The organism is Liquorilactobacillus mali KCTC 3596 = DSM 20444 (assembly GCF_000260415.1).
Lineage (GTDB): Bacteria > Bacillota > Bacilli > Lactobacillales > Lactobacillaceae > Liquorilactobacillus > Liquorilactobacillus mali.
Window position 1 is genome coordinate 1 of record NZ_BACP01000012.1, and the last position, 57,671, is coordinate 57,671.

Consider the following 57,671-nt stretch of genomic DNA (forward strand, 5'->3'; position numbering starts at 1 on the left):
CAGTACTCGCTATGTTTGTAATTCTGAACCAATATTCAAGCTCTGGACAGTGAGAATATATTTTTTAAATATCTAAAATTTAACTTTGTTTTCAGCAGCATATATTGTAAAATAACTTGCGAGTTTTATTTTCAAAAAAATATAAAGTACTTGAAATAGGAAGGATAGAAATGATTTATTTTGATAACAGTGCAACAACTAAAGTTGCACCTCAAGCTTTGGAGACCTATACCAAAGTTAGTAACCAAATCTGGGGAAATCCATCTTCACTTCATGCTTCAGGTGAGAAAGCATTTGGGTTATTGGAACAAGCAAGATTGCAAATTGCTAATTTGATGGGTGTCAAGCAAGATGAAATCTTCTTTACAAGCGGTGGTACTGAGGGCGACAACTGGGTCGTTAAGGGCACAGCAATTGAAAAGAGAATGCACGGCAAGCACCTAATTACCTCAAGTGTTGAACATCCTGCTGTATTAAATTCAATGGCTCAATTAGAGAAACTAGGTTTTGAGGTAACATATTTGCCAGTTAATGAGAAGGGACAGGTTTCTGCTGAAGAATTGAAAGCAGCGATTCGACCAGATACGATTTTAGTCTCAATTATGGCTGTCAATAATGAAATAGGAGCAATTCAACCAATCGATCAGATTGCAGATGTGTTACGCAATTATCCCAAGATTCATTTTCATGTTGATGCAGTTCAAGGTATTGGCAAGGGAATTCAGCAAATGATCATGAATGATCGTGTTGATTTTGTAACATTCTCAGGCCATAAGTTCCATGCTCCAAGAGGAATTGGATTCATGTTCAAACGGCGCGAACGTAAGTTGGCACCATTGATGAGTGGTGGTGGACAAGAGAAAAATTTGCGTAGTGGAACGGAGAATCTTCCTGCAATAGCGGCAATGGCAAAAGCCTTAAGACTATTGTTAGAAGGGGAGAAAGATAAGGTCCAAAAACAACTTGAAATAAAAAAATTTATTTATGATTATGTCACAAAATTCCCTAAAGTTACAATGTTTTCGCGCATGACGCCAGATTTTGCACCACATATTCTTTGTTTCACTATTGATGGTGTTCGAGGGGAAACAATAGTACACGCTTTTGAAGAACACGGAATTTATATTTCAACGACGAGTGCTTGTTCATCTAAAAAACATGTTGTTTCAGGAACTCTAAATGCAATGAACATTCCTGAGAAAATTGCAACGTCGGCAATTCGTATTAGCCTCGATGAGCATAATAGTCTAGCAGAAGCCCAAAAATTTGTCGATGTTTTTGAACAGTTGTATCATCAATTTGAAAAGATCAATTCGTAGAAATGAAAGGAAGTAAAGTGTGCAATATACAGAAATAATGGTTCGCTATGGCGAATTATCAACCAAAGGAAAGAACAGAAAAAGCTTTATTGATCGTTTAGGCTTTAACACAAGAGAAAGTCTTCATTCTTTCTCTAAGCTGGTTATTAAGGCTAACAGAGATCGAATGCATATCCAATTAAACGGTGAAGACAGTACTGCAGTGATGAAACGCTTGAAGCAGGTTTTTGGCATTCAGAATTTCTCACCATCAGTCAAGGTTAAGCGTGATGTTGAACTTGTTAAGCAGAAAGCTGTCGAAATGATAAAAGAACAGTTTGAAGAAGGTGCAACTTTTAAAATTAACACTCGCCGTTCAGATCATGACTTTGAGCTGGATACTAATGAAATGAATGATTTACTTGGTGGATATGTACTTGATAATATTCCAGGAATCAAGGTTCAGATGAAGAAACCTGATATTACGTTGCGCGTGGAAATTAGGAGTAATGGAATATTCTTATCTAGTAAGACAATCAATGGTGCGGGCGGACTTCCGGTTGGGACTGCTGGAAAAGGAATGCTGATGCTCTCAGGCGGAATCGATTCGCCGGTGGCAGGTTATCTCGCAATGAAACGTGGGGTGGCAATTGAAATGGTTCATTTCTTTAGCCCACCTTATACAAGTGAACAGGCTTTGAACAAGGCAAAAGAACTGACTTCAAAGCTTGCTCCATTTGTTGGGAGTATCAAATTCATACAAGTTCCGTTCACGGAGATTCAAGAAACGGTTAAACATGATGTTCCATCTGGCTATTTGATGACCGTCCAAAGACGCTTCATGTTACGCTTGGCAACTTTGATTGCGAAAAAACGTGAAGGACTTGCAATTTTTAACGGTGAGGCACTTGGTCAGGTGGCATCACAGACCCTTGAAAGTATGGTCGCAATAAATGATGTGACAACTCTACCGGTACTACGTCCGGTAGTTTCAATGGACAAGAACGAAATTATTGAAATCGCACAAGAAATTGATACATTTGATCTATCAATTATGCCATTTGAAGATTGCTGTACGATTTTTGCTCCACCGGCGCCTAAGACAAGACCGCGTTTGGATAAAGCAAGACTCTATGAAGCACGCTTGGATGTTGATGGATTGATAGAAAGGGCAATGGCCGGAATTAAAATTACTGAAATTAAGAGTGATCAGAAATTCTTGGCAGAAACCAGCGATAGTTTTGCCGAACTTCTATAATTAGGCTTGACTGCTCTATGTATTCAAGCTATTATATAGTGCATAAGCGAGGAACAAGAGGGTTTCAAGGATTCTAGTTTTCAGAGAAGAGGCTGTTTGCTGAAAGGTCTCTAGCTGGGTTTGAAATTGTAGCTTGTAAGCTGTTAGACTGAAATGAATTCTATGAGTTCATGCGTAGGTCTGACCGGACATGTTCGTTATCATGGAATTAAGAGGGGTTAAACGCCCAACTTAGGTGGTACCACGGTGAAAGTCGTCCTAATTTTTAGGATGGCTTTTTTGTTTTATAAAAAGAAAGGAATGAGAATATGACAAGAGAGATTGAAATGTCGACGAAATATGAACCACAACAAGTTGAGACTGGTCGTTATAAAAAATGGTTGGAACAAGGAGTATTTAAACCGAACGGGGACAAAAAAGCAAAGCCATATTCAGTTGTTATTCCACCGCCCAACGTAACTGGTAAGCTGCATTTGGGGCATGCTTGGGATACTACATTGCAAGATATGATTATCCGTCAAAAAAGAATGCAAGGCTTTGATACTTTATGGCTTCCAGGAATGGATCATGCAGGAATTGCAACTCAAGCCAAGGTTGAGGCACGTCTTGCTGAACAGGGAATATCCCGCTATGATCTAGGCCGTGAGAAATTTATTGAAACCGTTTGGAAATGGAAAGATGAGTACGCAGACATTATTCATCAGCAGTGGAAGAAACTTGGATTGTCTCTTGATTATGATCGTGAACGTTTTACTCTCGATGATGGTTTATCCAAAGCAGTCCGTAAGGTATTCGTTACATTGTATAAAAAAGGCTTGATTTATCGTGGTGAATACATTATTAACTGGGATCCTAAAGCCAGAACAGCGTTGTCAGATATTGAAGTTATTCATAAGGATATAAAGGGTGCTTTTTACCATGTTAAGTATCCATTTGCCGATGATACAAAATTCAATGGTAAGAACTATATCGAAATTGCCACAACTCGTCCTGAAACAATGATGGGTGATGTTGCGGTTGCAGTCCATCCAAGTGATGAGCGCTACAAGGATATTGTTGGGAAGACGTTGATTTTGCCGTTACAAGGTCGTAAGATCAAAATTATTGCTGACGAGTATGTTGATCCAGAGTTTGGAACAGGGATGGTTAAGATTACACCAGCACATGACCCTAATGATTTTGCAGTTGGTAACCGCCATGATTTGGAAAGAATCAATACCATGAATGAAGATGCATCGATGAATGCCAATGCTGGTAAATATGAAGGCATGGATCGTTTCGAAGCACGGAAGGCAATTGTTGCTGATCTCGATGCTGAAGGGTATTTGTTGCGAGTTGAACCAATTACACATAGTGTTGGACATTCCGAGCGTACAGGTGTACAAGTTGAGGCTCGCTTATCGACGCAATGGTTTGTCAAGATGAAACCATTAGCTGAGGTTGCATTGGCAAATCAAAAATCAAAACAAAGAGTGAATTTTGTGCCTGATCGTTTTGAGAATACCTTTACACAGTGGATGGAAAATGTTCATGACTGGGTTATTTCACGCCAGCTTTGGTGGGGACATCAGATTCCTGCGTGGTACCACAAAGAAACTGGCGAAATTTATGTTGGTGAAGAAGCTCCACAAGACATTGAGAATTGGGTTCAAGATGAAGATGTGCTGGATACATGGTTTTCAAGTGCATTATGGCCATTTTCTACAATGGGTTGGCCAGATGAGAATGCGGCTGATTTTAAACGTTACTTCCCAACTGACACATTGGTTACAGGTTATGATATTATTTTCTTCTGGGTCTCAAGAATGATTTTCCAAAGCCTTGAATTTACAAAAGAACGACCATTTAAGCACGTACTTATCCATGGATTGATACGTGATGAGAATGGTGTCAAAATGAGTAAATCATTGGGAAATGGAATTGACCCTATGGACGTAATCGATAAGTATGGTGCAGATGCATTGCGCTGGTTCTTATCTAATGGCTCTGCTCCTGGACAAGATGTTCGGTTCAGTTACACAAAAATGGATGCTGCATGGAACTTTATCAATAAGATCTGGAATGCCAGTCGTTTCGTTATTATGAACCTAGATGATGAGACAACTGGGCAATTGCCTGCAAGAGAACAATGGAAATTGTCAGATAAATGGATCATCAGTCGTTTGAATGAGACAATCGGTGAAGTAACACGTTTATTTGACAGTTTTGAATTTGGTGAGGCTGGAAGAGCACTTTACAACTTTATCTGGAATGATTTCTGTGATTGGTATATTGAGATGTCTAAGGAAGATTTGAATGGTACGGATGAGCAAGCAAAGAAGGACACGCAAAACATTCTATGTTACGTGCTTGACCAAACCTTAAGACTGCTGCACCCAATCATGCCATTTGTTACAGAAAAGATTTGGTTGGAAATGCCACATGAGGGCGAATCACTTGTGACAGCAAAATATCCTGAGTATAATGCTGCCGACGTTGATGAAGCTGCCCAAAGTGAGATGGAGAACTTGATCGAGTTGATTAAAGCAGTTCGTAATAGCCGTGCTGAAGTTAATGCTCCTATGTCAAGTGCAATTGAAATCTTGATTAAGACATCCAGTGAAAAAACAAAGAAGATTTTTGAAGCTAATGTTGATTATATTGAACGTTTCTGTCATCCAAAAAAACTAGAAATCAGCGCTGCCGTTGTTGCACCCGATTTAGCAATGACTTCTGTTATCACAGGTGCAGAGGTATACCTACCACTTGCAGATTTAATCAATATTGATGATGAAATTGCCAGATTGCAAAAGGAAGTTAAAAAATTAGAAGGCGAAGTTACTCGTGGAGAAAAGAAATTGGGTAATGAACGCTTTGTTGCAAATGCACCTGCTGATGTCGTTACTCAAGAAAGAGAAAAGCTTAGTGAATATAAGGCAAAATTAGAAGCAACAAAAGAAAGAATCGCAACTTTAAAGAAAAACTAGGATATAAGGTATAAATTTAGATCAATATGCAGAGAGACACAAAAAACGTTTACTACTTTTTTGTGTCTCTTTTTTGTATGAGTCATTGTTCATACTCAAACTTATTATCTTTAATGAAATTCATTTTATTAAAATTTAGATAAAAAAATATAATAATAAACAAATAATAATTATTTGTTCACGAAAAGTTCACAACCTTCCTTTAAACTAAAAGTAGTAAAATAGTTGCACTTTTTAAAGTGCCTTTTGGTATGGAGGAGAATTTTGTATTATGAGTTTTAAAAAAGCATTGCATTGTTGTATTAGAAGGACTCAGTTTTTTATTGACTTATCGTATGAACAGAAGACTGGAAAAGAACTTAGGAAAAGTGAATTAAAGGCAGGAATTATTGGTGCAGTAAAATTAGCCAGTTTGTGGGCAAAAAGAAATGATTATTCACAAATTAAATATAACCTTTCAATGACGATAATTTTGAAGAATGAGGCACCATACATTAGAGAGTGGCTTGCGTATTATACTTCAATTGGTGTAGAACACTTTTACATCTATGACAACGATAGTCAAGATGATTTAAAAGAAATAATAGACTCACTTGGAGATAAGGTAACTTATGTACGTTTTAGTGGTATTGGAAGACAAATGGACGCATATAATGATGCTCTAAATAAGTATGGCAGATACTCAAGGTATATGGGGTTTTTGGATGCAGATGAATTTATTTATTTGACAGAGGGACAATTGAATTTTGTTGATTTTTTAAATAATTATTTTGCTGATCCTCATGTTGGAGGCTTTGTAATCAACTGGCAAATTTTTGGTTCTTCTTTTTTGAAAAAGAAACCTCATGGATTGGTAACCAATAATTTTGTATATCGGGCCAGGAAGGATTTTAAGAAGAACTTTCATATAAAATCAATAGTGGATCCTAGAAAAGTAGCAGGATTTTTTAATGATCCGCATGGAGCCTATTACTTACCTAGCTATTACGCAGTAAATGAAAAAAAGCAAAAGGTGGATGGACCATTCTCTCAAAGTGTAAATACGGATAGGATTCAAATTAATCATTACTTTACCAAATCAGAAGAAGAATTTATACAAAAAAAATCACGAGGACGTGCAACTAAAAATTCACACAGAACAATGCAAGATTTTGTAGATCATGATAAAAACGATGTTTTTGATGATTCAATAAAAACCTATAATCAACGAAATAAGCTTGAGTAGTTTCCAGAAAAGAGGATTTAAAAGCATGACAAAAAAGAGTAATGAACTTAAAATAGCCGTTGCAGGAACGGGGTACGTGGGCTTAAGTATATCGATTCTGCTCGCACAGCATAATCAAGTCTTTGCAGTTGATATAAATAAAGACAAAATAGAGTTACTGAATAAAAAGATCTCACCAATTGCAGATAAAGAAATTATTGAGTATTTGACTACACATAAACTAGATTTAATTCCTACGACTGATACAGAATTAGCCTATAAAGATGCCGATTTTGTAGTAATAGCAACGCCGACAAACTATGATAGTGAAAAACAATTTTTTGATACTTCTTCGGTTGAACAAGTTATAAAATTAGTGAGAAAGTATAATGAAAAGGCTATTATTGTTATCAAATCAACAGTACCAGTGGGATTTACAAAGAAAATCAAAAATGAACTTAATTTAGAAAATATAATTTTTAATCCTGAGTTTTTACGTGAAAGTAGGGCTTTGTATGATAATCTTCATCCTTCAAGAATTATTGTCGGTACTGATTTGGCAGACAAAAAGGAAAAAGAAAATGCACAGCAATTTGCAAGCCTACTGGAAACGGGTGCACTTGAACAAAATGTAGCAAAACTTGTGATGGGTTATACAGAAGCAGAAGCAGTAAAACTATTTTCAAATACGTATTTGGCATTAAGAGTCAGCTATTTTAATGAACTCGATACTTATGCGGAGTCAAAAGGGCTTAACACCCAACAAATTATATCTGGTGTTGATATGGATCCTAGAATTGGAGATGGATATAATAATCCATCTTTTGGCTATGGCGGATATTGTCTACCCAAAGATACAAAGCAGTTACTTTCAAATTATAAAGATGTTCCGCAAAATCTTATCGGAGCGATTGTAAAGTCTAATACAACACGTAAGGAGTTTATTGCAAAGCAGATTATAAAATTGATTACAAAAAGTAAATCTGTTGAAAATGAAGTTAGTGTGGGCATTTACAGGTTAACGATGAAGCAAAATAGTGATAATTTTCGTGAAAGTTCAATTCAAGGAGTTATCAAAGAATTACAGAAAATTCAGCCAAATATAAAAATTTTGATTTTTGAACCAATGTTAAAAAATCATTCTGTTTTTCAGAAGTATAAAGTCGAAAACAATTTAAGTACATTCAAAAAAAATAGCAGTGTCATTGTTGCGAATCGCTTTAATGACGAATTAGCAGATGTTCGTGCTAAAGTTTATACGAGAGATTTATTCCATCTGGACTGAGTTTGAGTAGTAAAACTTAATATGATATTTTCCTCCATATTAACCAGATTAGTGGTTATATGGTTTTTTTTGTTCAAAAAGATGAAATTTCAAAGAGATAGAACTATTTTTTTTAGATTAATGCAAAAGTTGTTTGTCCTAATAAGTCCTTTAATGTACAATAAATCTGAGAGTAAGAAGGGTTGAAAGTAATGGCATTTGATGATTATGAGCAGGCAATTTCCTTTATTCACGGAAGAACAAAGTTTAAAAAAATTCCAACTCTGGCTAGGATGAGATTATTTCTAAAGTATCTGGGCAATCCTGAATCGGGCTTAGAAGTAATTCACGTAACGGGTACGAATGGCAAGGGGTCAACTGTAGCTTTTTTAAGAGAATTATTGGAAGAGCAAGGACTAAGGGTTGGAACCTTCACGTCACCATTTATTGTTAGGTTCAACGAAAGAATTCAGATTAATAAGCAAATGATACCTGATGACAAGCTGTTGAATCTCGTTAATTTTATTGTACCGATTGTTACACAATTGGATGAAGAGTTAGCTGATGCTGAGGGTGGACCAACCGAGTTTGAGATTGTTACCGCATTGATGTTCTTATATTTTTCACAAGAAAGGGTTGATATTGCAGTTGTTGAAGTTGGTATTGGGGGGACCTTTGATTCAACTAACGTAATAAGCAAACCACTTGTGTCGGTGATTACAACAGTGGCTCATGATCATGCAAAATTATTAGGTAATTCTCTGGCACAGATTGCTGGACACAAGGCGGGAATAATTAAAGAAAATCGGCCAGTCGTGATTGGAAATATCCCTGAAGAAGCACTTGATGTAATTAAGAAGAAAGCAGAAGAAAAAAATGCAAAATTATATACACCAAGTGAGAATTATTCTTTCAAAGAAGCCTCAAAAAAAGTTTCATGGGGTGAAGTTATTGATTATGAAGGCTTTGGTTTAACAATTAATGATTTACAGACTTCACTTATGGGAGAATTCCAGCGTGAGAATGCGGCGGTGGCACTCAGTGCTTTTTTGATTGTTTCAATGCAAAAAAAGTGGCACGTGAACAGCAAAGAAATCCGTTCGGCTATAAAAAAAGCAACTTGGCCAGGCAGATTTGAAGCTGTGAGTGAAAAACCTTTGGTTGTACTGGATGGGGCACACAATGTTGCAGCGATTGATATGATTGCAAAGACAATTAGAAAAAATTTTAAGAACCAACATGTTTACATAATTGCCGCAATGTTAGCAGACAAACAGCCACGTGAGATGTTTGCCCAACTAAGTCAATTGCCCAATACGACAATATATGGGACAACATTTGCAGGTCCGCGACCGGTGGCCAAAGTCAAGGATGTTACTGAGAAAAGCGAAGAAATTGAATATTCCAAGAATTGGCAGGAAGCCTTGGTTAAAATTGTTGCACAGATGTCAGAAGAAGATATAATTTTAATTACTGGATCTTTGTATTTCGTTTCTGAAGTAAGACACTATTTTTTAGATTAGGTGAGGACATTTAAGATGAATGTAAAGTTAGTAATTTTTGACATGGATGGCTTAGTGGTCGACTCTGAAAAAATTTATTTTGCTGCGAATAAAAGAGCGGCAAACAAATTAGGAATGCAATATTCGATGGAGTATTATCGTCGCTTTATTGGTTCGGGCAACGATATGATGTATTCAGAGATGAGTCGTGACTATGGTAGCAGAGAGCTGATTTCTGAATTTATTAAGTTAAGTAAACAACAGGTCTTTGATGTTATCAAGGAAGAGGGACTCCCATTAAAAAAGGGATTTTTAGAGCTGGCCTCTTATCTACGCAATGCTCGGATTCCGAGTATTCTAGCATCAAGTAACGATCGAAGTGCAATTGATTATTTCCTAGATATTGCCAAAATCAGTCAATATTTTTCAGAAATAATTTCAGCAGATGATGTGGTTAGGGCCAAACCTGAGCCAGACATCTTTGAACAAGCATGGGCGGCGTCAGGTCAGCATAATAAGAATGAGGCGGTAATTCTTGAGGACTCTTATAATGGTGTTTATGCAGCAAACAATGCACATATCCCTGTAATTATGGTTCCAGACTTGATCCAGCCAACAAAAGAAGTTGCTGCGAGAACGCAGGTAGTTTTACCAAATCTAAATGAAGTAAAAAGCTATTTTGAAAAATAAGATGAATCCCTTTTGTTTACGTAATTAAAAACGAAAGGGGTTTTCTTATGCTAACAAACAGATACAGTGAAGAAGAAATAATACAAAGATTGACTAAATATAGAGGAGCTAGTATAAGTCAAAAAGAACTTTTATTTATACTTATTTGCGGTTTTTTGGGAAAAGAAAATGCATCAAAAAAAGTTAATCAGTTTTTTTTACAATATACAGACTTGCGTCAGATAAAAGATCTTTCAGACATAGAGTTGATGGAGATTGTTGAAAGTGAGCATGATGTTCAGATGTTTAGAGCCCTTTGCGAATTCGCAGAGAGGCTCAATAAAAGGCCCAAACTGACACTAGGAAAAATATACACGAGTCAGGAAATAGGCGAGGAGATGTCACTAGAACTAGGACTGTATTTGCAGGAAGTATTATTTGTAATATTATTAGACACAAAAAATCAAATAATTGCTAAAAAAATTATTTTTCAAGGAACCCTAGATACCGCTACGGTACACCCACGTGAAATTTTTCGTTTTGCATTGCAGTACGCTGCTGCCAGAATAATAATTGTTCATAATCATCCAAGCGGTGATACCGTACCTTCAAAAAATGATCTGCAGTTGACTAAGAGAATCGAAGAGTGCGGGAATATGATTGGTATAGGCTTGCTCGATCACATTATTGTAGGATCATCACAATATTTGAGTATGCGCGAAGAAAAAATTCTTTCTTAAAAGATCGCCTTGAATTCCTTGTTCAAGTAGGATGAATATGCTAAACTTTTCATTAGTTAATTATTAAGAAGGATGTGTTTATGTGCTTACAGGTACAGTTCATTTTTTTGAAAAGGATGAAGGATACGGCTTCATTACCCCAGATGATAATGAACAAGATATTTTTGTTCATTTTTCAGCAATTAAGACTGAAGGATACAAGACACTAGTTGAGGGTCAGAGAGTTGAATTTGCTGTTGCCATTGGTAAGCGGGGCCCACAGGCAGTTAACGTCCATTTATTACAATAAATGATTGTATAAATAATGATTAAGAATATTGAGAGTTAAAGACATTTTGTTTATCATTTAGTATGCTAACCAAGTAAGTAATTTTTAGTAAACGCCATCTAATTCTTATGGTATAATTGAACTACTATTGAAGAACTGCGTTATTTATTAAAATGAGGCAACGTGAAGGGATGAAATATATTGTTCGGAATCGGGACGAAAAATATTGGTATAGACTTAGGTACAGCAAATACAATTGTGTATGCTGAAGGTAAGGGAATCGTATTGCGTGAACCTTCAGTTGTAGCTAAGAATACAAAAACAGGTGAAATTGTTTCAGTTGGATCTGAAGCACGAGACATGATTGGACGCACGCCGGCAAGTATTGTTGCAATTCGTCCAATGAAAGACGGTGTAATTGCAGACTATGATACGACGGTCGCAATGATGAAGTACTATATTCAAAAAGCTTTGGGTCGCAAGACAGGCAAGCCGTATGTGATGGTTTGCGTTCCTAGCGGTGTAACCGAAGTAGAAAAAAGAGCAGTGATCGATGCTACGCGTGTTGCTGGGGCACGTGATGCATATGTTATTGAAGAACCATTTGCAGCAGCTATTGGTGCGGGTCTTCCAGTTATGGATCCGACGGGAAGTATGGTTGTTGATATTGGTGGTGGTACAACAGATGTTGCAACCATCTCCCTAGGTGGAATTGTTTCTAGTCGCTCAATTAGAATGGCCGGCGATAAGATTGATGATGCTATTATCTACTATGTTCGCCAGCATCATAATCTATTGATTGGTGAAAGAACAGCTGAACAATTGAAGATGAATGTTGCATCAGCTTCAGTTGAGGCTGCAAAAGAGTTGGATAGTCAGACAATTCGCGGTCGTGATTTGTTAAGTGGGCTTCCAAAAACAATTGATATTGAGGCTGTTGATGTCGCTCAAGCAATTCAAGAGGTTGTGCAGGAAATTATCTCTGCAATCAAGGAAACATTGGAAGAAACATCCCCTGAGATTGCCGCTGATGTAATCGACCATGGAATCGTTCTTACCGGTGGTGGTGCGCAGTTGCGTCATTTGCCTGAAGTAATTGCAGACGCTACAAAAGTACCTGTGTTTATCGCATCGGAGCCATTAGATTGTGTGGCTATCGGTACTGGTGAATCACTAAAGAGTATTGAAGTAATGAAAAAAAGATAATAGAGACGATTGAAGCGTGTCATGTTGGGAGGTTGGGAGTATTCGTCCAACCTCTTAATTTTTTGATATGTCTTTGAGTGTAGTGGAGGAAATAATGCAAAGATTTTTTTTCAATAAAAGACTTATCATTGTACTTATTACATTGATTATCGGATTTGTATTAGTCGCATTTTCAGTTACTGTTAGAAATAATAAATCAACGCCGCCAATTATCCAACAGTTTGGTAACGATGCTGCAGGTCTGGTTGATAGGGTTGTAAGCTATCCGATAAGTGCGGTCGGAAATGTTGGTGGTGCAGTTGAGAATTTGCTTAATACTTATCAGGAAAATCAAAAACTAAAAAAACAGATTGATAGTTTGGCATCCGAGAAGGTTTCCAATCAAACAATTCGCAGAGAGAATACCGCTTTAAAGAAGCAATTGAAGTTGAATAAGTCTTTGACAAATTATACTGCGGTTACATCTTATGTTATTGCAAGAACACCTTCTTCATGGCAGAATCAGATAATCATCAGCAAGGGTTCATTGGCTGGTGTTAAAAAGAATGCCGCTGTTTTGTCTGACAAAGGATTGGTTGGACGTGTTACTGAAGTAAACAAGACAAATAGTAAGGTCGAATTGATCAGCACAACGAATGATGACGCTGATCGCTTTGCTACAACAATCATCACAGATGATGGGTCAGTCAATGGATTGATTACTAGCTACAATGCCGATACTAACAGACTAATAATGGGGCAAATTGATTCTCAAAAAACAATGAAAAAGGGTGACAAAGTCATTACTTCTGGTATGGGTGGCAACTCTCCCCAAGGAATCTATGTTGGAACTGTTATGAAAGTTGAAAAGGACGATTATGGATTGGCCTCAAAAGTTGAAATAAAACCTGCGGCAGATTTGACGAATCTTAATATAGTTACTGTTGCAAAAAGAACAGATTAGAAGGTGGTTTGATGAGAGTTTCAAAAATACGATATTATTACCCCTTGGGTCTGTTCATAGCTCTTTTTCTAGATGGAACTTTAAGCAATATTTTTGCGGGTAACTTTTTTACGGCTAACGTGTCCATTGAAAGTCGTTTATTTCTACTTTGGGTTGTAATGAGTGTCTTTTTTGCAAAAGTTGAACATCCATTTTTTTGGGCAATTGCGGTTGGATTAACATTTGACTTGTTTTTCACGGGTATAATTGGACCATTCTTTATGTTAGTCCCATTTATCCTTTATTTAACTAGAGTGATGTATAGTTTTTTTACACCATCCTTTATTGTGGTACTATTAATATATCTGATAGATATTGCACTCTTTACACTTTTATTCTACTGGATTAACGTACTGATCGGTTTTACGAGTGTTTCACTTGCAGGCTTTATCAGTGGTACACTTGGACCCACATTAGCATTTAATTTGGCAGTATTTGTAATATTATATCTGCCAATTAAAGGTCTGATGGAAATGTCCTCAAGATAGGGGTGGCGTTTAAAATGCAAAATGTTGTTTTAAAAGGTCATAAAAATGGCTATGTAATAGCAATTCGTGCAGATTCTAAGTTTGAAGATGTTCTTGCTGAAGTAACAACTCTGTTTGCAGATTTGCAGAAGGATGAGAAGCGTGATTCAGCACAGCCAATTTCTTTTAATATCACTACGGGAACACGGCTGTTAAGTGCTGAAGAAAAGAAAAAAATTGAGGATGTTGTAAGTAATTATCCGCTCTTTTCGATACATAAGTTTACTTCTGATGTTATGCTTGTTCAGGATGCCATTGAGATGGTTGAGAGTAAGGTTGTACATCTTAATGCAAATACTGTGAGAAATGGTCAAATTGAATATATCAAGGGTGATGTCCTATTCATAGGTAATTTGCATCGTGGAGGGATTTTGAGAGCAACTGGGAATGTGTTTTTACTTGGTAATTGTGAAGGAATCATACATGCTGGTTATTTAAGCGATGCACAGGCAATTATTGCTGGAAATGTTTCAAAAGCCCAACAGGTCAGGATTGCGGATGTGGTCGATATCATTTCTGATGATGAAGAAAAAATGGCAAGAGATAGTGAAGTCGTAGTTTACGTTAATGACTTGCACGCACTTGATTACACTGAACGTGATCAAGTGAAAGTGATTAGGCCAAAATTATTTGCACATATGGGAGGTTACTAAAGATGGGCAAAGCGATTGTTGTTACTTCTGGAAAAGGTGGGGTAGGAAAGACAACTACTTCTGCTAATTTAGGAACCGCACTTGCACTCTCTGATAAAAAGGTTTGTTTACTTGATTTGGATATTGGATTAAGAAACCTTGACGTTATTTTAGGCTTAGATAATAGAATTATTTATGATATTGTGGATGTTGCCAAGGGAAGAGCGAAGCTGCATCAGGCTTTAATCAAGGACAAGCGCTTTGATGACAAACTATTTTTATTACCAGCAGCACAAAATGCTGACAAATCAGTACTTGAACCGGATGAGGTCAAGGCAATAGTTGATGAATTAAAACCAGATTATGATTATGTTCTGATTGACTGTCCAGCTGGAATTGAACAAGGATTCTTGAATGCTATTGCTGGGGCGGATCAAGCAATTGTTGTTTCAACACCTGAGATTTCGGCTGTTCGTGATGCAGACCGTGTTATTGGGTTACTTGAAAAAGCAGGTTTAAAAGAGCCACCACAACTGGTTATAAACAGAATAAGAACTCACATGATGAACGATGGGCAGGTCATGGATATTGATGAGATAACACATCATTTATCTATTAATTTGCTTGGGATAGTATTTGATGACGACAAAGTGATCAGTACATCTAATAAGGGTGAACCTATTGTTTTAGATGAAACTAACCCAGCTGCACAGGGATATCGTAATATCGCACGGAGACTGCAAGGCGAGACGGTACCTTTGATGAATATCAAAGAAGTTGAAAAGAAGGGATTTCTTCAAAATATTTTTTCGTGGTTTAAGAAAAAGTAGAATTAATTTCTAATGTGAGAAGAGCGGAGCCAATTATTATGGCTTCGTTTTTTTATTGTGCTAATAAAAATGACAAATGAATCAATGAAGAGTAAAATTTTTCATAGATATCTTGTTTTTTGCGCAGTAATGTTAAGCAAAAATCAGAAAAGGGGAAGTAGATGTCCATAACATTAATGATTATTGAAGTTGTTTTTTTATTGAACCTTGTTTTTGCAATGTTAACAGTTTTTAGGGAAAAACGTGAAATCTCAGCCACATGGGCTTGGCTCTTGGTTTTACTGTTATTACCTGTAATAGGGTTTATTCTGTATTTATTCATTGGGAAAAAGCTTTCACGAAACAAAATTGATGATATTAGAACACAAAAACAAATTGGTATCGATCAGCTGGTTAGCCTGCAAAAAGAACAGTGGGATGAAAAAGAATTACTGCCAGCAGATGAGATAATTGATACGGCACGCGAGATGGTTCATCTTTTTCTAGAAACCGATAATGCTATTTTAACCAAGCATAATAAGGTTGAAATATTGACAGATGGTAAGGAAAAGTTCAAAAGGCTGTTTGAGGATATAGCGGCTGCAACCGACCATGTTCATGTAGAGTATTACACGTTTTACAACGATGAGATTGGGAACCAACTTTTGCATCTGCTTGAAAAGAAAGCGGCTGAAGGTGTCAAGGTACGAGTCATTTATGATAGTTTTGGTTCACATGGTACAACCAAAAAGTTTTTTGCTAAGTTAGAAGAACTTGGTGGTCGTGCAGAAGCATTCTTTGGTTCAGGTCGAAGTTTCTCTAGTTTTCGTTTGAACTATCGTAATCACCGTAAGCTAGTGATTATTGACGGAAAAGTTGGCTATATTGGCGGCTTCAATGTTGGAGATCAATATTTAAGCAGAAGCAAGAAGTTTGGTTATTGGAGAGATACTCATATTCGTGTTCAGGGAAATGCTACTGATTCTATGCAGTCCAGATTCTTCATGGATTGGAACGCTACTGCTCCAGAAAAGGATCGTATTGATTATCAAGAAAATTATTTTCCGCTGGTCAAGCGCCAGGGAAAAACGAGTATCCAGATTGTTTCAAGCGGACCTGATAATGACATTGAGAAGATTAAACTTGGATATATTAAGATGATTAATAATGCTACTGAATATATAATGATTCAAACTGCTTATCTGATACCAGATGATCCCATTTTAGAAGCTCTTTCATTAGCGGCATTTTCGGGAATTAAAGTCAAGATTATGATTCCCTCAATGCCAGATCATCCTTTCGTATATCGTGCAACACAGTATTATGCGAAGTCATTAATTACAAATGGTGTAGAGATATACAGATACGATAATGGTTTTTTACATTCAAAAACATTGGTTGTAGATGATAAGATTGCTTCTGTTGGTTCTGCAAACATGGATTATCGCAGTTTTAAGTTGAACTTTGAAGTTAATGCCTTCTTGTATGATCAAGAGATAAGTGAACAGTTAAGTAATATTTTTAGGGAAGATATGAAGAAATCTACAAAATTAACGATTGAAGATTTTAAGGAGCAATCAATATGGTTAAAGTTCAAACAGTATTTTTCAAGGCTGTTATCTCCAATTTTGTAGAAGTTATGTGCCAATAAGAAATAATGCGAGATGAGCTGGCGGAGAATGTTGACTTATGGAACACATTTGTCGGCGTAAACTGAGAAGCTAGAATCTGGGACAAAAGATAATTTTTGATCCAGATTTGGTTACATTTTGTTTGAAAAAAAGATGGAGAAAATTGATGAGTAAGAAAAAGATTTTTGGTATAGTATTTGGATTATTAGTTGTTGTAGTCTTAGCAGGAGTCGGTGGTGCAAGCGTGTATCTCTATAACTTTGCTTTTGAGCCACAAAGTCCCCTCAATTCAAAGATTCCTGCTAAGAAGGCAAAGCGATTAGGTGCTGATAAGAAATGGCTGCAAAATGTGAAGCAAGAGAGTTGGAATGAGATTTCTGCTGATCAAGATCTAAAATTACATGCAGCCTATGTTCCTGCAAAAGAAAAAACAGAAAAAACAATTATCGTGGCCCACGGGTATCAGGAAAACCATAAAGATATGGCTAGTTATATTCGGATGTTCCATGAACTTGGATACAACGTTTTAGCACCAGATGATCGCGGTGCAGGTGAAAGCCAAGGAAAATATATTGGTTTTGGATGGCCGGATCGTTTGGATTATGTAAAGTGGATTAAGAAAGTAATTGCGAAAAATGGCAAAAACTCTGAAATAGGGCTTTTTGGTGTCAGTATGGGTGGAGCAACGGTCATGATGGTTAGTGGTGAGAAATTACCTAAACAGGTCAAAGCAATTGTTGAAGATGCCGGATATTCAAGTATTGAGAGTGAACTGGCTTACGAGCTCAAGGCGCGCTTTAACTTACCAAAGGAACCATTAATCACAACTGCAGCTTGGTACACTAACTTTAAGGCTGGATTTAATTTTAAAGCTGGGAGTTCATTAAAACAATTACGCAAGAATAAACTGCCAATATATTTTATCCACGGTGGTGAAGACACGTTTGTTCCTACAAAGATGGTCTATCAAAATTATGCAGCTACCAAAGGAACAAAGAAAATATGGGTAGCTGCAAAGGCCGGACATGCGATGACGTATTATGATTATCCAAAGGAATACCAGAAAAAGGTTAGCCATTTCTTTACAGAATATTTGAATTGATAATTTTGATAAAAAAAGAGTGTGATCTTCAGCAGGTTTGAGCCAAAACTCAAATTTTACTGATTTATATCACACTCTTTTTTGTATGCTCATATTACATTTTTACCAAAAAATAATTTGTTCGATTTTTAAATCTTGTTTTAATTGTAAGAGACTGTTGTCATCAATGGGAGTAATTAAAGGTGTGATCTTGGTTGGATAATTTGCTGCAGTGACAGGTTGCAACATTGGATCAGTGTAGTTATTTTCAGCATCGATTATCTCTAACTTTGTATCAACTTGCTGGATGACTGCTAAATTTTGTTCATCTTTTGAGAAGGAAGTTAAGAATTCATCATCTGGAAAGAAGAAATTTAGAAATTCAGCATATTCTTTTTGCCAGAGAATTATCCTATCATGTTCTCTCGCGGTCTCGTTATATTTAGCAAGACGTTCTGGATTCAAGGGTGAGAATAAGACTTTTGTGGGAGTATCAGCCGATACATGTGAAATGAATTTGCCAAATTGTTTTTGGATACCTGTTTCACTAATGATTGGCTGAGAATTATTTGTGTACATTTTCGCATCTAAGTAAAAAGATGATGGCTGATTTTGCCGAATAACTTTTTTCCATTTTTTGAGCCGCTTGCCATGAGCACCGTTGTTAGTGAATGAATGACAGTAAAAAATAGACTTACTTGATGAGTTGATAAGAAAGGCGAGTGAGCCATACAAGGAATCATCATTTTTGAAGGCGGTTATTTCAACTCCAGCGATTCTTTGTGGGTATTGAGCTGGAATTATTTTTGGTTGACTTTGCAGCTTATCAATGAAGCCAAATCGTATTAATTTTTGAATTAATGTGTAAAGTTCTAGTGATAAATAAAATCTGATTTTTTTGTCAGATGTTCTTAGAGCACTGATATTATTTTCACTATAGTGTGTGATAAAGACGTATTCTTTAATAACAGTTTTGCGAACATCAAACTGAATATTTTCGAAAACAAACTCTGAATTATTTTCTGACATATTGAATTCTCCTTACATAAATACCAACAATGCTAACTTTTTAGAAGCAAATACTTTGAGTCTTTATATATAGCGTGTACAATGTAGTTGAGACATAGTAGTTGAGACATGGTAAAAAAACGAATGGAGGAACTAAAATGTATTTAAAAATCACTCCGGAAGCACAGGAAAAACTACGAAGCAAGATAGGCGGGTCAGATGTTAAGGTTTTGTTAGACTTTGACGATGGTGTAGGTGCCCTTTCTCGTGTAGGTACTTGTACTTTAGCATCTGTTTTCCGCGTGCTTTTAGTTGACCCAGCTATTGATTCGCATGACTACGATGAAAGTATTGATACTGATATGGGTCCAATTGCCATTAAAGGTTACAGTAAAATGTATATGGACGAAGACATGACACTAGAATTAAATGAAAAGACGCAAATGTTACGTCTTAAGGGTGCCAACTCCGGTGAGTTAACTGCTGCCGTTAATGTTGAGCGCTTTGAAGTCGGAGTCTAACTCTGTTATGAACTGAATTCCTTAATTTGAATAAAGTGACAAAAGCCTGCACTTTTTGATTAGGCTCTTGCCACTTTTTTTATCATAAATTAGCATCGGTTTTAAAATCAAGCGGTGAAAATGCAGTCGCTTCAGTAATCAGTTGAGCAGTTAATTCTTCAACTTTTCTGCTTGCGTAGAGCGCATTTTCATTTGAATATTTTGTGATGAGATCACCCTTATTTTTCGATTTTACATCACTTTGAATATGCTGATCAATTTCGCGAATACGCTTGTTTAATTCGATCCTAACTTCTTTTTGCATGGCCTTTAGCTTTTGACCAAACTCTAGGTAATTACTATCAACCAAAATACCAAGCAATTTGTATTTCCAATAAGCCGAGTCTGCACTGTATGTCGCCTCTCCTTTTTTATAAGATTCTGGAGTATCGTTAATTGTTGCGTAAAAGGGGACGAAGATACTTTGTGCAGTGACTCCCATTGCAAGCCATTGTATCCCTGCAAGTTCAAGTGGGAGATTAGGTCGAATTTGGAGAATATGTGATTCCTGCGTCTTTGCTAGGCTAATTGGACGGAACTTGTACTTTAAATCAGCGGGACCTTGTCCAATTGGATCATAATCTGTTCCCTGAAAGTGTGATCCAAGAACGAATTCAATATCTTCGCGGCTGATTAGACGATTCGCTTTGCGGATGAAAGGAAGCTCTTGACTCATTGGATTTTGTTCAATTTCAGGATTCAAATACTTTTGCCCATACCACACACGTGGGGTACTATAGATTGCATCGCTTAAATCTTGCGTTCCAAAGATATTACGGAAGTTGAAAGAATCTCTTGCAGAGTTTAGTTTGTTCAGTGAAACAAATTCCGTAATACCTGTTGAATATAAGAAGTTATCCTTATCAGAAAAGTCGATTTCTTGGATTGCTAACTGATTGGCAACCACCGCATAGGAATCGTCAGGTATCCGTTGTGCTACCCAATGATGACCTGTTGCAATCTCCATGTACCAAGCATCTTTTTGATCGGCAAATAAAATACCATTTGATTCACTTGCCCCTTTTTCTTCAACTATTTTGCCAAGATATTGGACACCTTCTCGAGCCGAATGGATATACGGCAGTGTGACTGTAATCATTGCTTCTTCACCAATTCCATCAGAAATTAGCGGATCAGCTCCGAGAACTCGTTCATTTGCATACGCGCTTTCAGTAGCACTCATAGCAACACCATACTCATTAAAGCCATCCTCAGCAAAGATACCGAACTTGTCGGTCCATTCGGGAGTGGCTGTGTAACGTCCGCTAATTTGGGGCAGCTCCATTGTAAAACCATTGTCTGGCGAAATAAAGACCTGTTTATCGTCATAGTCAGTGTGAGGGTATACTTTAAAATGTTTTGGCCATGCGGTTTTTGAATCTTCGTTTCGCGCAATCATGATCGATCCATCAATACTTGCTTTTCTTCCTACGAGCATACTTGTACAAGCTGAAAAACTCTGTTCTTTAAATGACAAATTAATTCCTCTTTCTTTTTCTAAATTATTTCGTTAAAATGATTCTAGCATAGCAGAGCTTTTTGTTGTAAGAAAAAGTTGCTGCTGTGTAAATTAATTTGAAGTGGAGAACTTAATCGTGCTTTTAAATAAAATACCAGATCAAATAAAGAGAATCGCAATTATTTTTTGGTCGTCAATCCTTTTGGCATGTGCTTTAAATTTATTTTTGATTCCAGGCAACATTTTTGGTTCCGGTCTTAATGGGATAGCGCAATTAATTTCATCCTTGTTGGTAAAAATTACAGGTATAAATATTGATACCGGATACTTTATATTCTTACTGAATGTTCCAGTTGGGATATTGGGGTGGTTAAAGGTCGGTAAAAGTTTTACGTACTACAGTGTTTTGACGGTCTTATTAACCACTATCTTAGCAATTGTCATACCTGTTATTCATTTGACTTCAAATCCCCTGATGAGTGCCTTATTTGGAGGAGTCATCACAGGTGCTGGAGTTGGATATGCCTTGAAATTCGGTTTTTCAACAGGTGGGATGGATATTATTGCAGTTGTACTTAATAAGACAACCGGTAAATCCATCGGAAGCTTAATGATGATAACGAATATGATGATAATTTTGACTGCTGGTGTTTATTTTAGTTGGCAAAGCGCATTATATACAATCATTTCAAATTATGCGATGACAAGAGTCGTTGATGGAATCCATACATCGCATCAAAAGCTTACTGCTTTCGTGGTTACGAAACACGCAGAGGCAATCATCCCGGAGGTCAAAAACTCGCTGATTCGTGGTGTGACAGTTTTACAGTCAAGCGGTGGGTATTCAGACAGCAAAAATCAAACCTTGATGATAGTCTTGACCCGGTATGAACTGTACAAATTCAAGCAGATTATAGAGCAAACTGATCCAGCAGCATTTATAAACTTTGTTAACACTGCTGATGTTGCAGGGAACTTTGCAGATGAAAAGCAGCAGGATGAAATCAAGAATAAATTGAGCAATTAATAAGAAAGGGAAACAATCTTTTTTAAATAGCTTTTTTAGGATTTTTAATTGCTTTCCAATGTTATTTCTGCTTTAATATAACTATCATTTGTTTTGCTGAAAAGAGGGAAATTTATGCCAATCGTACATATTGATTTGATTGAAGGTCGTACACAAGATCAACTTAAACACCTCGTGGAAGATGTCACTAAAGCTGTTAGTAAAAACACTGGAGCACCAGCTGAACATGTCCACGTTATTCTTAGTGAGATGCAAAAAAACCGCTATAGTGTAGGCGGAGTTCTCAAAAGTGATGAATAATTAGATGTGTATGAAGGGCTGGGGCAGTATTCCCGGCTTTTTTGTTTAATTAGATTTTTTTGAAAAGAAAGGATGTTTGAAGTTGACAAGTTTATCGGATGAAATAGCAACAAATGAAGCAGGACATTTAACAATTGGTGGGGTTGATACTTTAGAACTTGTTTCTAAATACGGTTCACCTTTGATAGCGTACGATGTCTCAAAAATAAAAAGTCAGATAAACCACTTCAAACAGGCTTTTATTGATGCAGATGTTCCTTATCGAGTGACCTATGCAAGCAAGGCCTTTTCGGCTGTTGCAATGTACCAACTTGTTGCAGGCGAAGGACTAGGTTGTGATGTGGTTTCTGGGGGAGAATTAGTAGCTGCGTTAAAGGGTGGTATGCCGGCAAAAAGAATTGAATTTCATGGAAACAACAAGTTACCAGTTGAACTGGAGATGGCTGTTGATGCTCAGATTGGTTGCATCGTGGTTGATAATTTTCAAGAAATAGCGTTTTTGAATAAGATCTTAAAAGAAAAAGACACAACAATTTCTGTGGTTGTACGTGTTGCACCAGGAATTGAGGCTGAGACACATAAGTACATTTCAACTGGGCAAGAGAATTCGAAGTTTGGTTTTGATGTACACAGTGGTCAAGCTAAAAAAGCATTGAAAGAGTTAATCGATAATCCTAGAATGAATGTTCTCGGAGTACATTGTCATATAGGTTCTCAAATATTTGCTGCTAGAGGTTTTGTAATGGCCGTGGATAAAATGGTTTCCTTATTGAAGCAGTGGAATGAGGAGTTTGGTTTTTCTGCTAAATTACTAAATCTTGGCGGAGGCTTTGGAGCACGATATGTTGATAGTGATCAGCCTTCACCTGCGGAGGATTTTGTAGAGCAAATTATTGCAGAGGTTAAGAAGAAAATATCTGAAGCTAACCTTGAATTCCCAGAAATTTGGATCGAGCCAGGACGTTCACTAGCTGCTGAAGCGGGCACAACTTTATATACGGTAGGTTCACGCAAGGATGTAGAAGGAGTTTGTCACTTTGTTTCGGTTGATGGAGGAATGGGGGATAATATTAGACCAGCACTTTATCAGGCAAAGTATGCTGCGATTCTGGCTAATAAACCACATGCATTGAAGGAACAGATTGTTACCGTAGTAGGAAAATATTGCGAGTCTGGTGATATTCTGGTGAAAGATGCCTTGCTGCCAATTACCCACCCAGGTGATACCTTGGCCGTTCCATCAACGGGAGCATACGGATATACAATGGCAAGCAACTATAATCGTAATCCGAGACCGGCCGTTGTCTTTTGTGAAAATGGCGAATCCAAATTGATTATTAGGAGAGAGACTTACGAAGATTTATTGAATTATGATTTAGGTCTCTGATTTTTCAATCCTTCAGGAAATGATATAAGAAAGTTTGAGTACTGGATTGATTGTTTATAATATTGGCGGAAAATAATTAGCATACATTTATTCAAAAATAATAGGTAAGCTTGGCATAGAGGAGCTGAGTCAAAAGTTAACTTTTGACTTGGCCCCTCTTATTTATCTCAAATAAATGTGTTTCATAGGTTAATTTTAAAAGTAGAAACTTTTTGTTTTGAATGAACCCAACAAGATTAAAAAAATTATACTGTAAACGTTTTAATTTATTATTTTACATAACAAATAACAAATTGTGACAGAATATTTACATTAGTACGTTAGACTTTGAATTAAGGGAGATGATGTAATGGAATATAGTGCTAAGAAAAAATTATTTTTAGTTTCAGCGATTATTTGTGTAATTTTACTTCTTATTGCAAGTTTTGGTGATTTGGCAATCAGTAATACAGTAATAAATTACAATAGTATTTTTGGAACGATTTTTCAAACATTTGGAGAATTTCCAGTTTATTGTATTTTTGTTTTATGTGGTGAGATTGCGATGGCATATGCTTTGAGACATCTTGATGAGATGTTATTTTCAAGTGTTCTATTTATTGGGGGTCTCAGTCTTTCATTATGGCAGTTGAAGCAGTATCTTAATGAGATTGAAAGCTATGCTTTATCTGCACTCAGCAATATTCATTCAGGCAAAGATATGGGGTTAGCAAATAGTGATGCTGCAACAGCAAAACTTTCAGTAGGAATTGCCATTGCTTTGTGGTTGGTCGTCTACATAATAATCACAGCTTTAGTTCGATATTGGATGGCTAAAAAGGATAATACGCAGCTTACCCGTTACTTGATTGTAGCTGTTTTTGCATCATTGACAGTTTGGTTTGCTTTAGAGATCAACCTGACTTTGAAGGATGTTTGGGGCCGTGTTCGTCCCTACGAACTGAGCGCTTCTCAAAAGGAATTTACACCTTGGTTCCATCCAAACGGTATTAATGGACATAAGTCTTTCCCTTCAGGTCACACAATGGCGGGAACACTGTGTATTGTATTCTCCTGGTTTGCAACACAGTCGAAGTGGCATAAACGTCTTTGGGTCACAGGGATTGTCTATGGAATTTTACTCGGGGTATCGCGGGTAATCATTGGAGCTCATTTTCTTTCTGATGTAACATTCTCGTTCTTCTTAACTGCAACGATCATTTTTGTTATGCGTGAATTGTACGATCGCCTTTTGAGCGATGATTTAAAAATGTAGTTTGAGCAGTATTAGAAAAGCCTTGATTTAGTAGAAGTAGTGATTTTTATCTTGATTTTAAAAAAATAGAAGGGGCTGTGCGAAAATTAAAATTCGCCCATTCCTTCAATATTTATTTTCGGATAAATGTATATCCCATAAGTTGTATGTCGCATAAGTCAAAATTTTATTGGCTTATGGAGCATAATTTGTTTATTCTGAATTAATTATTCAGCTAAACCAAGATATTTCTCAAGATAATTTGCTAAACCATCTTGTGTATTATCGAACTCAGTTATATCATTACTGATTTTTTTAAGTGCATCTGTTCCGTTCTTCATAACAACACCCCAGCCAGCATAATCGATCATTTCATAATCATTATGTTCATCACCAAATGCGATAATATTTTTGCGGTCAATATTATAATTATTAGCTAGAAGTCGAACTCCTTTTTCCTTAGTGATGCCCTTAGGAGCTAGTTCTAAAATTGGGTTTGCGCCACCCCATACACCAACCTCAATGTAGTCACCATAATTTTTCTTTAGCTCAGAGATGATTTTTTCTTTGGCGTCTTCCTCGACCAAAAGTGTGATAGAGGCTGGATCAGTTGCCAAATTATCTTCGTTTAGAAGCTGTTGTGTACTTAACGAAGTAGGAAAGAATCCATCGGTTACAGGATTAACACTGTCTGCAAGCATCATTGTTTTTGCTTCAGCTGCAATTAATTTAATTCCCAAGTTTTCTTTATTTTTTAATAAATCAAAAGCAATCTCGCGTGAAAAAGTATCTTGATATTCTTTACCCCAATTTCTGTAAGGAATATGACCAAGTGCACCATTGAAATTAATCATGGGCGTTTTTATTTGTAGTTCGTCATAGTACTTTTTTGAGATACGATATGGTCGGCCAGTGACAATTGAGACAATGTGTCCTGCCTTACATACTTTTTGCAGAACACTGATAGTTTTTGAACTAATAAGTGAATCTGCATTCAGGGTTGTTCCGTCTAAATCTAATGCAATTAATTTTTGTTTCAAATTAACACCTCATTCATGAAAACTCGTAGAATTTAAGATACCATAAAAACACTAATTTTACTAGAGTTTGGTATAAGCAACGGTGTATAATTGGTACATAATTATATGGAGGCGATAGCACGATGATGATTGTTGAACCAAAAAGCATCAAAAATATTCCTGTTCTAGAGGTTGTTTTAGCTGATAGGAAAGAGGATAGTCTACCGCTGGTAATTTTCTATCATGGTTGGACTGGTTGCAAAGAGCGCGTCTTAACACAAGGATATGAAATTGCAAAGAGAGGATTTCGTGTTGTTTTACCAGATGCCCTTTATCATGGTGAACGAGAAGTAGATGGTCCCGCAGAAAACCATCAGCTACAATTCTGGCAAATAATTGCGAACTCTGTTAAGGAATTTCCAACTTTGATTAGTTTTTACAAAAAGGAATTTGGAATAAAAGATAACAAAATAGGAGTTAGTGGATTGTCAATGGGAGGAATCACTACCTGTGCTCTATTGAGTATTTATTCGGAGATAACTGCTGCGGTATGTCTGATGGGCTCGCCGCGTCCTGTAGAATTTGCTAGAACCTTGTTGGACAGGATTCCAGGGGTTCAAGATGTGGATCCAGCATATGTTGAAAAAGAACTTGAACAATTATCGATTATTGATTTATCCATGAATCCACAAAAAATTGCTGGAAGGCCTGTACATTTCTGGCATGCAACTGGGGATCGAATGGTTCCTTATAAGCCAACTAAGGAATTTTATGATAGAATTAAAGATCATTCGTATGCTGAAAATGTCAGTTTTACTACCACTCAAGGTGGTAGTCATAAAGTTTCTCAAGCAACAACCGTAGAAATGGCAGAAAGGTTTTATGAATATTTTGACTAAACTTAAAGCGGGGGATACAGGATGACTAGTAGAAATGTTGAAGATGTAAAAGATGAGATTATTGAAAAGTTAGAAAATGTAATTGATCCTGAATTGGGTGTAGATATTGTGAATTTGGGATTGATTTACGAGATAGACCTTGACTCAGCTGGTTCATGCGAAATAAAAATGACCCTGACAACGATGGGATGTCCGTTAACCGATGTTTTGGCTGAAATGATTGAGCGTGAGCTCCAGCCGATTGCTGAAGTTGAACAAGTAAATATTAATTTTGTGTGGGAGCCAGCATGGACGATTGACAAGATGACAAGGTATGCCAAGATGGCTTTAGGGATTCACTAAAAAGGCTAGGAGACAAAATAATTGTTAACTAAAAGACTGTTCTTACTTTTATATACCGCTGTGTTTGCCATAGCAAGTGTGTTTCTTTTTGTAAAAATTCAACAGAAAAGTTTAATAATTCAATTGGATAATCATAATTTGTCTGCGGCTGCATATCATGTTACCTTGAGTAAAAAAGAAACAATTTGGGATGTTACGCAGACAATTAAAAAAAGTAAAAATATCAAGGATGTGCAAATCCATTTTCAAGATAAAAAAAATAAGCACTTGACTTATTTTTACGGTACTGGTTCTTTTGGCGTTCCACCAATGATTAATGGTAACTTTTTTGGTACTGGAACTTTTGACTCTGAAGTCGAAGTAGCAGTTGTTGGAAAGAATTATGAGAAGAAGCTGTATGAACCAAAAGACCAAGAATATTTAAAAATTGATAATAGGTATGTGCCTGTATTAGGTGTGATGGGTGACAAGTATTCATCTCAATTGGATAAGCAGATTTTTATAGTGCTAAGTATTGAAAAGAGCAAACGTTTGATTGCCAATAATTATCGGATAATAGTTGATGGGAAAAAGGCATTAGACAAAAATACGCTGAAATCTGTATTAGGGGCCAAGCAAGTTGAGCATTTGGCGCAGAAACACTTTTTGATTAATCAAGATTCATGGATATTGGATCATTTTCAAGAGTTGTTAATGTTGTTTGCATTGTTCGTACTGCTCGTATTTGGGGTAATCGTTTGGATAATAAGCAATAAGAAACGGTATCGTAATCTTCTAGATGAGGGGAAAGAACCTCGACAACTGTTATTTGAAGAGTGGGAATTTTTTGTCCTTTTATCAGGTTTAGGAACAGTTTTTGGTGTGATGGCTGGTATGTTTATTACTGAATTGAATAATTATATACCATTACTGATTTATAATATAAGCAGTTTTATTCTGATAAACATCATATACATCCTGCTTTTAAGAAGAAGAGTAATAAGTATGAATAGGGGTCAGTGATTTAATGAAGTTTCCAGTGGATTTTAAAGAAAAATATACTAACCTTCTAGGTGATGATGCACCTGCTTTTTTCGAAGGATTGCAAACTGAACCTGTTAAGGCATTCCGTGTCAATCCGTTAAAAGAAAATTATGAAAACATTGATTACGCGCTTAATCGTCCAATACCTTATGTACCAACTGGATTCTATGGAAGTGTTAGTGGTAAGTCGTTGGAGCATCAAACAGGATATGTTTATAGTCAAGAGCCCAGTGCTATGTATGTTGCAGAAGTTGGGGATGTCCAACCAGGTGAGGTTATTTTGGATTTATGCGCAGCACCTGGCGGTAAGTCAACCCAAATTGCAATAAAATTAGCTGGTCAGGGCTTACTCGTTTCGAATGAGATTAATAGAAAAAGAGCAGGCATTCTTGCTGAGAATATTGAGCGTATTGGCGCAACAAATGTTGTGATTTTAAATGAGAGCCCACAAGCAATGGCACAAAAAATAACAAATTATTTTGACAAAATTTTTGTTGACGCACCATGCTCAGGTGAAGGAATGTTTAGAAAAGATCCAGATGCAATTAAATATTGGCATAAGGATTATCCAGCTGAATGTGCTGCAAGGCAAAGAGAAATCTTGATTGAAACAATGAAGATGCTTAAACCGGGTGGTCAGTTAATTTATTCGACTTGTACCTTTGCACCTGAAGAAGATGAGCAAATTATTGGGTGGCTTATGAAGAATTATGAGTTAGAACTGATTCCTGTGAAGAAGTACGCGGGAATGGATTCTGGTTTTCCGAGATTTGCTGGTGATAATATGGAGATGGCAAAGGCGGTTAGATTGTTTCCTCATCATTTTAAGGGTGAAGGACACTTCATAGCTAAGCTTCAAGATAAAAGAGAACCAATTAGTAATGGCAATGATAGCAAGAAAAATAGGAAAAAGAAAAAGGAAACCTCAGTATTTAGAAACCTTAGTAAAGAAGAAGAGAGACTGTGGAAGGATTTTGAAAAAGAAGTCTTCAATCAGCAACTGTTTAATGCAGATAATTTGAGGTGCTGGGGAGATCAGCTTTTCTATTATTCAAGTAAGTGGCCCAATATTGAAAAATTGAAATTTGTAAAACCAGGATTTCAGGTTGGGGTATTTAAGAAAAAAAGATTTGAACCGGCATATGGACTTGCTTTGGCAATCAAGAGTTCAGATGTCTTAAGAATTATAGATGTAACAAAAACTGAGTGGGCAGAGTATGTATCCGGGAATATAATTTCACTGGTTGATACGCAGCTAAAAAAGGGCTGGTATGTTTTACGTTGCGATGGGAAGCTTTTTGCTTTCGCTAAATTGGTCAATGGAACTTTAAAGAATTTCTTCCCAAAGGGATTACGATTTTCGGTCTGATGTCTGATGAAGGAAAATTTCTTCATAACATATTCATTAAAAATCAATAAAAGTAGGGGCTGGATCAAAAGTTATATTCTGATCTAGCTCCTTTATTTATTCCGTATAAACGTGTTTCATAAGTCCAAATTGTGAATTTACTTATAATCTCATGTCAACACTCAAATTTTATCGACTTATGTCGTTTTTTTAGATTACTTGTTGTGTTTCTAATGATGCATTTAGATGATGGAAAAAGTTAATTTAGCATCCAAGATTAATTTAAAAAAATTATTCTGGTGAAACCAAGATCTTAACTTGTTCTTTTTCAGACGACAATGCTTTAATCCCGTGTTCAATGACCTCGCTTAAGGGGATCTTTTTTGTTACCAACTTTTCGAATAACTCACGATGATTATTCAACATTCCTAAAACTTCTGGATAGGAATTGTTATAACAAAGAGTGGTTATAATATCGATACCCTGCATAATAACTTCATTTGTCATATCCACCTTAAGCGGTTTTCCAAAAAGGGCAACAATTTGCAATGTACCGGTTCTCTTTGTTAGCTGTAATGCATTTTCAAATGTTGCTTGAACACCTGCAGCTTCGAAGGAAACATCAACGCCATTTGGACATTCTTTTCGAACTTCTTCTAATACATCTACTTTGCTGGGGTTCAAAATACGTTTGAGTCCTAATTCCTTTGCTTTGTTCAAACGATCTTGCGAAACATCAATTACAAATACGCGATTTGCTCCTGCAAGCTTTGCTAAAATTGCTGTCAATAAACCGATTGGTCCCGCACCCTCAACGGCAACATCTTCTCCGGCACGTAGGCCACTCTTCTTAATTGCCTCAAACACTACAGCAGTTGGTTCAGCAAGTGCTCCCAGTTCAAAAGGCATTCCCTCTGGCATTTTATGTGCAAAAAATGAATCTACGTTAGCATATTCAGCGAAACCGCCATTATCTGAAAAACCTAGAAAGTTTCCGGCACCGTCTTTTGTAACTGCGTTATTACAAAAATTATAAAATCCTTTGCGACAGTTTTCACACTTACCACATGCTATCAGAGGTTCTACCGCAATTGCATCGCCAACTTTAAGGTCAGTAACATCGTCTCCGACTTTAACTATTTCTCCAGCGAACTCATGTCCTAATGTAATTGGAACTGTCTTTCCAGTTAACGGGTGTGCGACAGTAGGAAGACCCCAGCCTTCGAGATATGCATGCAGATCACTTCCGCAGATTCCGCAATACTTAACCTTGATCTGAACTTGGTTTTTCTTAGGTTCAGTAATGTTAACATCTTCTAACCGAACATCTTTTTTCCCATAAATTCTTGCCGCTTTCATAACTAAGACTTCCTAACTTAATATTTTTTAATAAATAGCAAGCGCTTTCGTAAGCGCTTCCTAATGGTAGTATAAGATAAAAAAGATTATTTTTCAATAGGTTTAATGTTTAAAGCAGTCATAATTTAACTCATCAAGGTCAAGTTGCTAAGGATTTTTTATTACTAGGCAAACTATTTCTAGTTGGGAAAATGAAAAAACTTATCCTGATATTTACAGCTTGATTAAATTGAGTAACTACTACCATATTTTACTAGATACATTATTAAAGGAGGATACAGGGATGCGTGAATATTTAGAGAAAGAAGTATGTAAATTCATATTATAAATATTTTTATAAAATTATTAGGATTAGGATATCAACACTATTATACGGAATAAATAGAGGAGCTGTTTCAAAATGTAACTTTTGAAACAGCCCCTTGATTGTTAACTAATTTAATTGATTTTTAAAGTTCAATAAACCGCTAGAAAGAATTAATGGAATTTGGCGAAGTTCGCTAATATTATGACAACCCAGAATGGTCATAATAGCCTTGACTTGATGTTTTAAATCTTCAATTTGTTTAACTAGACCAGCGACATCTTCTTTTAGAACGGTGTGTAGGAATAATCCGGAGATTCCTACGTTGTCTGCACCTAAACAGAGGCATTTGACAATATCCATTGCATTACGGATACCGCCAGAAGCTGTGAAGGAAAAATCATTTTTGTATAACTGACCAGCAATTAGACTTTCAGCTATATTCATTCCAAAATTATCTAAGCTGTCAAAGTTTTCAGTATGAAGCCTCTGATTTTCAATTCGTGCAAAGTTAGTGCCCCCCCAGCCGGATAAGTCTACGTACTTAACGTTTATCTTTTTTAATTTTTTCAGAGTAGCAGGGGAGATGCCGAAGCCGACTTCCTTTACTATTACGGGAACGTCAAGATTAGCTACAATCTGCGCAATTTTATCACGCCAGTAAAAATTTCGATCTCCTTCAGGCATGATGATCTCTTGGATTGCATTGAGGTGTATTTCTAATACATCGGCAGAAATCATCTTGATTGCTTCTTTTGCAGAATGCAAATCATTGCCAGCACCTAAATTGCCTATAACAAACCCATTAGGCATAGACTCTCTGACAACTTGAAAGCTGGCACTTGCATCAGGAAACTTAATCGCGATGCTTTGAGATCCTGTTGCCATCGCGATTCCTGTTTTATTCGCGGCGAGGGCTAATTTCTTGTTTAATTTTGTAGTGGAAGGACTTCCCCCAGACATTGCATTGATAAAAAATGGAATAGCAGTTTTTTTGCCTGCAATGGTGGTAGAATAGTCAACTTCTTCAACTGCAATTTCCGGCAAATTATTGGGGAGTATCCGAATTTGATCAAGCCCGTTATCATTCTGGATATTGAATTGTTTCTCTGCAATAAAAACATGTTCGTCTTTACGATGTGCGTGTCTTTGATCCAAGATACTCCTCCTTTACAAGCTAGTCACTAATTTGATGAACGTGAAGATTTAATGGATTAATACCAATCTTCTTCCAGTTATTGGTCAGTAATTGTGTATCATATCTTTTATTTATTACAACAATTCCGCAATCACCACCGCCGGCACCAGATGTTTTTGCAGCACCTTTAGCTTTCTCGGCAGTTTCACATAGTTGGTGAAGAAGAGGTGTTTCAATCTCAACGTTACTCAGTCGGCCAAGTTCTTGCAATAACTCACGATTTCTGCGAATTTCTTTCTGAATTACTTCGATACTACGATTATGAAAGCCTTCAATCATATTTAGGAGACATTTCTTACTTGAGTTCAAGAACTCTTGATAAGATGATCTTTTTTCAGCTTTCTTTAGTCCGACAGCATCAACTAAATGTGACGTTGATGCCGGCGAACCTGTCCAGCCTATCAATAATTCTAGGTTCTCAGGCGGCGTTAATAATTCAACGTTTAGCTGAGGCCATTCAATTGAGAGCAATTTTTTTAAACTAAAAGTATTTCTTGCACTTTTAAGCCAATCACGATCAAAAGAACGATATGCGATCCAGCCGCCGTAAACACTAGCTGCGATATCACCCAACGATCCATTTCCTTGAATATCAAGATGTGCAATGGCCGCCAATTTAAAAAGGGTATTATTTGCGATTGGTAAATCATAAAAATGGCAGAGAGCTTTGACTGTTGCCACAGTGACAGCAGCAGAACTTCCCAAACCATATTTTTTTCCATCAGGACTGTCAAGATCGCTATCGATACTTAAGTGATAGCATTTCATAGTCTTATTTAAAGACTGAGCGTATGATTCCGTCAGACGGATTGCAGATAAAATGTAATGGAATGGATTATCACGGTTATCAAATATCATATTGTTTCCATCACGTTTCCAATATAATGGTGTTTCTTTGTATTGTTGAGAATTAATTGTTCCATAGTCATCACTTTCTTCAACTGTGACTGTTACGAATTGATTAAGTGCGACTAATATAGCAGGAAATCCAGTTTCAACGACAGCATATTCACCTGCAATATAAAGCTTTCCAGGAGCTTTAACGGTTATCAAAAAATCATGTCCCTTCGACAATAAGTTAAATTAGGTGCGCAGCAGGTCCAGGTCCAGCTACAAGCACTTTTTCTTGACCAAAACTGTCTGAAAGAGTGCCTGCAATCACTTTAACATCCCTTTTCAGACAGATGACTTTTACATTTGGTCCAGCATCTAAAGTATAATAACAGGATACACCTTCTAAACGCAACTTTTCCACGATTTGCATGGCTTTTATTGAATTCGGTTCAAGATAATTAAAATGAGGATGAGCACTCATATTCAGGGCATGCATCTTCATTGCATTTTCTTCAGCAATTTCGCCAAAAGTTTCAAAGTCTCTTTCTACTATAGCCTGTTTGATATTTTTAAGATCTTTAGCTGCAGTTTGGACCCAAGCCGGATAGTAGGGAGACGTTTCAACAACGCGTTTCATACCGGCTCTGCTAGAGATTTTTTTGTAATCTGCATTGACAACAAGGGCAACCATCGTAATTTCAAAATTATTAGGCATCTCAAGTGGATATGCAAATGAAGTTTGATCATCAGTGCCTTTCTGCCATTCGACCAGACCACCGTAAATGGAGCGGCAAGCCGAACCAGAACCGCGCCTTGCTAAACGTGAGAGCTCTTTTTTATCTAAGCTCAATCCTGCGGCTTTGCTTGCAGCTAATGCTAAAGCTGCATAAGCCGAAGCCGAGGAGGCCAGTCCTGCTGTAGAAGGTACATGGTTTTGTGAAATAACTTTTGCTTTTATATTAATCTCGGCTTTTTTTCGAACAATATCAAGAAATTTGCTGACCTTATTACCATTTTCTCTAGAGCCATCAAGCAAAAACAAATCATCTTTAAGTTGTTCATCAAATGTAACACTTGTTTCGGTATAGAAACGATCCAGCGTTAAAGAGAGACTGTTATTCATTGGGAGAATTAGTTCTTCATCTTTTTTCCCCCAGTACTTAATTAAGGCAATATTAGTGTGCGCGCGAGCTGTGTAAGTTGTCGCATTCATTAATTAACTTCCTCCGTTACGGTAATTCCTAATGGTTGCATCCAAGTTTGTGTGACGCCTTCACGCTTTAGGACATACTCAGCTTTCTGTGCCACTTCTTTGGATGGCATCAAGCAAATGAAGCAGCCGCCACGACCGCCACCGGTTAGCTTGCTGCCAAGTGAACCAAGCTCTTTACTGATGGCAATTAATCTATCTAACTTCTCATCACTGACACCGAGTTTTTTGAGTTGTTCATGTGCTCGATTAAAAGTATCCCCTAATCCAGAAATGTCGTTGTTATTGAGCTGCTTTTTCGCATCATATGCTAATTTTTCAAGCTTATTTAATAAAATAGATGTTTCAAAGGGCTTTTTTTGGAGTAGATTGCGGACACTGGCAACTGCTTCACCAGTCTTGCCTTTAATGCCACTATCACAAATTAATAAGCAACCATCAAGATGAATTGGAATTTCTTTTAATTCATGATCCTTGATCATCCAAACTGGTTGGTTACTAGCTGACGTAGCCGCATCCAAGCCGCTTGGATTGCCATGCATGTCGATTTCAGAAACATTAGCAAGGGCCAACAGTTCTTCTTGTGTAAGCTCTAACCCAAGAAAATTGTAGAGGGCTCTGGCAACTGCAATTGCTGTTGCAGCAGAAGAGCCCATACCACGCTCAGCGGGTAGATCGCTTTTTATGGTCATTGTAAATGAGAGATCCTGTTTATTATTTTTCTTTAAAATTAATAATATTAGGTGCTTTAGTCCTTTCATTGCGTTAGGCATTGATGTTAAAGGACCATCAAAATACCGACTTTTTATTGAAGACGGCATATTATAGGTTTGTTCTATTGTGACAGTTGTTTTAACCTCAGACAAAGGTAAGGCAATTGCTGGTTTTCCATAAACAACGGAGTGTTCACCAATCAAAATTATCTTAGCATGGCTTACTCCTTCACTAAAATGGGCATGAAACATAGTCAAAATGCCGCTTCCTTTCTTGCGATAGTATCTATAACGCAGTAAGTTCATAAGTTGTACAAGCAAATAGATTATACATATTTATCATAAATATGACAAATATCTGTAATTAAAAGCACAATTAAGTAAAATTTTAATTATTATTGTAATATTTTGCAAGATAAATTTCTCTAAAGGACGTAAAGAATCTGTTTTTGTGCTAAAATTGCGAATAGATTAAGCTAGAAAGTCGGTGGACTAATGCGCTCGACAACCACATATGCAGTTGTTGATATTGAGACGACTGGCACAAGTATGGATGGCAGCAATAGGATGCTGCAGTTCAGCTGTGTTTTTATAAAAAATAAAGAAATAGTTAATACATTTAATACAATGATTAATCCTGGGATGCCAATTCCCATTGAAGTTCAAAAATTAACAGGTATTAGTGACAAAAATGTCAGGAAAGCACCTTTTTTTGAAGATATGGCAGGTACAATTTATTCTTTACTGCAAGGAACAGTGTTTATTGCGCATAATATCAATTTTGATTATCGTTTTTTAAACGAAGAGTTTTTGCGTTGCGGCTATCCAGAACTAAATATTCATGGAATTGATACTGTACAGTTGAGTCAAATTGTTTTACCTACCTTACCAAGCTATCGTCTAACATATCTTGGTGAGTATTTCGATATCAGACATGAACACCCACACCACGCTGATAGTGATGCTTTTGTTACGGCAAAACTTTTTTTGATGCTGTTAAAGGCAATTGATAATCTACCAGTTCAGGTCTTGAGAATAATTAATAGGTTTAGTGAAAGTCTCCTTTTTCAAACAGGATCTTGTTTTGCTGCTGCTCTTAAAAAAAAGCAAGCGCAGACAAAACAGCTGCCGAACTATCTTGAAGTTGTTGGTGATTTAGTATTAAGAACGGAAACACTGACAATTGAGAGCATGAGAGAGGGTGGTTATCCGCAAACTCGTGAGAAAAAGGAAAACTTGTTTGGTAAGTTCTTGGAATGGCGACCAACACAATCAGAAATGATGGACGAGGTATATCGTTTATTAGTACAGCGAAAAGAAAAGCTGCTTATGATTGAGGCACCGACTGGATTAGGCAAGACATTAGGATATCTGATACCTGCTCTATATGCTGCAGTCAAAGGACACCCAAGTGTAGTATCGACAGCGACTACAACTTTACAAATGCAGTTGTTGGAACAGACTATTCCACTGCTTAGACAAATAATGCCATTTAATTTTACGGTAGCTGTTTTGAAGGGGAGCCATAATTACATAGATTTACAGAAATTTGCTTTGTCTCTGGGCAAGCCGCAGAATAAACCATCGAGGTTATTACAGCTGCGCATAGTTGTTTGGCTAACAATGACTAAGACCGGCGATTTGAGTGAACTCCATCTGACTAAAATGCAAGACCCACTTTTCGATGACATAACACATAAAGGACCGTTGAGCATTGATAGTGGCAGTGTTTATTACACACATGATTTTGTGTTAAGGCAACAGTTGAAACAAGCCTCGGCCGATTTGATAATTACAAATCACTCCTATCTGTTAAATCATGCTGAGGGGCTCGGAAGATTTAAGAAGAAATCATTGATTATTGACGAAGCACAGCACTTTGGAAGTATCGCGTTAAAGAGTAACCGCGCAGTCATTGATTTTGATTTGATCAAAATCATTTCAGACACACTTTTAGTTAAAATCGGCTCACAAAGGTCATTTTCATTCAAGGAGTTAGAGCAACAGTATTTTCTGACACCGGCCGAGTCGAAAAAAATTGCAGCACAGATCAGAGTAATCGATAAGAGAGTACCAGCGTTAAGAGAGTTATTACGCAGTAGATTCCTCCAGAAAGAGAAAAAAGAAAATGGGGAGGATGCTTTTAATGAAGTTGCTGTAAAGACAAGTAAGTTCCAGGGATTTGTGAAAGAAAATCTTGCAGATTACCAAAAAGTTGCCAAGGCTAAAGCAAAATTTCAGGTACAGCTATTGCAGTTAAAGACAAAATTTATTGAATTCAAAAATCAAGAAAGGTTGGATCGAAATGCGCAAACATTTGTACTAGATTTTCTTGATGGTGGTTTTGAACTTTTAAAAGCATTGGAGAACTGGCATCGATTTGAACTTGATGAACTTGATCAGATAGCTGAGGAAACAGTAATTAGTCTGCAAATTCCAGTGAAACAAATAAATGGTCATTTACGGCTTAGTTTTGGAATTTTTAAAACAAATAACTATCTCTCGCCTTTTGTTTATTCGAAGTTTGAGCATACACTTTTTGTTGGTGCTGCGTTAGTTTTACCTGAAGGGTCAGACTATATGAAAAACCAGCTTGATTTAGCATCTGAGACACCTGTATTAAGACTTGAAGGTGGTTTTGACTATCATAAACAAGCATTGGGATTGTTAGTCGCTGATGCTCCTGATATCGTTACAGACACTGAAAGGTACATTGCGTATTTAGGTAAAGTTATAGAGGACATTTTAAGCAATAATAATAAGCAAACTATGATTTTGTTTAATTCACTTGAAATGATTTCTAAAGTCTATGATTATTTACGTCAATCAGAAGTTTTTGACAAAAGAGTGATTATTGCTCAAGGAATTACAGGCAGCAATGAAAAGATAATCAAGATGTTTGAATTAGGTGACAATGCGGTCTTGCTTGGTTCGGGTACTTTCTGGGAGGGAATCGATCTGCCTAAAGATCGATTGGAACTTCTGGTTATTACACGATTGCCATTTCAACCGCCGAATACATTGGTCAATCGTGCAAAGTATCGGCTGGCACAAAGTCAAGGTCAAGATTCATTTAATACGATTGCGTTGCCGGAAGCGATGTTTCGTTTAAAGCAAGGCCTTGGAAGATTAATCAGAACGAAGGAAGACAGAGGAGTCGTAATTGTTTTAGATAGCCGTGTGGTTTCAAGAAACTATGGTGCTAAATTGCGAGAGGTCTTTCCACATGAGATGCCGGTAAGAATTATCGAGTCAACTGAAATTCAGAATTATTTGTTTGATTTTTGGGAAAATTAGAGGCGCTATCTTCAAATACATGAGTATTATTGTTATAATAGTACGGATGTTGATAATAATATATTTAATTTAAATGATATGCGAGGTTCTTATGAGAAGAGCAAAAGGTTATCGTAGTGGCACAAAAAAACTCTTTGCGATTGCTGGCACAGTGATTTTGCTTTTTGGTGTATTTATCTTCTGGTGGCAAGCACAAGCACCAAGAGAAACCGCTGAAAAGAATGCAGTTAGTTTTGCACGCAAACATGCTGATTTAAAAACAGAAACAGATTTTTATTTATTTAACAGGGAAAAGACTTATTTCACGGTAGCTGGCACGAACTCCAAGAAGCAAAAGATTTATGTTATTATTGCCAAGAAGGGCGGGGCTACCAAGATATTACAGCAGAAAAAAGGAATTACTGAAAAAGATGCCATAACTTTGGTAAAAAAAGAAAAACCAAAAAAAATTCTAAAGGCGTCTTTGGGACTCTGGTCTAACAAGCCTGTTTGGGAAGTAACGTATCTTAACAAGTCAGGAAACCTTTGTTATATTCTGTATGCGTACAAAAATGGCGACATGGTAAAATCTATTCAAAATATTTAGTAGATTGAGGGCATAGTTTATGAAAATTTCAAAAAGAGTAATGCAAATCCAACCATCAGCAACGCTTGAATTATCTGCCAAGGCAAAACAAATGAAATCCGAGGGGATTGATGTTATTAATCTAGGTGTTGGTGAGCCTGATTTTAATACTCCGAAGAATATTAAGGCAGCTGCAATTAAGGCAATTGAGGAAGGAAAATCTGATTTTTATACTCCAGCTACAGGAATCAATGAACTGAAAAAAGCTGTTTGTGCAAGAATTGCGGCTGATTTCGGGGTCAATTATGAGCAGAATCAAGTTGCCGTGACAGTTGGAGGCAAGTTTTCTTTATACGTTTTAGCTCAAACACTGTTGGATGAAGGCGATGAGGTTTTAATCCCCTTGCCTTATTGGGTAAGTTATGGTGAGCAGGTAAAAATAGCCGGTGGGGTACCAGTATTTGTTACACCAGAAGATGGTCTGAAGGTAACTGTTGAAGAGCTTGAGAAGGCAAGAACAGACAAATCACGCATCGTGATTATTAATTCACCTCAGAATCCGTCCGGGCTGATTTATACAAGGGATGAACTTGAAGCAATCGGTAATTGGGCCGTTGAGCATGACATTGTAATTATTACTGATGATATGTACGGTAAGTTGGTATACAATGGCGAGCATTTTGTATCTCTGATCGAACTTGGTGATGAGATTAGAAAACAGACGATTTTGGTTAGTGGCTTGTCCAAGGCATATTCGATGACCGGATGGAGAGTTGGCTACACGGTTGCACCTGCAAAAGTAATTAAGAAAATGGGCGCATTGATTGGTCATGCTACAAGCAATCTTGCTGCAGTCAGCCAGTACGCTGCTCTTGAAGCGTTGACAGGCCCGCAAGAAGTAGTTGAAAAGATGCGAGTTGCTTTTGAAGAAAGATTGAATAAGGTTTACCCTGAATTAATTGCATTACCAGGAGTTACTTTGAAAAACAAACCGCAAGGTGCATTTTACCTATTCCCTAATGTAAAGGAAACCGTGAAATTGACCGGTTTTGCTTCTACCGATGAGTTTGTAGCTGCATTATTAGACGAAGCTCATGTGGCAGTAGTTATTGGGAGTGCCTTCGGAATGCCTGACCATATCAGAATGAGTTACGCCACTGATTTAGCGAGCTTAGAGGAAGCTATTAAGAGAATGAAAGCATTTATTGAAAAACGTATGTAGGAGGATTCTTTTGTTGAAAACAATTAGTATTATTGATGCAAAAAATCATATTGGTGAAGAGGTAAAAATTGGAGTTTGGCTCACAAATAAGAGGTCAAGTGGAAAGATTGCTTTTTTGCAGTTGCGTGATGGGACCGCATTTTTCCAAGGAGTAGTGGTTAAGAACAATGTCAGCGAAGAAGTGTTTGCTCTTGCCAAGGAAGTTAAACAAGAGGAAAGCCTATATGTAACTGGAACTATCCATGAGGATGCACGTTCACCATTTGGTTACGAAATAGAGTTATCGGGAATTGAAAAAGTCGGTGAAAGTGAGAATTATCCAATCTCACCCAAGAAACATGGTGTTGATTTCTTAATGGATCATCGTCATTTGTGGTTGCGTTCCAAGCGTCAATTTGCAGTAATGAAGATTCGAAATGAAGTAATTAGGGCAACTTATGAGTTTTACAACAAGGAAGGTTTTATCAAAATTGATGCACCTATATTGACAGGGTCTGCTCCAGAAGGGACAACAGAGCTCTTTCACACCAAATATTTTGATAAAGATGCATATCTTTCACAATCAGGACAGCTTTATGAGGAAGCCGGTGCCATGGCATATGGGAAAGTCTTTTCTTTTGGGCCAACATTTAGAGCTGAAAAATCTAAAACAAGACGCCATTTGATTGAATTTTGGATGGTTGAACCTGAAATGGCTTTTATGCACCAGGAAGAAAGTCTTGAAATTCAAGAACAATATATTGCTTTCTTGGTTCAAAGTGTAATAGACAATTGTGAATATGAACTTGGAATCTTAGAACGGGATGTTGATGTTCTCAAAAGGTACACTGAGCTCCCATTTCCAAGAATTTCGTATGATGAAGCAGTGGAGTTATTGCAAAAGTCTGGTGAATTTCCTGATGCTGAGTGGGGTGACGATTTTGGCTCACCCGAGGAAACATATTTAGCTGAGCATTTTAGTAAACCAGTTTTTGTTTTGAACTATCCTAAAGCAATCAAGCCATTTTACATGAAGCCACATCCAACACGCGATGATGTTGTTATAAGTGCTGATTTACTTGCACCTGAAGGTTATGGCGAGATTATTGGTGGCTCTGAAAGAGCAACTGATCCAGAATTTTTAGAGGCACAAATCGAAAAAGCTGGACTAAACAAGGACGATTACCAATGGTATCTAGATTTACGTCGCTATGGTAGTGTGCCTCATTCTGGCTTTGGTTTGGGACTTGAAAGAGCAATTACGTGGATTACCGGTGAGGAACATATTCGTGAGTCAATTCCATTTCCACGTTTGTTAAACAGAATTTATCCATAAGGAAGCAAGTTAAGGGCAGTTGGGGTAATGTTGTATATTATCTTGACGGCCTTTTATTTAAAAATGAAGAGTGGGGAGTATGAATGGATAAAGCGTTCGAAGAATATCTTAAAGCAGGTCAGACAACTATTTCTAATCTTGTCCTTTATAATTATCCAATGCTTGGTTTGAATGAGACCGAGATGATATTAATAATCCAGATAATGAGTGCGACCCAATCAGGTGATTCTTTTCCAGAGATAGAACTCATTGCTAGGAGAATGGGCAAAAACGAGGCTGACGTTTATCAAGCAATGCACAGCTTAATCCAGAAAAACGTTATGGAAATAGCTAGTATTCAAGATGAAACCGGAATCAAGCATGATGTCTATCAATTCAAAAAATTATTTGACAAACTAATAATTATGGAACAACAAAAACAAAATTCTTTGGAGAATAAAGATTTGAAGACCGCTCAGGAAAAAGTTTTTCAAAGTATTGAAGTTGAATTTGGCAGACCGTTGTCTCCGATTGAGATTGAAACGGTTAACCTTTGGCTGCACAAGGATAATTATTTGCCTGAATTAATTCTGCTGGCATTGAGAGAAGCAGTGTTGAATCAGGCATACAGTTTAAAATATATTGACCGAATTTTATTAAGTTGGGAAAGACAAAATATTCGCTCTGCACAGGATGTGCAGCGCGAACAGCAAAGAAAAAGAATAAAGACTCAGGATAGTTCATCGAGTCAAGGCAGGATAAAAAATGATCCAGATAAGCCAAGCATTCCTTTATATCATTGGTCAAATAGTAATAATAAAAAAGAGGAGTAAATAAATGTTATCTGATGAAGAATGTTTGAAGGCAATTGAAATAATGGGTGAATCATTTCCCAATGCACATTCTTCGCTTGTTGCGGATACAGATTTTCATTTCTTGCTAGCTGTTATTATGAGTGCTCAAACAACTGATAAAGCAGTGAATATATTAAGTCCTAAGCTTTTTGAAACCTATAAAACACCATATGAGTTAGCAGAGGCTAATGTTGCTGATGTGATGACACTGATTAAAACGATTGGTTTATATCGTAATAAGGCAAAATATCTGGTTGCATGCGCTCAAAAAATTGTTTCTGATTTTCATGGAGTTGTTCCACAATCTCGCAAAGAACTGATGTCATTGCCAGGTGTTGGTAGAAAAACCGCGGATGTTGTCATGGCTGAATGTTTTGGAATACCTGCAATTGCTGTTGATACCCATGTCACAAGGGTATCTAAGCGCCTTAGAATGGTTGCACAAGATGCTGATGTCCTAAAAATTGAACAGACGTTGATGAAAAAACTTCCAAAATCTATTTGGATTGCCGCGCATTTTAGGATGATATATTGGGGGCGATACCAGTGTATGGCTAGGTCACCTAAATGCGAAAGCTGTCCACTACTTAAAATGTGTGCGGAAGGGAAACGTCGTGTCGAGAAAGGTTAACACCAATTTATGTATAAGTTAATAAGGGGACTGTGTCAAAGCTTAATTTTGACACAGTCCCCTTATTAATGAATTGAAACCTATGAACAGCTATTATTTATTACGGTGCTGTTTTCCTGAATTACGCAAGCGGTTATTATTTGGTCTGTCAGAATCTTTATTACTTTTCTTTTTGACTTCAGTTTTCTCGACCACTGGAGTTACTACTTTCTTGGGCGGATTTTTCTTTAATTCAGCTGCAACTTCTTCACGAATTTTTGGTCTCATAATATTTACTAAAATGGTTTGTAAACAAGCAAAAATTCCACCGACAAAGAAGTATAGTCCAAGACCAGCTGGTGAAACAAATGTCATACCACCCAACATGATAGGTGTGATAAAGAGCATCGATTGCATTTGCTTCTTTTGTTCGGGAGCAATACCAAAAAGTGAAAGATAGGCTTGCAGGCCATAGATCAGTACTGTCAAAACAGCAAGAATAATACTTGGATTTCCAAGGTTAATTCCCATGAAAGAAGTTTTTGACAATTCAGGTGAATACTGAATTGCTGCGTATAAGGCCGCAAAAATCGGCATTTGGATAAGTAACGGTAAACAACCAATGCCACCTGTCATGGAGATGCCATTCTCACGATACAATGCCATCATTTCTTGACTAATTGCTGTTTTTTCTTCAGCTGATGAAGCATTTTTCTGTCGTTCTTGAATAGCAGCCATTTGTGGGCGAACGGAAGCCATTTTTTCCTGCTGGATTGTTGCACCCTTAGCTTGTTTTAACATTAAAGGCATAAGCAGCATTCTTACGATAAAGGTAATTGCTATTATTGCCCAGCCATAACTGCCGCCCATTACACTTGTTAGCCAATCGATAACGTGTTGTGTGGGTATAGCTAAATGGTCATAAATCAAGCCATAAGGTTTACCACTCTTAGTCCTTTGTACACAGCCACTTAAAATCAAAGAAGCAGCAACGAATACTGGTAATATAGTAAGGCGTTTCATTTTTTTCATTGTATTGTTCCTTTCAAATAAACTACGCTACTTACTATACTTTATATATGGTACTTTTTCAATTACACTTAGTAATATAATAATTAATTAAGAAATATTGGATTCTTAATTAATAGACAACATTAAATGAAGTGTAATTTTTTATTTTATTATCGGCGATATTGTAATTAGATACACGACCACTTGGAGCAGGAGAGGCGATAATTTTTTTTGCAAAACTATGAACTGCCTGTGGGTCGCCCTGTGCTTCAATGTAGACAGAACCGTCACTTTGATTTTTCACTATTCCCTTTATATTTAATTGGTCTGCTACCATTTTTGTGCAATACCTGAAGCCAACCCCCTGGACCCTGCCATGGACTGTTATTTTGATAGATTTCATGATAAACACTCCTTTACTTCATTATATATTAGTATGATTTAAGTTCATCGTTATATGCTATACTTGGTTAGAAATTATTAAATTGGAGAAGATATTGATGGAGATTATTCAATCACCCCAGAATAAACAGGTTAAAGAATGGAAAAAACTTTCTTCCAAAAAGGGTCGTTTAAATCAGAAACAATACATTCTGGACGGATGGCATCTTGTTAAAGAGGCAATTCAAGCCAACGAAAGCATTAAGCGTTTCTTAATTGTACCAGATTCACGATATATTGATGAATTCAATGAATTTAATTCAACAAAAGCAGAGGTTACGTATATTTCATCGGAGGTTGCACATGCCATAAGCGAGACTCCTAGTCCACAAGGCATTTTTGCAATTATTATGATTGATGATTCTAGGAATGTGCTACCATCAGATTTAACTGGTGCGTGGTTATTACTTGATAGTGTCCAAGACCCTGGGAATATTGGAACTATGATTCGGACGGCAGATGCTGCAGGTTTTAGAGGTGTTGTGTTTGGAGATGGAACCGGGGACTTGTATCAGCCAAAAGTTGTTCGTTCGATGCAGGGAAGCCAGTTTCATTTGGAATTGCTGCAGTCTGATTTGACGACTTTTATTGTCGAATTAGAGAAAAATGATATCCCCACATTTGGAACAGAGTTAAACAAAGATGCTAAGAGTTATAATGAAATTGGCAAATATTCTGATTTTGGATTAATAATGGGCAATGAAGGCAATGGTGTTCAGGCAAAACATCTGAAGTTGACTAAGCATAATTTGTATATTCCAATTATTGGTCAGGCTGAATCTTTGAATGTAGCGGTAGCCGCTGGAATTTTAATGTATACGTTAAAGAAATAATTATTAAGATTAGTTTACAAACTTGCAAGTTTAATATTTAAGAATTGCAAATTACACAAATTTGGGTATGATAGAGGTAACTTTATTAAGAGGGGTATTGCATGAAAAAAAATGAATGGCAAGATGATTCAGAATATATGAGCTATGTAGGTGAGCTTCTTGAAACTCCAGAAGTCCAACGGTTAGCTGATTTTAGACAACATTATTTTTCAAATCGTTTGGAGCATTCGATTGCAGTCTCCTTTGATAGTTATCGAATTGCGAAGAGAATGCATTTGAATGCTCGTGCGACTGCGAGAGCCGGTTTACTTCATGATTTATTTTATTATGACTGGCGCACAACTAAGTTTGATAACGGTACACATGCATGGATTCATCCACGAATTGCAGTACGAAATGCAAAAAAGATTACGAATTTATCGGCAATGGAACGTGATATCATAATCAAACATATGTGGGGTGCAACTGTGGCTCCCCCTCGTTACCTTGAGGGTTACATTGTGACAATGGTTGATAAATATGAGGCGACCTCTGAAGTAAGCGTACCTTTATTTAATCGTTACGAGGGACTTTTAAAGAAACATTTAAAATTTGTGAAATAATTAAGTTGAAAAAACTTTGCCTTTTTATTTGACGGTGAGGCTTTTTTCGTGTAATTATGAATATGGTAATATAGTTTTGGAGGTGAAGATAGTGCAAAAAACAGTTGAAACCTATGTTCAGTGTCCACGATTTGAAAAAACTTTCGGTATTTTGGGAAGAAAATGGAATGGATTAATAATTGATGTTCTACTAACTGAAGGACCTCAGCGTTTTCGTGATCTTGCTAACAAGGTTGATAAATGCAGTGATAGAGTTTTGGTTGAACGTCTTAAGGAACTTGAAGAAGAGGGACTCTTGGAGCGTGTTATATATGAGGATAGCTGTAGGCCAGTTTATAGTTTAACTGAGCGTGGTGAAGATCTTCACTGTGTTATGAGTGAATTGCATGATTGGGCAAAGAAATGGTATACGCTTGATGATTGCAAGTAGGACTTGACGGATTACACATGGGAGTATAGACTCTATAAAGAGTAAAGACATTGACGGAAGATAGTAGGATTTTTATTATAGTCAGAGAGGAATATGTTTGCTGCGATTATTCCATATATGATTATCTGAATTTCATTTCCTTAGTTGCCATCGGGATTTAGACATAATGAATGATGTGCCGCTTACATGGGCGTTAACATGAAAGTGCTGGATAGTGATGACAATTGACAATTGTGTTATTGCTGCTAGAACAAGGGTGGTACCGCGAGACCTCGTCCCTTTGATGGGACGGGGTCTTTTTGTCTTAAAAAATATTTTTTTGAAAAAGAGTAACTGAGTAAAATGTTTTTTTACTGTTGTTGCGAATGAACAAGATTTATCAACTCATCGTGCTTAATTCATATATGGCTATCCTGACTATATTTGCAACTTGTATTGGCACGCGGGAGTTGTCCCATGAGAGTCACACTCTGCTTAAAAAGAAAGGAAAAAACAAATGGACTTAAAAGATAGATTAACAGAATTAAAAGTCAAGGCGTTAAGTGAAATTGGTACTGTTGAAGATTTAAAAAAAATTAACGAAATTAGAGTTAATTTATTGGGCAAGAAAGGGCCTATCACAGAAGTACTGCGCGGAATGAAGGATCTTTCAAAAGAGGAACGTCCTGTTGTTGGCAGCCTGGCAAATAAAGTACGCGATGAATTAACAGAAGCAATTACACAACGTCGCGAGAAATTAGAGATAATCAAAACTGCTAGAAAGCTTGAAAAAGAAAAAATCGATGTTACTTTACCCGGTGTTCCAGTCAAGGCTGGGCAACCACATATTATAATGCAGGTTATTGACCAACTTGAGAAACTTTTTCTCGGAATGGGTTATCAAGTGGTGGATGGACCTGAGGTTGAGGAAGATCATTATAATTTTGAAATGATGAACTTACCTAAGGATCATCCTGCACGTGATATGCAAGATACTTTTTATATTACTGAACAAATTCTGATGCGTACACAGACTTCTCCAGTACAGGCTCGAACCATGGAAAAACATGATTTCACCAAGGGACCATTAAAGATGATTTCACCAGGTAAGGTATATCGCCGTGATACTGATGATGCAACACATTCTCATCAATTTCATCAAGTTGAAGGGCTTGTTATTGACAAGCATATAACGATGGCTGATTTGAAAGGAACTTTGCAGATCATTGCTCGTACTGTTTTTGGAGATGAACGTGAAATCAGATTACGACCAAGTTATTTTCCATTTACAGAACCTTCAGTTGAAGTAGATGTTTCTTGTTTTAAGTGTGAAGGTAAAGGCTGTGCTGTATGTAAGTATACTGGTTGGATTGAAGTTTTGGGAGCTGGAATGGTTCATCCCAATGTTTTGACAATGGCAGGAGTTGATTCGGAAACCTATGGTGGTTTCGCATTTGGTTTGGGTCCAGATCGTTTTGCTATGTTAAAATACGGGGTCGATGATATTCGTGAGTTCTATTTAAATGATGTTCGCTTCCTATCACAATTTGCGCAGAAAGGATAAAGACAAATGAAGGTTTCTACAAAGTGGCTCAAAGATTATATTGATTTAGATATTAATCCAGAAGAATTGGCCGAGAAAATTGAAAGAACGGCAGTTGAAGTTGATAGTGTATCTAGACTTGATAAAAAATTAAAAAAGATTGTGGTTGGTTTTACTGTCGAAGTTAGGAAACATCCTGAATCAGATCATCTTAATATTTGCAAAGTTGATGTCGGAGAAGATGACTTATTACAAATTGTTTGTGGAGCACCGAACATTGCTGCAAACAAAAAAGTGATTGTAGCGTTACCTAATTCGAGAATTGCTGGGAATGTTAAAATCAAAAGAAGCAAGATGCGGGGAGAGGTTTCCGAAGGGATGATCTGTTCGCTTCAAGAAATTGGCTTTTCAGATAGCGTCGTTCCAAAGGTTTATGCTGATGGAATATATTTTCTTCCAGCTGATGCTAAACCAGGTGAACCAGTATATTCATACTTGGGGATGGATGAAGATATCATAGATCTTGATGTTACGCCGAATCGGGCAGACATGCTGAGTATGAGGGGAACGGCTCATGAATTGGCAGCGATTTATGATAAAAAGGTAACTTTAAAGAAACCTGAATTGAAAGAAGATTTAACCGATAATATTTCTGACTATATTCAAGTAGAAGCTGATAAGGAGTTGGCTCCAACTTACTTGTTGCGTGTTATCAAAGATGTGCAGGTTAAAGAAAGTCCAATGTGGCTGCAAAAGCGTCTATGGAACGCTGGTATTCGTCCAATGAACAATGTTGTTGATGTCACAAACTATATCTTATTGGACTATGGACAACCATTACATTCTTTCGACTATCAAAAAATTACTGGTAAAAGGATCGAAGTTCGCCTTGCTAAACCAGGTGAAACACTGCAAACACTCGATGAAGAAGAAAGAGAACTTTTATCAAGTGATATTGTGATTGCTGATGATAATGGTCCCATTGCTCTAGCAGGCACAATGGGTGGCCTAAATAGTGGTATTTCGGCGGATTCACAAGTTATTGCTCTCGAAGCTGCGGTCTTCAATTCATCAGCTATTCGTAAAACTGCTAGAAAACATAATCTGCATAGTGAAGCCGCTATGAGATTTGAGCGTGGAATTAATCGTGCAACAGTTGCAGAAGCATTGGATATGGCAGCACAATTGATTTCTGAGTTAGGAAATGGGAAAGTTATTTCAGGATTTGCAGTTGGTGCGCAAGCTAATGTCCAGTCGATAGTTGTTACTATTACGACTAAAAAAATTAATGATGTATTAGGAACTGGATTACAAGATGCAGAAATCAGGGATATTTTTGAGAGACTTGGTTTCGGTGTTGAGGAAAAGACAGGATCCTTCAAGGTTTCTGTACCTGCAAGGAGATGGGATATCAGCATTCCAGCTGATTTAATCGAAGAAGTTGCGAGAATCTACGGTTATGATAATTTACCAGCAACCTTACCTAGCGGTGAATTAACACCAGGAAAGTATACGTATAAGCAGCAAGTAATTCGTGATACAAGAAGCATCTTGGAAGAATCAGGATTGATGCAGGCAATCTCTTATGGACTGACTTCGGATAAGAAAGCACAACGATTTATGATGGAAGATGCCCAGCCAACCAAGTTGGATTTCCCGATGAGTTCAGATAGAACAACTGTCAGGATGAACCTTATTAGTGGTTTATTAGATGATGTCGCTTATAATAATGCTCGTAAAGTTTCAGATGTGATGTTATATGAGCAGGGACGTGTTTTTTATCGTGATGCAGATAGTGATCGACCACGCGAAGTTGAACACGTAGCTGCGGCAATGACGGGATTATATTCAGCACAGTCATGGCATGATGAGAAAAAGCAGATAGATTTTTATGTTGCCAAGGGCGTTGTTGAACACTTGTTAACTAAGCTAGGGGTCACAGATATTAGTTATGAAACGTCACAAAAGCATGAGGAAATGCACCCCGGTAGAACAGCTGATATCTTTGTGGGTAATCTCTTTATTGGATTTATAGGTGAAGTTCATCCAAATATTTCGAAGGAATACGGGATAGGAAGAACATACGTCTTTGAACTTGATTTGCAAAAGATTATTGATTTCAATAATGAATTGATTGTATATCAACCTGTTTCAAAATATCCTGTCATCACTCGTGATGTTGCACTAGCTGTAAGCAAGGATATCGAAAATGCTGATATTATTAACTTTATTAAAGCACAAAGTGGGAAAATTTTAAGCAAGGTTCAGCTTTTTGATGTCTATGAAGGGGCTAAAATAGGCGCTGAACAAAAATCATTGGCCTATGAATTAACATATAGTGATAGCTCGAAGACTCTGGCAGATGATGTCGTTAATGCTGATTTTGAAAAAGTAATGAGTAAATTACAAGAGAAATTTAATGTAGAGATTCGTTAATTTGATACGAAAAAGCTATGGATAATAGAAGTCTATGGCTTTTTTCGTATAAACTAATTTTTTATATATTAAGTAATTTTGAATCTTGGTGCAAATTCAAGTAATCTTATGTATAATGTAATAGATATTGTATTTCGAATGGAGGGATACTTTGAATAACAAGAATGAGGACAATATAGATTTGCAGGAAAATAAAAATAACGACAATAAACTTTTCGCGAATCGGATTGTTCGAGGAGTGTTGCTCCTGATAGTTGTTTTATTAGTTGTAATAGGAATTATCGGTCATCATTACTTCGAAAGTGCGAAACAGCCATTGAATCCTGAGAGTAGTAAGGTGATCGAAGTTAAAGTACCAATTGGCAGCACAACTAAGCAAATTGGAAGTATTTTAGAGAACAAAAATGTAATCAAAAGTGGTTTCGTTTTTGATTATTATGTCAAAGCAAAGAAATACGGTCAGTTCAAGGCAGGATATTATGAATTAAAACCTTCTATGACTTTAAAACAAATAGCTCTTAAGCTGCAAAAAGGTGGCGCAAGTGAGCCCCAAAATTCTGGGAAAGTGCTGGTTCGAGAGGGTGTAACAGCTGATCAAATTGGTGATGTCATTCAAAAAAAGACACGTTTTAAGAAGAAAGCTTTCTTGGCATTATTGAATAATAAAGATTTCTTAAATGAATTAAAAGAAAAATATCCTGATTTGTTGGGATCGGCGGTGGATGCAAAAGATGTAAGGTACAAGCTAGAGGGCTACCTGTACCCTGCAACTTATACCGTCGGGAAGAAAAGTACATTGAAACAATTAGTTACCTCAATGGTCATGAAAACTGATCAGATGATGAGACCCTATTATTCACAAATCAGTGAAAAAGGATGGACTGTTCAAAAGGTAATAACACTTGCTTCATTAGTAGAACGAGAAGGTGTGACAGACTCGGATCGAAAGAAGATTGCAGGTGTCTTTGAGAATAGACTGGACAAGAATATGAAGATACAGTCAGATATATCTGTCTTGTATGCTCTTGGAAAACACAAAAAAACTGTTACTTATAAGGATTTGAAGGTCGATTCACCTTACAATTTATATAAGAATACAGGTGTGGGTCCAGGACCATTCAATAATCCAAGTATTGATTCGATAAAAGCAGTGTTGAATCCAACCGACAGAGACAAGGATTATTTGTATTTTATCGCAAACATTAAGACTGGAAAGGTTTATTATTCACAAACATACGCTGAACATCAAAAACTGACAGCTAAGTTAGAAAAAGACAATAATTAAAATAAGCAAAGGGGAAACAAGAGATGACAGCAAATTCGGGCAAGAAACGACCTGTTATTATTGGAGTTACAGGGGGCTCGGGCAGTGGTAAAACTTCTGTAAGTATGGCGATATTTAACCAGTTAAAGCAACATTCCCTTTTGATGGTCCAAGAAGATTCATACTATAAAAATCAAAATGATATGTCTTTTGAAGAGCGTATAAAGGTTAATTATGACCATCCAGATGCTTTTGATACTGATTTGCTGATCGAACATCTGAAAGATCTTTTAAACTGGAAGCAAGTAGCGGTTCCGGTGTATGATTATAGTGCACATACTAGGAGTGACAAAGTACTAATAAAAGATCCACAGGAAGTAATAATTGTTGAAGGGATTCTGGTACTTAATGATCAACGCCTTCGTGATTTAATGGACATTAAAGTTTTTGTTGATACTGATGATGATATTAGAATTATTAGACGAATAAAAAGGGATACTGAAGAACGCGGGCGTTCCTTGGAATCAATAATTTCACAGTATTTGCGGACGGTTAAACCCATGTATCATCAATTTATTGAACCCACTAAGCGATATGCAGATATTATTGTGCCTGAAGGCGGTGCGAATCAGGTAGCGATTGATTTATTAACAACGAAGATCCGTGATGTTCTTCGTCATAATAGACATTCGCACAGTTAATTTATTTTGAGAGGAGTCATAAGATATGGCAGAAGAGAAAGCATACCCCATGACAATTGAGGGAAAGCAGAAATTAGAAGAGGAATTAAATACACTTAGGACAACAAAACGCTCGGAAATTATTGAGCGAATCAAGATTGCACGTAGTTTTGGTGACTTGTCTGAAAATTCTGAATATGAGTCAGCGAAAGATGAACAGTCTTTTGTTGAGGGACGAATAAAAACAATTGAACAAATGTTGAATCACGCAGAAATTATTGATAATGGCGATATTGATGCGGATGAAATTGCTGTTGGAAAAACGGTAACTTTCCAAGAATTGCCCGATGAAGAACCTGAAACATATTCAATCGTTGGGGCTGCGGAAGCAGATCCATTTGCTGGTAAGATATCAAATGAATCACCGATTGCGAAGGGGCTGGTAGGCCATCGTTTGGGAGAGGTCGTTGAAATTGAAACACCAGGTGGCTCAATGAAAGTTAAGATTACTGAAGTTAAATAAGATCCAATTGAGGAAAGTGAGACATAAGACGGTAAAAGTTGAGTACTAACGCGAATTGCGAGCATGACTGGTAATTTGTTGTAGGTAATTCGAAGTTAGACGGGAAATTTTAACTTATGGAACGCGTTTATCCAAAATAATAGAGGAGTAGGTCAAACATTAATTTTTGATCCGCTCTTTTTTTGCGTTTAAATCGCTGTATATTATTTTATTATAAAATTTTGGGGTATAATATGCGAGTGAAAGGGTTGTTAATATATGAAAAAATCAATACTTATTTATGGTTGTATTACTGCTTCTTTGGTTGGTATATTGTTGTACAGACAAAACAAGAAAAAGGTTCTCGTAAAAGATAATTTTGAAAATCATTTACGAGAAGAACCTGTTGAGGAAAAATCAAATACTAAAAACAATCTGGTACGTATTACTGACGGACCTGATTTGATAAAAATACATAGTAAAAGTGATGCTGTTTCCACGGTGGAAGCACAATTGGGTAACAATGACGGAGATTGGACTTGGAACTGCCTATGGTGTGATGATGAGAAATTTTTTGTGAAGGCAATTTCTAAAACCGCACTTGCAGAAGGTGCAATGACGGGAACAGCATATTCTGTATTCGTGTACCGCGATGGTTCAGTCAAAGAAGATTCGTTTGAGTTAAATTTTGAATAAAAGATTCCTAGATTGCGAAGCAAGTGGTAGAATTATATCATCATTTTATATATGAAGGAGTGTTGTTCCAGATGATTAAGAATGCAACTATCGATAAGCAGGTTACCCATAAAACAATTAGGGCCTTTAAAGACCAGACACTAACAGAGGAACAGTTGACTACACTGATAGAGGTGGCAAGTCACACTTCATCAAGTATGTTTATGCAGCAATTTTCCATATTACATATTACCGATGAACAAAAACGGATGAGCATTAGACAAATATCTGGGCAAAAATATGTCGGAACAAACGGTGACTTATTTATTTTTGTAGTCGATTTACACCGGAATCAAAGTATACGGCATCAATTAGGTAAAGATGATGGTAGGTTGCATCAAACAGATATTTTTTTGCAGGGTGTAGAGGATACTGTTTTGGCAGTGCAAAATATGGTTAATGCAGCCGAAAGTATGGGATTGGGGGCAGTTATTTTAGGAAGTGTTAATAACAACCCGAAAGCATTGTTAGAAGTATTAAGGCTGCCTAAGATGACGTTTCCAATACTTGGATTACAAGTTGGAATAGCAGATCAGAAACCGCAGTTGAAACCGCGCCTGCCCTTAGATGCGATTTTCTTTGAAAATGATTATCATGAGATTAACGTTTCTGATTTAAAAGAATATGACGAGATTGTACAGACATATTATGATTTGCGGGATTCTAATCGCCGAATTGACTCATTCACAAAACAAGTAAGTTCTAAGAAGTTAGGGGCAAAGAAGACTCTGCGGGATGAATTATTAGAAGTTTTGTATAATCAAGGTCTATGCCTAAAATAATTAGTTTATGATTGCATTGCATTCCACCCTGATAATTGATATAATATTTATCGTTGTTGGAGAGTTGGCAGAGTGGTAATGCACCGGACTCGAAATCCGGCGAACCGGTTTATACCGGCGCGCAGGTTCAAATCCTGTACTCTCCTTATTATATGGTCTTAGTTGGTTTTTGTAAGCCTAGAAACGTTGATTTAACAGCATTCTTATTTTTCATTTAAACTTAAATAGTCATAAAAAGACAAAACTCGTCACGCAAGAATCACGCAAGACTATTTTTAGAAGAATTAATTTCACTTGGTTCATCAAATAATTCGCTGATTACATTTTCTATTTGATTATCCGAACGTGTCTTATATTCGTCAATAAGATATGAGTATACTCGACTAGTAGTAGATATATCAGAATGACCTAGCCGTTTAGCGATAATGTATAGATCTATGTTCTTTGCAAGTAGGAAAGCAACGTGTGTGTGCCTGAGCGAGTGAAAATGAAAACTGGGCTTATTGATGCCACATTCTTTAAGCGACTGCCTGAGTGTTTTATTTGCAGCAGATGAAGTTGGAATTGTGTGGTATTGATTTTCAAATACTTGTTTGCTTTGATTAACCTTTAACTGTGCTAGACATACTAATATGCTTTTACTTAAACGAATCGTTCTCACGGATGACTCGTTTTTTGTTTCCTTAAATTTCTTTGTGGTTTCATTCCAAGACTTGTTAATACTTACAGTTTTAAAGTTCATATTAATGTCTTTCCATGTCAATGCTTGAATTTCGCCGAGCCTAGCTCCAGAGTACATTGCTAGCAATATCATGAATTTAGAAGTGAAATTGTGGTTGAGTGTGGACTTCAAATATTGACTAAGCTTTTTGGTTTCTGCAATACTAAGATAATCTATGCTACGTTTTTTACTTTTATCGAATACCAAGTTTACATTTTGTACAAAGTCCCTTTGAATAGTGCCATCATAAATTGCATCTTTCACGCAGGCATGTATTAATGAATTATACTTACTAACTGTTGACTTAGCATGTTTAGAACCATATTGAGTAATAAAGAGCTGATATTTTCTGCGATCTATTTTTTCAATAGCAGTTCGACTAAAATACTTTTTTAACGCATTATATGTCTGCTCATAAGTTTTTTTAGTTCGTTCGGTAACACTTGATTCCTTATAGGTCTGAAACCATTCCCAAAAATAATCAGGGAAGTAAGATGATGAGTCAACTGAGGCAAAACCATTCTGCTTAAGAACCTCTAACTTATTGCCATATGAAATAGCTTCACGCTTTGAAGAAAAACTTTTATTTTTAGTGTGCCGCTTATTGTCAACATCAATCCATGTCATACGAACTTGCCATTTATCTCCATGCTGTCTGACATAAGCCATTGTCAAAACTCCTTTCTTATTTTAAAATAGGTAAATAGGGCATAGTTTCCCTATATATATGATAGATGCACACTCAATCTCTGGTAGGGGCGAGTGTGTTTTTTTATTTTATTATTTTATTTCAAATTAAGAGTAAAATCATAATCTTTTTCTACACTCATATCAGATTGCGGATTAGCTGTAAACTTATATCTAATAGTAGTTAAACTAGACGTGTTTGCAAGACTTTCAACAGGCAATGTTACAGCACCAGTTTTAGTAGCACCGTTGTTAATATCCCCATCCCAATTTTCTAAAGAGTCCGCTTCATGTTGTTCTCCGTTCGAATAAATTGCAGTTCCTTGTGTAGCATATAAACTAATATCAGATTTAGCTGTAACTGTAAAATACAGTCTTACAAAGCCTTCGGCATTAAATTTACCATCATTAGCAGAATTATATTTATGTGGCTTGGTTAATTTGTAAATAGTTACTTTATTAACAGTCACTGTGGCATCGTTCCAACTAGAATCTGTGTAATTAGTTGTAAAGGATTTAGTACTACCTACAGCATATTTGTTGTAGTCAACAGTAATACTAGATGCATCTGATTTTTTAGCTGACGATTCTCCTTTTTCTGAGTTTGTAGTTTTATGCGCAGTTGCTTTGCCAGAGGCTGACTCAGAACTTTTCGAGCTTCCAGAACCTCCCATAGTTCCAAAACCGATAAATAAGACAATTACAATAAGTATCCAAAACCAAATGCGTTTATAAAATGGCTTTTTTGTTTTCACCTCGTATTCTTTTCCGTCTTCTCCCTTAATCACCTTTTTAGCCATGATATTTGGCCTCCTTTTTTTCAGCTTTTAAAGTCATCAGTCTTTGGACTAAGCAAATATTAATTACAAAGAAGAGTTCCTAGTGCGGTAAACTAAATATCCACCAACAGCTACAATAATTAGTGGAAACAGTATTTTGATTGCTTCTGCTATCCACAAAATAATAAGAGTTAAAAACAATAACGGAAGTATAACGTTAAAAGAAAATTTAAACATTTTCCAAAGTATGAACATTAGTATAATAATTATAGCAGCCATATCATCAGCCCTTTTTATTTCTTATTTTAAATTATTATGTGTTAAATATATATCATTATGTAAAAATATCTGAGTAGTGGTATATTTTACTCAGATCATTTTATAAGTCTTAGTTCGCTGCCCCCCAGCATGATGAACTAAGGCTTATTTTTATAGATCACTCGTATATCGTATGGCTTTACCTAAAATGCGAGCAGGATTATCCTCGCCAACAATAATTGGTGTGAACTCCGGATTATCTGGCATTAAGAACATTGTTCCATTTGACCGCTTAATCCTCTTTAATGTAGCTTCATTAGTTTCAGTCATCAGAACAGCTGCTATCTCATCATCTTCTACATCTGGTTGTTGACGGATTAGAACTTTTGATCCGCTCGGGATTGTAGGCTTCATTGAATCGCCTTTAGCCTTTAAGTAGAAACATGTGCCGGAAGGCAGATAATTAACAGGCTCATCTATATACTCCTCTATGTTTTCCTCTGCAAGTATCGGATCGCCACAAGCTATTTCCCCTAATAGTGGAATCTTAACCGTTTTAGTAATTGGAATAACATTATCAGGCTTTCTCTCAATTAAATCAGATTTTTCAACGTTAAAATAATCTGCCATTTTTTCAATACTGCCAATCCTTGGATAGGCATTTCCATTTATCCAATCAGTTAAGGTTGTATATTTAACGTTTAAATCAGCAGCCATTTTTGACCTCTCGGTTCCGTGCTGTTTCATAAACCTTTTAATATTATCAGATAGAACCCTTTTGTTTCCTAAATCACTCATCATTTTCACCTCACTTTCTACATATATTATACGGCTGTTCCGTAAAAAGTAAATAGAAAATCAACAAAAAAATATGTTTTTTTCGTA

The 57,671-nt window shown here is 36.7% G+C and carries 54 protein-coding genes, 1 tRNA gene, 1 pseudogene and 1 other annotated feature; of the genes and pseudogenes, 43 read left to right on the plus strand and 13 right to left on the minus strand.

Annotated features, from left to right (window positions below):
• The first annotated feature begins 170 nt into the window (after nt 1-170).
• From GSM_RS02090 to GSM_RS02165, 16 genes are all read left to right on the plus strand, one after another.
• Nucleotides 171-1,319 (plus strand): cysteine desulfurase family protein, encoded by a 1,149-nt coding sequence (locus tag GSM_RS02090; protein ID WP_003687053.1) that lies wholly within the window; start codon nt 171-173, stop codon nt 1,317-1,319.
• A gap of 19 nt (nt 1,320-1,338) precedes the next feature.
• Nucleotides 1,339-2,556: a tRNA uracil 4-sulfurtransferase ThiI gene (thiI, locus tag GSM_RS02095; protein WP_003687052.1), complete on the plus strand. Its 1,218-nt coding sequence runs from the start codon at nt 1,339-1,341 to the stop codon at nt 2,554-2,556.
• Nucleotides 2,557-2,596: 40 nt separating this feature from the next.
• Nucleotides 2,597-2,820: a binding site (T-box leader), on the plus strand.
• Between the two features lie 44 nt (nt 2,821-2,864).
• Nucleotides 2,865-5,522, plus strand: coding sequence for a valine--tRNA ligase (locus tag GSM_RS02100; protein WP_003687050.1), 2,658 nt, complete (start codon nt 2,865-2,867; stop codon nt 5,520-5,522).
• A gap of 271 nt (nt 5,523-5,793) precedes the next feature.
• Entirely contained in the window at nt 5,794-6,747 is a 954-nt protein-coding gene (locus tag GSM_RS02105; RefSeq protein ID WP_003687048.1) for a glycosyltransferase family 2 protein, read from the plus strand.
• Nucleotides 6,748-6,772: 25 nt separating this feature from the next.
• Nucleotides 6,773-8,011, plus strand: coding sequence for a nucleotide sugar dehydrogenase (locus GSM_RS02110; protein ID WP_003687046.1), 1,239 nt, complete (start codon nt 6,773-6,775; stop codon nt 8,009-8,011).
• Between the two features lie 191 nt (nt 8,012-8,202).
• On the plus strand, nt 8,203-9,513 hold the full coding sequence (locus GSM_RS02115) for a bifunctional folylpolyglutamate synthase/dihydrofolate synthase (RefSeq protein WP_003687043.1): 1,311 nt from the start codon (nt 8,203-8,205) through the stop codon (nt 9,511-9,513).
• 15 nt (nt 9,514-9,528) lie between these two features.
• A complete protein-coding gene (locus tag GSM_RS02120; protein ID WP_003687041.1) occupies nt 9,529-10,182 on the plus strand; it encodes an HAD family hydrolase in 654 nt (217 codons plus the stop codon).
• Between the two features lie 47 nt (nt 10,183-10,229).
• Nucleotides 10,230-10,901, plus strand: a complete 672-nt coding sequence (locus GSM_RS02125; RefSeq protein ID WP_003687039.1) for a JAB domain-containing protein — start codon at nt 10,230-10,232, stop codon at nt 10,899-10,901.
• An 82-nt stretch (nt 10,902-10,983) separates the two neighbouring features.
• Nucleotides 10,984-11,190, plus strand: coding sequence for a cold-shock protein (locus GSM_RS02130; RefSeq protein ID WP_003687036.1), 207 nt, complete (start codon nt 10,984-10,986; stop codon nt 11,188-11,190).
• 180 nt (nt 11,191-11,370) lie between these two features.
• Nucleotides 11,371-12,375, plus strand: a complete 1,005-nt coding sequence (locus GSM_RS02135) for a rod shape-determining protein (RefSeq protein ID WP_003687034.1) — start codon at nt 11,371-11,373, stop codon at nt 12,373-12,375.
• Nucleotides 12,376-12,469: 94 nt separating this feature from the next.
• Nucleotides 12,470-13,318, plus strand: a complete 849-nt coding sequence (gene mreC, locus GSM_RS02140; RefSeq protein ID WP_003687032.1) for a rod shape-determining protein MreC — start codon at nt 12,470-12,472, stop codon at nt 13,316-13,318.
• Between the two features lie 11 nt (nt 13,319-13,329).
• The gene (mreD, locus tag GSM_RS02145; protein WP_003687030.1) at nt 13,330-13,845 is read left to right on the plus strand and encodes a rod shape-determining protein MreD; all 516 of its coding nucleotides are present in this window, start codon (nt 13,330-13,332) and stop codon (nt 13,843-13,845) included.
• A 14-nt stretch (nt 13,846-13,859) separates the two neighbouring features.
• Nucleotides 13,860-14,537, plus strand: coding sequence for a septum site-determining protein MinC (locus GSM_RS02150; protein WP_003687028.1), 678 nt, complete (start codon nt 13,860-13,862; stop codon nt 14,535-14,537).
• Nucleotides 14,538-14,539: 2 nt separating this feature from the next.
• Complete coding sequence (minD, locus tag GSM_RS02155) at nt 14,540-15,346, plus strand: septum site-determining protein MinD (RefSeq protein WP_003687026.1); 807 nt, start codon at nt 14,540-14,542, stop codon at nt 15,344-15,346.
• A 161-nt stretch (nt 15,347-15,507) separates the two neighbouring features.
• Nucleotides 15,508-16,959 carry a cardiolipin synthase gene (gene cls / locus GSM_RS02160; RefSeq protein ID WP_003687023.1) on the plus strand — a complete coding sequence of 484 codons (1,452 nt, stop codon included), beginning with the start codon at nt 15,508-15,510 and terminating at the stop codon, nt 16,957-16,959.
• 163 nt (nt 16,960-17,122) lie between these two features.
• A complete protein-coding gene (locus tag GSM_RS02165; RefSeq protein WP_003687022.1) occupies nt 17,123-18,058 on the plus strand; it encodes an alpha/beta hydrolase in 936 nt (311 codons plus the stop codon).
• Between the two features lie 102 nt (nt 18,059-18,160).
• Here the strand turns inward: GSM_RS02165 and GSM_RS02170 are convergent, their stop codons facing one another.
• Complete coding sequence (locus GSM_RS02170) at nt 18,161-19,066, minus strand: MBL fold metallo-hydrolase (RefSeq protein WP_003687020.1); 906 nt, start codon at nt 19,064-19,066, stop codon at nt 18,161-18,163.
• A 137-nt stretch (nt 19,067-19,203) separates the two neighbouring features.
• Here GSM_RS02170 and GSM_RS02175 point away from each other — a divergent pair, with 137 nt between their 5' ends.
• The gene (locus GSM_RS02175; protein WP_010077736.1) at nt 19,204-19,566 is read left to right on the plus strand and encodes an iron-sulfur cluster biosynthesis family protein; all 363 of its coding nucleotides are present in this window, start codon (nt 19,204-19,206) and stop codon (nt 19,564-19,566) included.
• A gap of 82 nt (nt 19,567-19,648) precedes the next feature.
• Here GSM_RS02175 and GSM_RS02180 read toward each other — a convergent pair whose 3' ends face one another.
• The gene (locus tag GSM_RS02180) at nt 19,649-21,043 is read right to left on the minus strand and encodes a C69 family dipeptidase (protein WP_050901454.1); all 1,395 of its coding nucleotides are present in this window, start codon (nt 21,041-21,043) and stop codon (nt 19,649-19,651) included.
• Nucleotides 21,044-21,200: 157 nt separating this feature from the next.
• Here GSM_RS02180 and GSM_RS02185 point away from each other — a divergent pair, with 157 nt between their 5' ends.
• The 4 genes from GSM_RS02185 (at nt 21,201) to GSM_RS02200 (ending at nt 25,033) form a co-directional block, all read left to right on the plus strand.
• A complete protein-coding gene (locus tag GSM_RS02185; RefSeq protein WP_003687158.1) occupies nt 21,201-22,091 on the plus strand; it encodes a YitT family protein in 891 nt (296 codons plus the stop codon).
• 96 nt (nt 22,092-22,187) lie between these two features.
• A complete protein-coding gene (gene thmT, locus GSM_RS02190) occupies nt 22,188-22,391 on the plus strand; it encodes a 2-hydroxymuconate tautomerase (RefSeq protein WP_261974520.1) in 204 nt (67 codons plus the stop codon).
• Nucleotides 22,392-22,473: 82 nt separating this feature from the next.
• Entirely contained in the window at nt 22,474-23,778 is a 1,305-nt protein-coding gene (lysA, locus tag GSM_RS02195) for a diaminopimelate decarboxylase (RefSeq protein WP_003687155.1), read from the plus strand.
• 349 nt (nt 23,779-24,127) lie between these two features.
• Nucleotides 24,128-25,033, plus strand: a complete 906-nt coding sequence (locus GSM_RS02200) for a phosphatase PAP2 family protein (RefSeq protein ID WP_003687153.1) — start codon at nt 24,128-24,130, stop codon at nt 25,031-25,033.
• A 206-nt stretch (nt 25,034-25,239) separates the two neighbouring features.
• Here the strand turns inward: GSM_RS02200 and GSM_RS02205 are convergent, their stop codons facing one another.
• Entirely contained in the window at nt 25,240-26,052 is an 813-nt protein-coding gene (locus GSM_RS02205; protein WP_003687151.1) for a Cof-type HAD-IIB family hydrolase, read from the minus strand.
• 122 nt (nt 26,053-26,174) lie between these two features.
• Here GSM_RS02205 and GSM_RS02210 point away from each other — a divergent pair, with 122 nt between their 5' ends.
• Genes GSM_RS02210 through GSM_RS02225 form a run of 4 tightly spaced genes read left to right on the plus strand, consistent with a single transcriptional unit; the run spans nt 26,175 to nt 29,664 of the window.
• Complete coding sequence (locus GSM_RS02210) at nt 26,175-26,930, plus strand: alpha/beta fold hydrolase (protein WP_003687148.1); 756 nt, start codon at nt 26,175-26,177, stop codon at nt 26,928-26,930.
• Nucleotides 26,931-26,951: 21 nt separating this feature from the next.
• Complete coding sequence (locus GSM_RS02215; protein ID WP_003687146.1) at nt 26,952-27,272, plus strand: metal-sulfur cluster assembly factor; 321 nt, start codon at nt 26,952-26,954, stop codon at nt 27,270-27,272.
• A 21-nt stretch (nt 27,273-27,293) separates the two neighbouring features.
• Nucleotides 27,294-28,274 carry an ABC transporter permease gene (locus tag GSM_RS02220; protein ID WP_003687143.1) on the plus strand — a complete coding sequence of 327 codons (981 nt, stop codon included), beginning with the start codon at nt 27,294-27,296 and terminating at the stop codon, nt 28,272-28,274.
• A gap of 4 nt (nt 28,275-28,278) precedes the next feature.
• The gene (locus GSM_RS02225) at nt 28,279-29,664 is read left to right on the plus strand and encodes an RsmB/NOP family class I SAM-dependent RNA methyltransferase (protein WP_003687142.1); all 1,386 of its coding nucleotides are present in this window, start codon (nt 28,279-28,281) and stop codon (nt 29,662-29,664) included.
• 270 nt (nt 29,665-29,934) lie between these two features.
• Here the strand turns inward: GSM_RS02225 and GSM_RS02230 are convergent, their stop codons facing one another.
• Nucleotides 29,935-31,002, minus strand: coding sequence for a 2,3-butanediol dehydrogenase (locus tag GSM_RS02230; RefSeq protein WP_003687140.1), 1,068 nt, complete (start codon nt 31,000-31,002; stop codon nt 29,935-29,937).
• Between the two features lie 154 nt (nt 31,003-31,156).
• On the opposite strand from GSM_RS02230, the pseudogene GSM_RS14640 reads away from it, so the two are divergent.
• Nucleotides 31,157-31,309, plus strand: a pseudogene (locus tag GSM_RS14640) (helix-turn-helix transcriptional regulator); the annotation flags it as partial.
• Between the two features lie 126 nt (nt 31,310-31,435).
• Here the strand turns inward: GSM_RS14640 and fni are convergent.
• The 4 genes from fni to mvk are packed head-to-tail and all read right to left on the minus strand — an operon-like array spanning nt 31,436 to nt 35,513.
• Nucleotides 31,436-32,464 carry a type 2 isopentenyl-diphosphate Delta-isomerase gene (gene fni, locus GSM_RS02235; protein ID WP_003687139.1) on the minus strand — a complete coding sequence of 343 codons (1,029 nt, stop codon included), beginning with the start codon at nt 32,462-32,464 and terminating at the stop codon, nt 31,436-31,438.
• Between the two features lie 19 nt (nt 32,465-32,483).
• Nucleotides 32,484-33,557 carry a phosphomevalonate kinase gene (locus tag GSM_RS02240; RefSeq protein WP_003687138.1) on the minus strand — a complete coding sequence of 358 codons (1,074 nt, stop codon included), beginning with the start codon at nt 33,555-33,557 and terminating at the stop codon, nt 32,484-32,486.
• 25 nt (nt 33,558-33,582) lie between these two features.
• Nucleotides 33,583-34,551: a diphosphomevalonate decarboxylase gene (gene mvaD, locus GSM_RS02245; RefSeq protein ID WP_003687137.1), complete on the minus strand. Its 969-nt coding sequence runs from the start codon at nt 34,549-34,551 to the stop codon at nt 33,583-33,585.
• The gene (gene mvk / locus GSM_RS02250; RefSeq protein WP_003687135.1) at nt 34,551-35,513 is read right to left on the minus strand and encodes a mevalonate kinase; all 963 of its coding nucleotides are present in this window, start codon (nt 35,511-35,513) and stop codon (nt 34,551-34,553) included. The genes mvaD and mvk overlap by 1 nt, the downstream gene beginning before the upstream one ends.
• 243 nt (nt 35,514-35,756) lie before the next feature.
• On the opposite strand from mvk, the gene GSM_RS02255 reads away from it, so the two are divergent.
• The 6 genes from GSM_RS02255 to nth all read left to right on the plus strand — a co-directional run bounded on the left by GSM_RS02255 (nt 35,757) and on the right by nth (nt 43,124).
• A complete protein-coding gene (locus GSM_RS02255; RefSeq protein ID WP_003687133.1) occupies nt 35,757-38,558 on the plus strand; it encodes a helicase C-terminal domain-containing protein in 2,802 nt (933 codons plus the stop codon).
• A gap of 91 nt (nt 38,559-38,649) precedes the next feature.
• A complete protein-coding gene (locus tag GSM_RS02260; protein ID WP_003687131.1) occupies nt 38,650-39,144 on the plus strand; it encodes a cell wall elongation regulator TseB-like domain-containing protein in 495 nt (164 codons plus the stop codon).
• Between the two features lie 19 nt (nt 39,145-39,163).
• Nucleotides 39,164-40,345, plus strand: a complete 1,182-nt coding sequence (locus tag GSM_RS02265) for a pyridoxal phosphate-dependent aminotransferase (RefSeq protein WP_003687129.1) — start codon at nt 39,164-39,166, stop codon at nt 40,343-40,345.
• Between the two features lie 13 nt (nt 40,346-40,358).
• The gene (gene asnS / locus GSM_RS02270; protein WP_003687126.1) at nt 40,359-41,660 is read left to right on the plus strand and encodes an asparagine--tRNA ligase; all 1,302 of its coding nucleotides are present in this window, start codon (nt 40,359-40,361) and stop codon (nt 41,658-41,660) included.
• Nucleotides 41,661-41,743: 83 nt separating this feature from the next.
• Complete coding sequence (locus GSM_RS02275) at nt 41,744-42,472, plus strand: DnaD domain protein (protein WP_003687124.1); 729 nt, start codon at nt 41,744-41,746, stop codon at nt 42,470-42,472.
• A 4-nt stretch (nt 42,473-42,476) separates the two neighbouring features.
• Nucleotides 42,477-43,124: an endonuclease III gene (nth, locus tag GSM_RS02280; RefSeq protein WP_003687123.1), complete on the plus strand. Its 648-nt coding sequence runs from the start codon at nt 42,477-42,479 to the stop codon at nt 43,122-43,124.
• Nucleotides 43,125-43,217: 93 nt separating this feature from the next.
• Here nth and yidC read toward each other — a convergent pair whose 3' ends face one another.
• Entirely contained in the window at nt 43,218-44,135 is a 918-nt protein-coding gene (gene yidC, locus GSM_RS02285) for a membrane protein insertase YidC (RefSeq protein ID WP_003687121.1), read from the minus strand.
• A gap of 109 nt (nt 44,136-44,244) precedes the next feature.
• Nucleotides 44,245-44,517: an acylphosphatase gene (locus tag GSM_RS02290; protein ID WP_003687118.1), complete on the minus strand. Its 273-nt coding sequence runs from the start codon at nt 44,515-44,517 to the stop codon at nt 44,245-44,247.
• 97 nt (nt 44,518-44,614) lie between these two features.
• On the opposite strand from GSM_RS02290, the gene GSM_RS02295 reads away from it, so the two are divergent.
• The 11 genes from GSM_RS02295 to GSM_RS02345 all read left to right on the plus strand — a co-directional run bounded on the left by GSM_RS02295 (nt 44,615) and on the right by GSM_RS02345 (nt 54,487).
• A complete protein-coding gene (locus GSM_RS02295) occupies nt 44,615-45,388 on the plus strand; it encodes a TrmH family RNA methyltransferase (protein ID WP_003687116.1) in 774 nt (257 codons plus the stop codon).
• A gap of 101 nt (nt 45,389-45,489) precedes the next feature.
• Nucleotides 45,490-45,990, plus strand: coding sequence for an HD domain-containing protein (locus GSM_RS02300; RefSeq protein WP_003687114.1), 501 nt, complete (start codon nt 45,490-45,492; stop codon nt 45,988-45,990).
• A 91-nt stretch (nt 45,991-46,081) separates the two neighbouring features.
• A complete protein-coding gene (locus GSM_RS02305; RefSeq protein WP_003687112.1) occupies nt 46,082-46,420 on the plus strand; it encodes a winged helix-turn-helix transcriptional regulator in 339 nt (112 codons plus the stop codon).
• Between the two features lie 496 nt (nt 46,421-46,916).
• Complete coding sequence (gene pheS / locus GSM_RS02310) at nt 46,917-47,963, plus strand: phenylalanine--tRNA ligase subunit alpha (protein WP_010077738.1); 1,047 nt, start codon at nt 46,917-46,919, stop codon at nt 47,961-47,963.
• A gap of 6 nt (nt 47,964-47,969) precedes the next feature.
• Nucleotides 47,970-50,378, plus strand: a complete 2,409-nt coding sequence (gene pheT / locus GSM_RS02315; RefSeq protein WP_003687099.1) for a phenylalanine--tRNA ligase subunit beta — start codon at nt 47,970-47,972, stop codon at nt 50,376-50,378.
• A 151-nt stretch (nt 50,379-50,529) separates the two neighbouring features.
• Nucleotides 50,530-51,663, plus strand: a complete 1,134-nt coding sequence (mltG, locus tag GSM_RS02320) for an endolytic transglycosylase MltG (RefSeq protein ID WP_003687097.1) — start codon at nt 50,530-50,532, stop codon at nt 51,661-51,663.
• A 23-nt stretch (nt 51,664-51,686) separates the two neighbouring features.
• Nucleotides 51,687-52,343: a uridine kinase gene (udk, locus tag GSM_RS02325; protein WP_003687095.1), complete on the plus strand. Its 657-nt coding sequence runs from the start codon at nt 51,687-51,689 to the stop codon at nt 52,341-52,343.
• Nucleotides 52,344-52,368: 25 nt separating this feature from the next.
• The gene (greA, locus tag GSM_RS02330) at nt 52,369-52,845 is read left to right on the plus strand and encodes a transcription elongation factor GreA (protein ID WP_003687093.1); all 477 of its coding nucleotides are present in this window, start codon (nt 52,369-52,371) and stop codon (nt 52,843-52,845) included.
• 258 nt (nt 52,846-53,103) lie between these two features.
• Nucleotides 53,104-53,520 carry a hypothetical protein gene (locus GSM_RS02335; RefSeq protein ID WP_003687091.1) on the plus strand — a complete coding sequence of 139 codons (417 nt, stop codon included), beginning with the start codon at nt 53,104-53,106 and terminating at the stop codon, nt 53,518-53,520.
• Between the two features lie 71 nt (nt 53,521-53,591).
• The gene (locus tag GSM_RS02340; protein WP_003687090.1) at nt 53,592-54,341 is read left to right on the plus strand and encodes an NADPH-dependent oxidoreductase; all 750 of its coding nucleotides are present in this window, start codon (nt 53,592-53,594) and stop codon (nt 54,339-54,341) included.
• Nucleotides 54,342-54,399: 58 nt separating this feature from the next.
• A tRNA-Ser gene (locus tag GSM_RS02345) sits at nt 54,400-54,487 on the plus strand.
• Between the two features lie 113 nt (nt 54,488-54,600).
• On the opposite strand, the gene GSM_RS02350 is transcribed toward GSM_RS02345, so the two are convergent.
• The 3 genes from GSM_RS02350 to GSM_RS02365 all read right to left on the minus strand — a co-directional run bounded on the left by GSM_RS02350 (nt 54,601) and on the right by GSM_RS02365 (nt 57,587).
• Complete coding sequence (locus GSM_RS02350; RefSeq protein ID WP_003687088.1) at nt 54,601-55,731, minus strand: tyrosine-type recombinase/integrase; 1,131 nt, start codon at nt 55,729-55,731, stop codon at nt 54,601-54,603.
• Between the two features lie 116 nt (nt 55,732-55,847).
• Nucleotides 55,848-56,549 carry a hypothetical protein gene (locus GSM_RS02355; protein ID WP_003687086.1) on the minus strand — a complete coding sequence of 234 codons (702 nt, stop codon included), beginning with the start codon at nt 56,547-56,549 and terminating at the stop codon, nt 55,848-55,850.
• Nucleotides 56,550-56,957: 408 nt separating this feature from the next.
• Entirely contained in the window at nt 56,958-57,587 is a 630-nt protein-coding gene (locus GSM_RS02365; RefSeq protein ID WP_338048385.1) for a LexA family protein, read from the minus strand.
• Nucleotides 57,588-57,671: the final 84 nt, after the last annotated feature.

What these genes read in the sequence shown, in the direction of transcription:
- GSM_RS02090 (WP_003687053.1), top strand. Translation starts at nt 171, where the DNA reads ATGATTTATTTTGATAACAGTGCAACAACTAAAGTTGCACCTCAAGCT.
- GSM_RS02100 (WP_003687050.1), top strand. Translation starts at nt 2,865, where the DNA reads ATGACAAGAGAGATTGAAATGTCGACGAAATATGAACCACAACAAGTT.
- GSM_RS02105 (WP_003687048.1), top strand. Translation starts at nt 5,794, where the DNA reads ATGAGTTTTAAAAAAGCATTGCATTGTTGTATTAGAAGGACTCAGTTT.
- GSM_RS02110 (WP_003687046.1), top strand. Translation starts at nt 6,773, where the DNA reads ATGACAAAAAAGAGTAATGAACTTAAAATAGCCGTTGCAGGAACGGGG.
- GSM_RS02115 (WP_003687043.1), top strand. Translation starts at nt 8,203, where the DNA reads ATGGCATTTGATGATTATGAGCAGGCAATTTCCTTTATTCACGGAAGA.
- GSM_RS02120 (WP_003687041.1), top strand. Translation starts at nt 9,529, where the DNA reads ATGAATGTAAAGTTAGTAATTTTTGACATGGATGGCTTAGTGGTCGAC.
- GSM_RS02125 (WP_003687039.1), top strand. Translation starts at nt 10,230, where the DNA reads ATGCTAACAAACAGATACAGTGAAGAAGAAATAATACAAAGATTGACT.
- mreC (WP_003687032.1), top strand. Translation starts at nt 12,470, where the DNA reads ATGCAAAGATTTTTTTTCAATAAAAGACTTATCATTGTACTTATTACA.
- mreD (WP_003687030.1), top strand. Translation starts at nt 13,330, where the DNA reads ATGAGAGTTTCAAAAATACGATATTATTACCCCTTGGGTCTGTTCATA.
- GSM_RS02150 (WP_003687028.1), top strand. Translation starts at nt 13,860, where the DNA reads ATGCAAAATGTTGTTTTAAAAGGTCATAAAAATGGCTATGTAATAGCA.
- minD (WP_003687026.1), top strand. Translation starts at nt 14,540, where the DNA reads ATGGGCAAAGCGATTGTTGTTACTTCTGGAAAAGGTGGGGTAGGAAAG.
- cls (WP_003687023.1), top strand. Translation starts at nt 15,508, where the DNA reads ATGTCCATAACATTAATGATTATTGAAGTTGTTTTTTTATTGAACCTT.
- GSM_RS02165 (WP_003687022.1), top strand. Translation starts at nt 17,123, where the DNA reads ATGAGTAAGAAAAAGATTTTTGGTATAGTATTTGGATTATTAGTTGTT.
- GSM_RS02170 (WP_003687020.1), bottom strand. Translation starts at nt 19,066, where the DNA reads ATGTCAGAAAATAATTCAGAGTTTGTTTTCGAAAATATTCAGTTTGAT.
- GSM_RS02175 (WP_010077736.1), top strand. Translation starts at nt 19,204, where the DNA reads ATGTATTTAAAAATCACTCCGGAAGCACAGGAAAAACTACGAAGCAAG.
- GSM_RS02180 (WP_050901454.1), bottom strand. Translation starts at nt 21,043, where the DNA reads ATGCTCGTAGGAAGAAAAGCAAGTATTGATGGATCGATCATGATTGCG.
- GSM_RS02200 (WP_003687153.1), top strand. Translation starts at nt 24,128, where the DNA reads ATGGAATATAGTGCTAAGAAAAAATTATTTTTAGTTTCAGCGATTATT.
- GSM_RS02210 (WP_003687148.1), top strand. Translation starts at nt 26,175, where the DNA reads ATGATGATTGTTGAACCAAAAAGCATCAAAAATATTCCTGTTCTAGAG.
- GSM_RS02215 (WP_003687146.1), top strand. Translation starts at nt 26,952, where the DNA reads ATGACTAGTAGAAATGTTGAAGATGTAAAAGATGAGATTATTGAAAAG.
- GSM_RS02225 (WP_003687142.1), top strand. Translation starts at nt 28,279, where the DNA reads ATGAAGTTTCCAGTGGATTTTAAAGAAAAATATACTAACCTTCTAGGT.
- GSM_RS02230 (WP_003687140.1), bottom strand. Translation starts at nt 31,002, where the DNA reads ATGAAAGCGGCAAGAATTTATGGGAAAAAAGATGTTCGGTTAGAAGAT.
- mvaD (WP_003687137.1), bottom strand. Translation starts at nt 34,551, where the DNA reads ATGAATGCGACAACTTACACAGCTCGCGCGCACACTAATATTGCCTTA.
- mvk (WP_003687135.1), bottom strand. Translation starts at nt 35,513, where the DNA reads ATGTTTCATGCCCATTTTAGTGAAGGAGTAAGCCATGCTAAGATAATT.
- GSM_RS02255 (WP_003687133.1), top strand. Translation starts at nt 35,757, where the DNA reads ATGCGCTCGACAACCACATATGCAGTTGTTGATATTGAGACGACTGGC.
- GSM_RS02260 (WP_003687131.1), top strand. Translation starts at nt 38,650, where the DNA reads ATGAGAAGAGCAAAAGGTTATCGTAGTGGCACAAAAAAACTCTTTGCG.
- GSM_RS02265 (WP_003687129.1), top strand. Translation starts at nt 39,164, where the DNA reads ATGAAAATTTCAAAAAGAGTAATGCAAATCCAACCATCAGCAACGCTT.
- GSM_RS02275 (WP_003687124.1), top strand. Translation starts at nt 41,744, where the DNA reads ATGGATAAAGCGTTCGAAGAATATCTTAAAGCAGGTCAGACAACTATT.
- nth (WP_003687123.1), top strand. Translation starts at nt 42,477, where the DNA reads ATGTTATCTGATGAAGAATGTTTGAAGGCAATTGAAATAATGGGTGAA.
- yidC (WP_003687121.1), bottom strand. Translation starts at nt 44,135, where the DNA reads ATGAAAAAAATGAAACGCCTTACTATATTACCAGTATTCGTTGCTGCT.
- GSM_RS02290 (WP_003687118.1), bottom strand. Translation starts at nt 44,517, where the DNA reads ATGAAATCTATCAAAATAACAGTCCATGGCAGGGTCCAGGGGGTTGGC.
- GSM_RS02295 (WP_003687116.1), top strand. Translation starts at nt 44,615, where the DNA reads ATGGAGATTATTCAATCACCCCAGAATAAACAGGTTAAAGAATGGAAA.
- GSM_RS02300 (WP_003687114.1), top strand. Translation starts at nt 45,490, where the DNA reads ATGAAAAAAAATGAATGGCAAGATGATTCAGAATATATGAGCTATGTA.
- pheS (WP_010077738.1), top strand. Translation starts at nt 46,917, where the DNA reads ATGGACTTAAAAGATAGATTAACAGAATTAAAAGTCAAGGCGTTAAGT.
- pheT (WP_003687099.1), top strand. Translation starts at nt 47,970, where the DNA reads ATGAAGGTTTCTACAAAGTGGCTCAAAGATTATATTGATTTAGATATT.
- udk (WP_003687095.1), top strand. Translation starts at nt 51,687, where the DNA reads ATGACAGCAAATTCGGGCAAGAAACGACCTGTTATTATTGGAGTTACA.
- greA (WP_003687093.1), top strand. Translation starts at nt 52,369, where the DNA reads ATGGCAGAAGAGAAAGCATACCCCATGACAATTGAGGGAAAGCAGAAA.
- GSM_RS02335 (WP_003687091.1), top strand. Translation starts at nt 53,104, where the DNA reads ATGAAAAAATCAATACTTATTTATGGTTGTATTACTGCTTCTTTGGTT.
- GSM_RS02340 (WP_003687090.1), top strand. Translation starts at nt 53,592, where the DNA reads ATGATTAAGAATGCAACTATCGATAAGCAGGTTACCCATAAAACAATT.
- GSM_RS02350 (WP_003687088.1), bottom strand. Translation starts at nt 55,731, where the DNA reads ATGGCTTATGTCAGACAGCATGGAGATAAATGGCAAGTTCGTATGACA.
- GSM_RS02355 (WP_003687086.1), bottom strand. Translation starts at nt 56,549, where the DNA reads ATGGCTAAAAAGGTGATTAAGGGAGAAGACGGAAAAGAATACGAGGTG.
- GSM_RS02365 (WP_338048385.1), bottom strand. Translation starts at nt 57,587, where the DNA reads ATGATGAGTGATTTAGGAAACAAAAGGGTTCTATCTGATAATATTAAA.